We start from the raw sequence: 57388 nt of genomic DNA on the forward strand, positions 1-57388 counted from the left end.
GTGTACAAATCATCGATTATCCTCACTATTTTACACCAAATGGTGACGGAATTAACGACTATTGGAATATTGTTGGTTTGGAAGCTTATCCAAGTTTACAAATTAATATCTTCGATAGATTTGGTAAGCTTATTAAGCAAATTAGTCCAGCAAGCAAAGGATGGGATGGTACATACAACGGAAATCTAATGCCATCAACAGATTATTGGTTTACAGTGAAATATCCTGAAGCTGGTGTGATGAAAGAATTCAAAGCGCATTTCGCTCTGAAACGATAAATATGTATATATAAGCAAAAAAAATACTCCTCAATATTGAGGAGTATTTTTTTTATAATATTATGATAATTTATTTAGCGTTGTAAACTTTTAATGCATCTTTCAAAATTTGTACAGAACGAACTAAGTCTTCTTTCTTTAAAACATAAGCAATTCTCACTTCATTTAGACCTACATTTGGAGTTGAGTAAAATCCGGCAGCAGGAGCAATCATGACAGTTTCTCCATTGTTGTCGTAAGATTCTAATAACCATTGTGCAAAATCATCCGCATTTTTAACTGGTAATTGAGCAATACAATAGAAAGCACCTTTTGGAGTAGCCACTTTTACACCTTCAATTTTATTTAATTCAGAAACAAGTGTATCTCTTCTTTCTTTGTACTCTTCAATTACTTCTGTAAAATAACTTTGCGGAGTTTCTAAAGCAGCTTCACTAGCAATTTGAGCAAACGTTGGAGGACTCAAACGAGCTTGCGCAAACTTCATAGCAGTAGCCATCAATTCTTTATTTTTCGAAACAATGCAACCAATTCTTGCTCCACACATACTATAACGTTTTGAAACAGAATCAATCATAATAGCATTTTCTTCAATTCCAGGAACATTCATAACAGAATAGTGCTTATCATTTTCATCATAGATAAACTCACGATAAACTTCATCAGCAATTAAAAATAAATCATGTTTTTTTACAATTTCTGCTAATTGTTGGATTTCTTCTTTAGAATATAAATAACCTGTTGGATTACCTGGATTGCAAATAAGAATTGCTTTAGTTTTTGATGTAATCAATTTCTCAAAAGCAGCAATAGGAGGTAAGGCAAATCCATCGTCAATAGTTGAAATAACCGGAACCACTTTTACTCCAGATGCTGTTGAAAATCCGTTATAATTTGCGTAAAATGGTTCAGGAATAATAATTTCATCATCAACATCCATTGTGCTTCCCATGGCAAATAATAACGCTTCTGAACCACCTGTAGTAATGATGATGTCTTGAACGTCAATTGGTAATCCGTGAGATTTATAATATTGTGAAAGCTTCGTTCTGTAACTTTCAAAACCTGCAGAATGACTGTATTCTAAAACTCTTATATCTGCATTTTTAACAGCATTTAATGCAACTTCAGGTGTTTTAATATCAGGTTGACCAATATTTAAATGATATACTTTATTCCCTTTTTTCTTTGCAATATCTGCATAAGGCACCAATTTTCTAATTGGTGATTCGGGCATTTGTTTTCCTTTGTTCGAAACTTTTGGCATGATTGAAAATTTAGTTGTGCAAATTTGCAATTTTTTATTGTATTTATTGTTAAAAATGATTTTTCAACAACAATATTTTATTAAATTTATGAAAAATATTTTTGATGAAGTTTAAGATAATCTCCATTCTCATTTTTTTATTTTGTTTCAATAGTTGGTCTCAAAATGGTTTTCAGTTTGAGACTAACAAGAAAAAGATTTCAATTCCATTCCAGTTTATAAATAATTTAATAATTATTCCAATACAAGTTAATGGTGTTTCCTTAAACTTTATGGTTGATACTGGTGTTGAGGAAACAATTTTATTTAGTGTTGATGAGTCTGATGGTGTAAGTTTTTCAAAAATAGAAAAAGTGCGAATTAGAGGATTTGGAAGTAACGAGGCCTTTGACGCCTATAAATCGGATAATAATAAATTAGAGATCAAAAACTACACTGATACTAGTCATTGTATATATTTAGTTTTAGATCAAAATATTAACATTTCCTCTCAAGTTGGTGTTCCAGTTAATGGTATTATTGGGAATAAGCTCTTCAAAAATAAATGTGTCAAAATTGATTACATTTCTAAACGTATCATTATTTATAACAATGAAAAGCAAATAAAATCTGCAATTAAAAATCATTCAAGTTTTCCAATAGAATTAATTCACGGAAAACCATATTTAAATGTTAATGCCTTTTTTAATGCCGAAAAACAACCTCTTAATGCAAAACTTTTAATTGATACTGGAAATACAGATGCTTTTTGGTTTTTTAAACAAAAAGACGAAGGTATAGAAATGCCAAAAAAACAAATTGACGATTTTTTAGGTAGAGGATTCAGTGGTGATGTTTTTGGTAAAAGAGGAAGAATTCCTTCAATTTCTATCGGAAATTATAATTTTAAAAATCCAATTGCAGCTTTTCCAGATACAATTGCTACTTCAGATATTGACAAAATTGAAGGTAGATTGGGTTCTGTAGGTTCAGAAGTAATGAGAAGATTTTCTGCAATTTACGATTACAATAATAATTTAATTTACCTTAAGAAAAACAGTAATTACACAGAACCTTTTAGTTTCAACATGTCTGGAGTAGAAGTACAACATCAAGGTTTACAATGGATTACTGAAAGTTACGAGAGCAACCCAGTTGTAAGTAATAATCTTTTTGATGCCTACGGAAATAAAGTAGTTAATAACCTCAAGTACAAGTTTGAGTTAAAACCAGTTTACGTTATAGCAAACATCAGAAAAGATTCGCCTGCAGCAATCGCTGGACTGCAAAAAGAAGATCTTATCCTAAAAATAAACAATCAAAATGGGTATAATTTTACTTTAGAAAAAATAAACGACCTTCTTAAATCGGAAGAAGGTAAATCCATTGAATTTGAAATTGATAGAAAAGGTAAAATCATGAAATTCAAATTCCAATTAAAAAACATCTTATAAAAAAAACGTCCGCGGTTTGCGAACGTCTTAAATTTATGATTTTTCCATCAAACTTTGCTTTTTCTCTAGCGGATTGACTTCTTTCTTTACAATCACTTCACCTTTTATTTTTAAGGCAACCATTCCACTTTCAACATTTACAGCGTTAGTTTCAACTGTAATTGTTTTTCTTATTGGTCCTGGATTCATATTGTATTTCACCTCAATTACACCAGTTTTACCAGGTTGAATCGGAGTTTTTGGATAATCAGCAACCGTACAACCACAAGTAGATTTGGCATTAGTAATCACCAAAGGAGCATCTCCAGTGTTAGTGAATTCAAACTTTCTCAAACCATCGTCAGTATCTTTGGTAACAGTTCCGTAGTCAATAGTATTGTCTTTATCTTTAAAAACAATCTTTGGTCCAGTTTGAGCAAAAGCTACACTGTTTAGAACTACAAAAGCGATAAATAATATTTTTTTCATTACGTTAATTTTTGGTTTCATTGGATTAGTAAAATTACGACTTTAAATTTATAAGCAAAATTTTAATTCTTAATTTTTTATAAAAGTACTTATTACTTACTTTTGCAGTAATAATTGCAAAAAACATACCAAAGTTTTTAAGGAGCGAATCGCTCGGGATTTATCAGCAATGCATTTTCCTGCTTTACGAGTTACATGGTAACTTCTTCAATCAGGGCTAAAAAGTTAAGGTATTGATTTTTTGTTATCTAGTTCGAAACAACTTTAAACTAAATTAAACTATAAACATTTTAAACAATATAAATGATTCCTGCACAATTCAACGCCAAAGAAGTAGAACAAAAATGGTATGACTATTGGATGAAAAATGACTATTTCACATCCAAACCAGACCATAGAACACCTTACACCATTGTTATTCCACCACCAAACGTGACTGGAGTTTTACACATGGGACACATGTTGAACAATACTATTCAAGATGTATTGATTCGTCGTGCGCGTCTTAAAGGTTTCAATGCGTGTTGGGTTCCAGGAACTGACCATGCATCTATTGCAACTGAAGCAAAAGTTGTTGCCAAACTAAAAAGCGAAGGAATCAACAAAAACGATTTAACGCGTGAAGAATTCCTAAAGCACGCTTGGGATTGGACTAATAAATATGGAGGAACTATTTTAGAACAACTTAAGCAATTAGGATGTTCTTGCGATTGGAGTCGTACAAAATTCACTATGGACGACGATATGTCAGCGTCTGTAATTCATTCGTTTGTAGATTTATACAACAAAGGATTGATTTATCGCGGGTACCGAATGGTAAATTGGGATCCAGAAGCAAAAACGACTTTGTCAGACGAAGAAGTAATCTTTGAAGAACGTCAAGGAAAATTATATTTCTTAAAATACAAAATTGAAGGTTCAGAAGATTTCTTGACCGTAGCAACAACTCGTCCTGAAACTATTTTTGGAGATACTGCTATTTGTATCAATCCAAATGACGAACGTTTCACACATTTGAAAGGTAAAAAAGCAATTATCCCAATTTCTGGAAGAGTTATTCCTATTATTGAAGACGAATATGTAGATATCGAATTCGGAACTGGATGTTTAAAAGTGACTCCAGCGCACGATATGAATGATAAAACTTTAGGTGAAAAGCACAATTTAGAAATTATCGATATTTTTAATGACGATGCTTCTCTAAATTCATTTGGATTGCATTATCAAGGAAAAGATCGTTTTGTAGTACGCGAAGAAATTGCAAAAGAGCTTGAAACAATTGGTGCTTTAGCTAAAACCGAAGCATATTTAAATAAAGTAGGAACTTCAGAAAGAACCAAAGCTGTAATCGAACCAAGATTATCAGACCAATGGTTTTTAAGTATGGAAGAGTTAGTAAAACCTGCCATTAAAGCTGTTCTTGAAACCGAAGAAGTAAAATTGTATCCATCACGTTTCAATAATACCTACAAACATTGGTTAGAAAACATTCGCGATTGGAATATTTCTCGTCAACTTTGGTGGGGTCAACAAATTCCAGCTTATTTCTATGGAGACGGAAAAGAAGACTTCGTAGTTGCTAAAAATATAGAAGAAGCTTTAGTTTTGGCACAAGAAGCTACAAACAATAAACAATTAACCATAAACGACTTAAAACAAGATGCTGATGCACTAGATACGTGGTTTTCATCTTGGTTGTGGCCAATGGCAGTTTTTGGTGGAATTCTTGATCCAGAAAATGAAGATTACAAATACTATTATCCAACAAATGATTTAGTAACTGGTCCAGATATTTTGTTTTTCTGGGTTGCGAGAATGATTATTGCCGGTTACGAATATGCTGGTGAAAAACCATTCACCAATGTATATTTAACAGGTTTAGTTCGTGATAAACAACGTCGTAAGATGTCTAAATCATTAGGAAATTCTCCTGAACCATTAGAGTTAATCGAGAAATTTGGTGCCGATGGTGTTCGTGTTGGATTGCTTTTAAGTGCTTCTGCAGGAAACGACATTATGTTTGACGAAGAATTGTGCAACCAAGGAAAAGCATTTTCTAACAAAATATGGAATGCCTTCAAATTGATTAAAGGTTGGGAAGTTTCGGATGCAATTCCGCAACCAGAATCTTCTAAAGTAGCTATCGAATGGTATGAAACTAAGTTGCAAAGAACCTTAACCGAAATCGAAGAAAACTTTGATAAATACAGAATTTCTGATGCTTTGATGGGTATTTACAAATTGGTTTGGGACGATTTCTGTTCGTGGTTTTTAGAAATGATAAAACCTGCTTACCAACAGCCAATTGACAAAGCAACGTTTGACAAAGCAATAGAAATGTTGGAAAACAACTTGAAGTTATTACATCCATTCATGCCGTTTTTAACGGAAGAGATTTGGCAACATATTGCTGATAGAACTCCAGAACAAGCATTAATTGTTTCAGAATGGCCTAAAGCAAAAGCTTATGATGAAAAGCTAATAGCCGATTTCGATTTTGCTATGGAAGTAATCTCAGGAATTAGAACCATTAGAAAAGATAAGAACATTCCGTTTAAAGATGCTATCGATTTGAAAGTAGTGAATAACGAAAATGCTTCTACTTATTTTGATGCTGTAATCATGAAATTAGGAAATATCGTTGCTTTAGAATACGTTACCGATAAAGTTGATGGCGCCTTGTCTTACAGAGTAAAATCTAACGAATACTTTATTCCAATCACAGGAAATATTGATGTAGAAGCTGAAGTAGCTAAATTAACCGAAGAGTTAAACTACACCAAAGGATTCTTAAAATCGGTACAAGCTAAGTTATCTAACGAGAAGTTTGTAAACGGCGCACCAGAAAAAGTATTAGAAATGGAACGCAAAAAAGAAGCCGATGCGTTAGCTAAAATAGCCACCATAGAACAAAGTATTGCTGGTTTAAAATAATAGAAAAGTCCTGAGAAATCAGGACTTTTTTAATTTATTATCTTTCTATAACTAAAGCACCAGATTCATCATCAGTAAAGCAAAGTATATTTAATAAAAATAATTTATCAATGATTATAAGTTGTGTTTCTATTGGATAGGATTTTTTTAAAACTCGATTAGAGAAATATTTTTCTAAGAAATAAGTTTTACCTAATTTAAAATCTTGCTCAATTTCTTCGGATGAAGCTACTTTTGCAAATTTATATTCTTCAAAAAAAACATTATCTATTGGCATTGGAGTTTCAGTTTCAAGATACTTCTTAAGCTGTTTTATGTACTTTTTGTGTCTAATTCTTTTTGTATCTTTAAAAAAAAAATATAAATCAACATTTTCAATAACTATTTTTCCAGTGTATGAAGTAGATGTAACATTTATAGACAGATAGTAACCATTAGATTTCAAATTAGTAAGGACTTTTGTATAGTAGTCTTCGTTTTGAGAAAAACTAAAGTTACTATTTACTAGAAACAATAATATAGCCAAGCTACTTAAACAATTCTTTCTTGAACTACGCAGCGCAAATGGCTCCTGACTTTGCGCTATATTAAAATCATTTTTCATAGCTAATATAATTACAAATAAACAGTATAGTAATTGATATAACCATTGTTACGATAAGATAGTTAATGAACAAATTGACAATTTTATTGTTAATTTTAAATATTTTAAAAATTAAAATTAAGAGTATTGGAAAAATAATTGCTGTTATATAACTAGCATAATTTAAATAAACTAAGAGATTGCAAAACATTAAAGTTATTAAACAACAAAGAATGGCAATTATGTGATGTTTTTTGTCAATCATAAATATTTATTGTAGTAACATAAATGAAGATTTACTTCAAGTACTATTTTTAGTAAATTTCACTTTACCAAATATAAAAAAAATCCTCAATCGAATTAACAATTGAGGATGAAATAGTTTTTAGAGTAGGGTTTACTCAAATTTCACTTTGGTAACTTTAGTTTCGCCATCTCTGATATAAGTAACTTCTAGTTCGTCACCAGGGTTGATTTTGCCTAAAGCTTCCATATAGTTATAAACATCTTTGATTGTTGTTGTTCCAATTTTTGTAATAACATCACCTTCTTTGATTCCAGCAACTTGCGCAGGTCTATTTTCTGTTACGCCATCAACATGTAAACCATCAGGATGCTCTGAGTAATCAGGCATAATTCCCATCGTTACTTTGTATTTTGGTCTTGTTTTTCCGGCATTGGCTTTAGTTTTGGTAAATTCTACTTTATCTAAATCAGCCACATCATTAGCAATTCTAAAAACAAACTCTACAATGTTTTTTACACCATTGAAATTAATTTTATCAGTATCATCACTTGGTTTGTGGTAATCGCCATGCGTTCCTGTAAAGAAATTTAAAACCGAAATATCTTTCAAATAAAACGAAGTATGATCGGTTGGTCCGATGCCACTGTCTTCTGTGGTTACATTAAAACCAGCTGGTTTGTTTTTCTCTACCATTTTTTTGAATTCTGGAGACGTTCCAACACCACCAACAATCATTTCTTTTTTGTCGCTCAAACGTCCAATCATGTCCATATTAATCATAGCAACCACATTTGGATACAATGTTTTCAATGTTTCCGCCATGCGTTTAGAACCAATCAAACCATCTTCTTCGCCAGAAAATAAAGCAAAAATGTAGTTGGCTTTTTCAGTAGTCTTATTTTTTGACAACATACGAGCCAATTCTAAAACACCAGAAACTCCAGAAGCATTATCATCAGCGCCATTGTGAATTTCTCCTTTAGAATTTGGTTTGGTTGAATTGTTGTGCTCGTTCAATCCCAAATGGTCATAATGCGCACCAATTACGATAGTTTTAGCTGCTTTATTGTCTAAATAAGCAATGACGTTTCTACCATTATTAGTTTCGCTTTTATCGGTAATAGAATCGTTTGGACTCAATCGAACTTTGTAATCGAATTTTTGTAAATACGTTTTTCCGCTGTAAGGTTTTAATCCCAAAGACTTGAATTGTGCCGAAATATAATCAGCAGCTTTTTGTTCACCTACAGAACCCGTTAAACGACCTTTCAACTCATCAGAAGCTAAATAAGATATATGTTTGTTAAGAATTTCTGGTTTTACATTTTCTGTTTCGTCACTGTCAACCCAATCCGCAATAAAAACATTGGTTTCACGTGCTGCAGTTTGTTGACGATTACTAGACCAAACTAATTTCTTTCCGTCTGGTGAAAACATTGGAAACGCGTTAAATTCACTTTCCCATGTTATTTGTTTCAAATTAGTTCCATCTACATCAATCATGTACAACTGAAAATCGTATCCACGAGTTGAATGATGATTTGATGAAAAGATAATTTTTTTATCGTTCGGACTAAAAAATGGAGCCCAATTGGCTTTTCCTAAATGAGTTACTTGTTTAACATCAGTTCCATCAACATTACAAGTGTAGATTTCCATTTCTGTTGGAGCTACTACATTTTCTGCCAATAAATCTTTGTATTCTTTAATGTCTTTTTCAGTTTTTGGTCGAGACGAACGGAAAACTAATTTTTTACTATCGTGCGAAAAGAAACTTCCACCATCATAGCCTAAACCATTAGTAACTTGTTTCAAATTACTTCCGTCAATGTCCATGGTCCACAATTCCAAATCGCCAGAACGAGTAGAAGTGAAGGCAATTTTCTTTCCATCTGGAGAAACTACAGCTTCTGCGTCATATCCAGGAGTATTGGTTAATTGTTTTACAATGTTACCATTCAAATCGGCAATATAAATATCAAATTCTGGATAAACTGCCCAAAGGTATTTTCCGTCTTTTGGTTTTGGTGGCGCTGGACAAGCTTCATTTGAAGCATGTGTAGAAGCATAGATAATGTGCTTTCCATCTGGCATGAAATAAGAGCATGTAGTTCTTCCTTTTCCAGTTGAAATCAATTTTAAATTTTCTGAAGAATAACTTTTGCTTTGCAAATCATACATATAAATCTGATCGCAAAGAATATTAGCTTTCGGATTAGAAACTTGTAAAGTCAAAAGCGAACTGTTTGGACTAAAATACGCCTCAGCATTGTCACCGCCATTAGTTAGTTTTTGAATATTTTTAAGATTTTTCTCTTGTCCAACAGCGTTCAAAGAAAGCAGAAGAAAAAAGAACTTAGCAAATGAATTTAGTTTTGAAATATTTAGATACATATATAATTTGATAAAGTATTTTTTAAATGCGAGCAAAGATAATAAAATGGATTTTTTTACTATAGTGGTTTGCAATAAAATATAGGTTTATTTAACACTTGATTAAGTGAATACTAAACAAAAAAAATCCCAAGATGTTGACCTTGGGATTTTGATTTATTTTTTAATGGCTTCTTCATATTTTTCGCCAACTTTTTTCCAATTGATGACATTAAAAAAAGCTTCAATGTATTTCTTTCTTTTGTTTTGATAATTCAAATAGTAAGCATGTTCCCAAACATCGATAGCTAAGATTGGAGTTCCTGCAACAACGGCTCTTGGCATTAAAGGATTGTCTTGATTTGGAGTACTAGTAACTTGTAGTTTACCTGCTTTATCAACTATCAACCAAGCCCAACCTGAACCAAATTGCTTAGTAGCAGCATCTTCAAACTGAATTTTAAAATTATCAAAAGAACCAAAATCTTTATCAATAGCACTTGCCAAAGTATCAGAAGGTTTTCCGCCAGCTTTTGGTGCCATAATGTCAAAATACAAAGTATGGTTGTAGTAGCCACCTAAATTATTTCGTAAATCGGCATTATTTAAATCTAATTTTTTGAAAATCTCTTCGATTGGAAGACTTTCTAACTCGGTTCCAGCCAAAGCTTTATTTAAGTTGTTGGTGTATGTTAGATAATGTTTAGAGTAATGTACTTCCATAGTCATAGCATCAATATTTGGAGCTAAGGCATCATAGTTATAGGGAAGTTTAAGCAATTCAAAAGCACCAGCATCAGCTTTAACGTCTTCTGGTAAACCAATAGTCATTTTTTCTTCTTTAGAAGGAAGAGGCACTTCGACTACTTCAGTATATTTTTTCCTTTTGCAAGAACCAATAGAAAGGAAAAAAATCGAACTTAATACAATTAAAATTACTTTTTTCATTGGTTATCTTTTTTTAACTAAATCAGTGATGGCTTCAATGTACAATTCCTTGCATTCATCTTGAGTAAGATGGCTTATTTGCATCCAAGCATTCATTTTAAACGCATTTCTTAAGTCATATACAGGATAAACGCGATTGGTAATTGTTCCGTGGGTTGATTGTTTATATAAGGCATACAAACGCAACTGAACGTCTTGTGGTAGTTCGGCTTGTGTTATAGTATTTGCCAAGGCTACGGCATTTTCAAATCGTTTTTCTAAATCTTCTTGCATTTATTTGCTAGCAACTATAGTTTGATTTCCGACTGCTTTTTGTCCAATTTTTACGTTTACATTTGTTCCAATTGGTAAATAAATATCAACTCTTGAACCAAATTTGATAAATCCAGCATCATCACCTTGTCTTACTTGCATTCCTTCTTCAGCATAATTTACAATTCTTTTTGCCAAAGCACCAGCAATTTGTCGGTACATGATTTCACCAAAAATTCTATTTTCAATTACAACTGTTGTTCTTTCGTTTTCTGTACTGGCTTTTGGATGCCAAGCTACAAGATATTTTCCAGGATGATATTTACTGTATCTTACTTTTCCACTTGTAGCATAACGAGTTACGTGTACATTTATTGGCGACATAAAGATAGAAACTTGTAAACGTTGGTCTTTAAAATATTCAGGTTCAAAAACTTCTTCAATTACTACCACTTTTCCATCTACTGGTGCAAAGATATTGTAATCATTAACTTCTAGTGGTCTCTTTGGATTTCTAAAAAACTGCAATACAGTCACTAAAAGCAATAGCATTAGTATTTGTACTGATTTTAAAATCCAAGGATTTGATATAACCATTGGAGAAACTAATAGTAAAACTACAAATAGAGTAGTAGAGATAAGAATAATCTTGGCACCTTCTTTATGAAACATAATCTAAAATTTGATAAAATAAAAATACAAATGGAGCTACAAATATAATACTATCTAAGCGATCTAGAATACCTCCATGTCCTGGCATAATTTTTCCGCTGTCTTTAACACCAGCAATACGTTTAAATTTCGATTCAATTAAATCTCCCAAAGTACTGAAAACACTAATGATAATGGCACTAACTGTCCAAATTAAAACTGAAGTGTTAAAGTATTTTGGATTGGGGTCGAAATAGTATTTTGATATTAAAAATCCTGCTAAAACCGAGAAAACCATTCCTCCAAAAAAGCCTTCAATGGTTTTTTTAGGTGATATTTTCTCTAATAATTTATGTTTTCCAATAGATTTTCCAACAATGTAAGCAAAAGTATCGTTGGTCCAAATAAGGATAAAAATACTAATGATAATTTTTGGCCTGAAGTTATTTCCAACAAAAGGAATTTTGGCAATTAGAATAAAAGGTAAGATTACATAACCAATAAGGTAAATGTATTTCGAAAGAGTATCAATTTTTTCTTTCTTGGTATTGAAAAGTAAAAGCAAACATTTTATGGAAACAAAAAGCGTTGCAATTAATATTAAAATATCATTGGTTTTGTTGGTTCTAAATTGACTTCCCAAGTAAAATGCAACTCCTCCAACTATTATGGGAAGAATTTTATTTAAATTGATTAATTGGCAAAACTCATAAATCGCAATGAGCATAAAAACGCCAAATAGTAAAAAAAAACTATTAGCAGAGTAGGAAGTAGCTAATAGTAAAAGTGTTACATAAACTACACCCGAAAGTAATCTCGTTAGCGATTCATTCATGTTATAAATCTTCTAAAAGAAGTAGGTAAAGATTTTTGGCACAACTTCCATAGGTCAAGAAATCTTCTTCTTGTACTTTTTCAAAATATTTGATAGTTGTAATATTGGTAGGATAGTCTTTATCGTATTTTTTCTTGATAACTCTTAAACCATCACTTTTAGATTCTAATATCTGACTTGTAGTAGCAAGTATTACAATGTTGTCAGGTAATTCGTTAGGTTTTTTCTGTTTGATTTGATTTGAAGAAAACAGCACTGCACCTTCATCAGCAACCAAATTTTCGCAACTTGCAAAAAAGAATTTAGGTTCTGTTGGATTGGTATAACTTAATTTATTTTCGTCTAAAAGGTTGTAAAGTTTAGGCTCAAAACACAATACTTCACTTTCAAACCAATCATTCTCCTCAAGTATATTTTCGAACTGTTCCCTTACTTCGTTTAAGTTTTCACAATAGATAAACTTACCGCCATTTTTCTTAAAATTGAAAGTAAATAAATCGTCAATTGGAAGATTTGAAGGTTTGGGAGTATTATATTCACTTTGGTTTTCCTCATCGGAAGCATCATTGCTAGAACCAAATATTTTTCTGAAAAGACTCATATTGCTGTGTAAAATTCTTTAAATATCATTTGAAAACCTTCAAAGATAAAAAAATCTTAATTCAAAAGCATTTTTTGAATTAAGATTTTTAAATTTTTATATTTAACTGTTGTTTAAGCAGTAAATTCAGTGTTCTCTTCGCTGTCTATTTGATAAGGACGTTTGCCAAAAATAGTTTCCAAATCATCTTTGAAAATCACCTCTTTTTCAATCAAAATATCGGCAAGTTGTAACAATTTATCTTTGTTTTCTTTAAGAATTTCAATCGCTCTTTGATACTGACCTTCAATAAGAAGTGAAATTTCTTTATCAATAGTAATTGCAGTATCTTCTGAGTAAGGCTTGCTAAAACTATATTCGCTTTGTCCAGAAGAATCGTAATAAGTGATATTACCCAATTTTTCATTCAAACCATAAATAGTTACCATAGCACGAGCTTGTTTTGTAACTTTTTCTAAATCAGATAAAGCTCCTGTTGAAATAGTATCAAAAATTACTTTTTCTGCAGCACGACCACCCATAGTAGCACACATTTCGTCAAGCATTTGATCTGGACGCACAATAAGTCTTTCTTCAGGCAGATACCAAGCAGCACCTAGACTTTGACCTCTAGGAACAATAGTAACTTTAATAAGTGGCGCAGCATGTTCTAACATCCAACTTACTGTTGCGTGACCCGCTTCGTGAACTGCAATAGCTCTCTTTTCTGCAGGTGTAACTATTTTGTTTTTCTTTTCCAATCCGCCAACAATTCTGTCAACTGCGTCTAGGAAATCTTGTTTGTCTACAGCTGTTTTGTTATTACGAGCAGCAATTAAAGCCGCTTCATTACAAACATTTGCAATATCTGCACCAGAGAAACCTGGAGTTTGTTTTGCTAAAAAGTCAGTATCTAAACCTTCTACTTTTTTCAAAGGTGCCAAATGCACTTCGAAGATTTCTTTACGTTCTCTAATGTCTGGTAAATCCACATAAATTTGTCTGTCAAAACGTCCTGCACGCATTAAAGCTTTGTCTAAAACATCAGCTCTATTCGTTGCAGCAAGAACAATAACGTGAGTGTTTGTTCCAAAACCATCCATTTCGGTTAGTAATTGGTTCAAAGTATTTTCACGCTCGTCGTTTCCGCCTGACATGTTATTTTTTCCTCTTGCACGACCTACAGCATCAATCTCATCAATAAAAATGATGGCTGGTGATTTTTCTTTTGCTTGTTTGAATAAATCTCTAACACGAGAAGCACCAACTCCAACAAACATTTCAACAAAATCTGAACCTGAAAGTGAGAAGAAAGGTACTTTTGCTTCACCAGCAACAGCTTTTGCTAATAACGTCTTTCCTGTTCCAGGAGGTCCAACTAAAAGTGCACCTTTTGGAATTTTCCCACCTAAAACAGTATATTTTTCTGGGTTTTTAAGAAATTCTACAATTTCTTGCACTTCTTCTTTAGCACCTTCTAATCCGGCAACGTCTTTGAAAGTGGTTTTAACTTCAGATTTTTCATCAAAAAGCTTAGCTCTAGATTTTCCAATGTTGAAGATTTGACCTCCGCCACCTCCAGCACCACCGCCAGACATTCTTCTCATGAAATATAACCAAACTCCAATAAGAATAATCATTGGCAATAAACCAATTAAGAATTCTGACCAATCGCTTTTTTCTTGAAAATCGTAGCTTTTAATTTTCTTGTCTTTACTAGCTTGGATTAATTTTTTTTCAAAATTTTCAGCACTTGGAATTTTAGTAGAATAATGAGGACCTTTGTTTGGATTTCCAAAGAGATCATTAGCTATTTTTTTATTCTCCTTTAATTTTAAGGCTTCTTTTGTTAAAAATATTTCTGCAGATTTATTGTTGTAAGTAACAATTTTTTCTATTTGACCACTATCAATAAGTGCATCAAGTTTAGATGTTGAAATTACTGAAGGATCTTGAAGACTTGAGCCACCTAATATGTTTAATATAACAAATATTAGGATAACTCCTCCTGAAATCCACCATGGACTAAATTTTAAACCGCTTGGCTTTTTGTTCTCTGACATTATTTATAGTGCTTTTAGTATTTGTTTTCTAAAGTAGTAATTTTGGCATCGCCCCAAAGACCTTCAATATTATAATATTCACGAATTTCTTTTTGAAACACGTGTACTACAATACTAACATAATCCATTAAAACCCATTCTGCATTGTCTGTTCCTTCAACGTGCCATGGTTTGTCTTTTATTTCTTTGGAAACAACTTTTTGAACGGAGTTAACAATAGCGTTAACTTGTGTATTTGATGAACCGTTGCAAATAACAAAATAATCGCAAACAGCGGTATCTATTTCTCTTAAATCAAGGATTTCAATATCATTTCCTTTTACTTCTTCTATTCCTTTAATGATGTTTGTTAATAAAACATCGGTACTAATTGTCTTTTTTGCCATCTAAATTTTATATAATTTGCAAAGGTATCAAAATTTGTGATTATTTTTGATGCTTAACATAAGTTTAAACTCTGTTTTATCAAAATAATTCCTATGAACTTAATCAAACTCGATGCCATAGATTCTACAAACGATTTTTTGAAAGAAATGTCAAGAAGTCAAATCGTAGAAAACTTTACCGTTGTAACTGCCAAGAACCAAACAAAAGGTAAAGGCCAAATGGGTGCGACATGGGAAACAGAAAGTGGTAAAAACTTAATTATGAGTATCTTGGTTAAAGAAGTGTTGAAAGATATTGATGAAATATTTCATTTGAATGTTGCTGTTGCACTCTCAGTAATTAAAGCTTTAGAACCCTTAAACTTGCCAAAACTTTCTATTAAATGGCCAAACGACATTATGGCAGAAAACAAAAAAATAGGAGGCATTTTAATAGAAAACAGCTTCAAATCTGACAATAAAATAGAATCTATAATTGGAATCGGATTAAATGTCAATCAAATCAACTTTGATAATTTGCCAAAAGCGTCTTCATTATACTTACTAAAAGGGAAAGAATTTGATTTAAATGAGGTTTTAGAAAAATTATTTTTTCAAATAAAAAAACATTGCAGTTTATTACTTTCCAATCAACATGATTTTCTGTGGAATGAGTATCACAAAAATCTTTTCAAATTAAACACGCCCATTGCTTTTTCAGACAATGAAAATAATCAATTTATGGGAATCATTCAAGGCGTAAATTATGAAGGTAGGTTGGAAGTACTTCTTAACGACGACTCTATAAAAACTTTTGGTGTAAAAGAAATTCAAATGCTTTTTTAATTAAAAAAACGACTTTCCAAAAATGTCAATAACATGATTTATATCATTTAGTTATTCCTATACTATTCCGAAATTTGGTAGTATAATTAATTTATAACTAAACCGAGTAATTATGGCAAATTTTGATATTAAACACATAAAAAATGTTGTTTTAGTTGGACACACGGGTAGTGGTAAAACGACTTTGGTAGAATCAATGCTTTTTGAAGCTGGATTAATCAATCGTCGTGGAACCATTCTTGATAAAAATACCGTTTCAGATTATACTGAAATTGAACATGAAAAAGGAAAAACATTCTTTTCAAAATTAGTAAATACGAAATGGAAAGGATATAAAATCAATCTTTTAGATACACCTGGATATGACGATTTTGCAGGTGAAATAATAGGAGCAATGCGAGTTGCCGATTGCGGATTGATGTTATTAAATTCGGCAATGGGTGTAGAAGTTGGAACCGATATTATTTGGGATTATACTAATGATTACAAACTTCCTATGCTTTTGGCAGTTAATCATTTAGATAACGAAAAATCAGATTACGATAGAACGGTAAATGAAGCTAAAGCTCACTTTGGAAATAATGTAGTTGTGGTTCAATATCCAATGAATCAAGGTGAAAAATTTGATGCTATCATTGATGTTTTAAACATGGTTTTATACAAATATCCGCAAGATGGAGGAAAACCTGAAAAGCTTCCTATTCCTGATTCTGAAAAAGAAAAAGCCAACCAATTGCATCAAGAATTAATTGAAACGATTGCAGGAAATGACGAAACATTGATGGAACGTTATTTCGAAAAAGGCGAATTAGACGAAGATGAAATGAAGTTAGGTTTGCATCATTCATTGATAAAACATGAGATTTTTCCAATTTTTTGTGTTTCTGCCAAAAAGAATATGGGAAGCGGAAGAATTATGGGATTTATTGATAATGTTTGTCCATCGGCTTACGAGATGCCTAAACAAAAAACAGTCGACGGTAAAGAAATTACTTGCGACGAAAACGAATCTACCTCAATTTTCGTTTATAAAACCTTATCAGAACCTCATGTTGGCGATTTGAGTTTCTTTAAAGTGCTCTCTGGAAAAATTAAAGTTGGTGATGAATTAACCAATGAAAACACCGATCAAATTGAAAGAATCAATCAGCTTTATGAAGTAGAAGGAAGTAAAAGAACTCCTGTTCAAGAATTGGTTGCTGGTGATATTGGCGCTACTTTAAAATTAAAAAATACACATACCAATAATACGCTTCACGAAAAAGGAAAACACATTGAGATTGTTCCGATTCAGTTTCCAAATCCAACGTTAACTATTGCTGTTGAAGGAACTAAAAAAGGTGAAGAAGAAAAATTGTCGATGGCATTACATCAATTAGTAGAAGAAGATCCAACTATAAAAGTTGAAGTTTCTCCAGAATTAAAACAAACCTTATTACATTGTCATGGTGAGTTACATTTGGCAATCATCAAATGGAAATTGGAAAATGCCTACAAACTATCGGTTGATTTTAAGACACCAAAAATACCTTATAGAGAAACCATTCGTAAAAGTGCGGATACGGTTTACAGACATAAAAAACAATCTGGTGGAAACGGACAATTTGCTGAAGTTTCTATGAAAATTGAACCTTGGTATGAAGGAATTGAAGAGCCAACAGGTTACAATATTCGTGGAAAAGAAGAACACGATTTACCTTGGGGTGGAAAATTAGTATATTACAATTGTGTCGTTGGTGGTGCCATTGATACTCGTTTTCATCCATCCATTATGAAAGGAATTATGGAGAAAATGCACGAAGGTCCGCTTACAGGTTCTTACGTTCGTGATGTGAGAGTTATCGTTTATGATGGAAAAATGCACACTGTTGACAGTAATGATTTATCGTTTAAATTGGCTGGAATGATGGCATTTAAAGAAAATTTTCACAATGCTGATCCACAATTATTAGAACCATTTTATTATGTTGAGATTCATGCTCCTGAAGAAGTTACAGGTTCTATAATGAGTACTATTCAATCGCACAGAGCTGTTGTTGAAGGAATGGATGCCGAAGGACAATTCTCAATTATAAAAGCACAAATTCCTTATGCAGAAATGCACGAATTTAGTAACGATTTACGTTCGCTAACACAAGGAAGAGCAAGATTTAATATGAAATTTGATCATTATGAAGCTGTGCCTTTTGATTTACAAAGAACATTGATTTCAGAATTTAGTAATCAAGAAGAATTAGTTTAGTTTTAAAATAGATTCTTTAAAAATGAAAAACCTCGTACCGAATTAGATACGAGGTTTTTCTATTTTGTATTCCGTTGGAATCTATTCTTTACAACTTGTGCATATTCTCAGCCAAAGTCTCAATAAATTTTGAAATCGGACCTTTAATCATCATCGCCATCATTGGGTTGAAATCACCTTCAAAATCTAATTTAACTTCACTAGAATTTTCAGAAATGGCATCAATACTCGCCACTAATGTAAACGGAAGTTTGTCACTTGCCGCAGCAAGATTAACTTTAGAATGTGGAACGCCTTCTTTCAAACGTAATTTGATTTCTGGCATACCTTTTAAACCAAAGTTGAAAATATCATCACCAAGAACTTCAAATTTAGCGATGTTCTCAGGCATTAATTTTTCAAAATTTTTCACATCAGATAATTGAGTGTATAAATACTCAGCCGATTTTTCTACAGTAACTTTTGGACTTTCTAAGTTCATTATATATTTTTATTTAATAGTATCTTTTGATTTTATAGCGGTTCCTTCAACAATATATTCAGTGTAAAATAAATGCATTTTAATTTTAATGGTACCATTTATTAGAATGTCATATCCTTCACCAGCGGATTTTAGAGCATTTTCAATTGCTTCGTCTATAGCTTCTTTTTTACTTTTTAAAAACACTTTAGCACTTCCACTAACTCTTACACCAACTTGATTAGTAATTGTTGTTTCTCTATTACTAAGAGAGGTAAAATTAACTAAACTAGTTGAACAACTTGTAAGTAAAAGTGATAATAAGGCAATTAAAATAGTTTTTTTAAAAATCATTTTTATATTGTTAAACATTCCAAGTCGATGGACTTTTACGCCATTCTTGTAATGTTTTTTGTTCTTCTTCTGTAATGTATTGTTTTTCTACAGCTAGTTCTAAAAGATGTTCGTAATTGCTTAATGTATTCAAATTTACATTTGCATTTTTGAAGTTTTCTTCGGCAACATCAAATCCGTAAGAGAAAATAGCTAACATTCCTTTTACATTGGCACCGGCTTCTTTCAAAGCTTCAACGGCTAGCAAACTACTATTTCCTGTCGAAATTAAATCTTCCACTACAACAACATTCTGACCTTTTTGTAAAAAACCTTCCACTTGATTTTGTCTTCCATGCTTTTTTGGCTCTGGTCTAACGTACACAAATGGCAGTCCTAATTCTTCTGCAACAAGTATGCCAATGCCAATTGCGCCGGTTGCAACACCTGCAATGACATCTGGTTTACCATAAATTTCTTCAATTTGCTTAGAAAATTCATCGCGAATGTAATTTCTAATCGCTGGAAATGAAAGCGTTAGACGATTGTCGCAATAAATAGGTGAGTTCCAACCCGAAGCCCACTTAAAAGGATTTGACGGATTCAATTTAATTGCATTTATTTGTAAAAGCAATTCGGCTGTTTTTTCGGCTGTTTCTTTATTAAAAATCATACTGCAAATGTATAAAGTTTTTGTGAACGATAAACCACTTTTTTTGACAAATGAAGTCGCAAAGGAAACCGACTTTCAATTGTTCTTACTTGAAAGTGTTGACATTGAACAGCTTATTGTAAAGATGTTCAACAATAAGATTAATAAAGCTTATTTGTATTATCCTGACGAAAAGGAAATTCTGAAAAAAGTAAAGGAAAAAATCCCTGTAAAAAAAGCTGGTGGCGGTTTGGTTTACAACAAAAATGGTGAAGTTTTATTCATTTTTAGAAACGGAAAATGGGATTTGCCAAAAGGCGGTTGCGATAAAGGTGAAGAAATTGAGGATTGCTCGATAAGAGAAGTGGAAGAAGAAACTGGTGTTCAAGGTTTGAAAATCACTAAAAAACTTCAAAAAACGTATCATGTTTTTAAACGTAATGGTGTTTACCGACTAAAGATTACTAGTTGGTTTGAAATGAGAACCGACTTTGAAGACAAATTAACACCTCAAAAAGAAGAAGGAATTAAAAAAGCCGTTTGGTTAAAACCCGAAGATGTACAAGAGGCTTTGAAAAACTCTTACGAAAATATCAAATTGTTGTTTGAAGAAGAAAGTATGTTAAAATAGTTACTCCATTATCCTATAAACTGGATATTGCAAATGCACTTTTTCGTAATAAATAGAGTTTTTATGAACCCAATCTAATTGCGCTTCTGGGTTTTCTGCGAAGGCTTTATCTTCTAATTTCTTTTGTTCTAATTTCGCTCGCAATTCTGGATTTTTGTTCAAATAGTCATTTGCTAAATCTTCAAAAACATAATCGGAATAACCTTCTTTTTGTTGTAACAAAGTGTCAAAAAAGTTCCAATTGAAAAAACTATCCATTGCTTCTGGTTCTAAGGTTTCTACTAGAAATTTAACTCCCATTTGGTCGGTTTTGAACAAATAATCACCTTTTCTAAAATTCATCTTTATTTTAGAACTTACAATTTTTGTACTGTTGTGCGGATAATGACCTTCGTAAGCATTTTTCGCAGTTTTATAATCGGCAATTCTATAACTTTCTACTTCAATTATTGTATCGGTTTTTAATCTTCTGAATTCTAATTTGTTTTCTTTCAAACGATCGATTACAGGCCAAAAACCTTGCGGAATAATATAAGCATCCGGAATTTTTACAGTTTGAACCGATTTAAAATCAGCCATGAAAGGAATGTACTTTGTAAACGGAAGTTTTCGGTCGTAATACAATCGTTTGCCTGAAGTTACATCACTTTTTTTGTATTTTCCTTCGTAACCAAGAAACGGAATTTTGGTAATTTTGGTCGTATCAATTTCCCATTTAATAGTATATTCACTTTTAGCTTGAAATTGTTTTTGATTTTCTAATCGTTTGGATTTTATAATTTTATAATTTTTATCGGCAAAATTTATTGTGGAAACCATAAACTCATAAGTAGCTTTCACACGACTGGCGTAGTTTTTCAACATGTGCGTTTCTACCACAAAACCAATCGTATTAAACAAAGAAGTATAACCTGTAGCATACCTCGGACTTTCAAAAAACTGTTGAAAACCTTCGTCTGGTGTGCCATGCCAAACGTTTACATAAGGTGTTGTTTCTATCTTTTTTTGCTGTAAATCTTTTACAATCGATGGCGTCAATTCGTTTTTCATGTAATCGCCTAAAGCAGTTCCTAATTTTTTAGGTTCGGTCATGATGTAGGTCAACGTATATTGATAATCTGCGCCATTGCTCACATGATTGTCTATAAAAATATCGGGATTAAATTCTTGGAATATTTTATAAAAACTATGCGTGTTTTTGGTATCCGATTTGATGAAATCTCTGTTCAAATCAAAGTTTCGAGCATTGCCACGAAAACCATATTCCTCTGGACCATCTTGATTGACGCGTGTTGTCGAATTTCTATTCAAACAACCACCAATATTATACACCGGAATCGCAACCACAATCACATTCTTTGGCACTTTAATTTTTCCTAAAGCCAAATCGCGGTACAATTGCATGGTCGCATCAATTCCGTCAGGTTCGCCGGCGTGAATTCCGTTATTGATTAATAGGATGCTTTTTTCGGAAGATGCATAATTTAAATCAAATTCTTTATCAGGATTAAAAATTACTACTTGCAAGCGTTCGCCACTATCGGTTTCACCCATATTTAAAACTTGAATGTTTTCAAAATCCAAATCCAATTGCTCATAATAACGAAGTATTTCTTCATAATCAGCACTTTGATTGCCATTTCCTTTTTCAAAATAGGTAGTGTATTTCGAATTATCTTGAGCCAAAATAACCGTTGTAAATAGGAGGAAAGCAATTTTTATAAAACGCATGAGTGTAATTTTTTTAGATTTTCAAAAGTAATTAACTTTTTCCAACTAGTATTTCGTAATTCATAATTATTAATTCATAATTGGCTTTATCTTTGCCAAATGAATAAAAATCCACATTCCAATAATGTTCATCTCAATTTAGGTATTGAGGAATTAAACGAAATGCAAGTTGTTGCTCAGGAAACCATCTTGAACGACGCCAATGTTTTATTACTTTCACCTACAGGTTCTGGAAAAACGCTAGCTTTTTTATTGCCCATTTTTCAAATGTTGGACGATACTTGCAAAGACGTTCAATGTTTAATTTTAGTTCCATCGCGTGAATTGGGTTTGCAGATTGAGCAAGTTTGGAAAAAAATGGGCACCGATTACAAAGTAAATGTTTGTTATGGTGGACATTCTATAGAAACAGAAATTAAGAATTTATCAAATCCACCGGCGATTTTAATTGGAACGCCAGGTCGAATTGCCGATCATTTGGACAGAGGAACTTTTGCTGTGGATGCGATTCAGACCTTGGTTTTGGATGAATTTGATAAATCGCTGCAATTGGGTTTTCATGAGCAAATGAGTTTTATCATTTCAAGATTGAACAAGTTGAACAAACGCGTTTTGGTTTCGGCGACTTCCGATATTGAAATTCCGAAATACACACGAGTTTTGCAGCCAACGGTTTTGGATTTTATTCCAACGGAAGATTCGAGTAGCAATTTGAGTTTGAAGATGGTCGTTTCTAAAGAAAAAGACAAAATCAATGCGCTATTCAATTTGCTTTGTTCTTTAAAATCGGAAGCGGCGATTATCTTTTGCAACCATCGTGATGCTGCCGAACGCATTAGCGACACCTTGAACGAAAAAGGAATTTATTCGACGTATTATCATGGTGGCATGGATCAAGACGAACGCGAACGTGCTTTAATTCAGTTTAGAAACGGAAGTGTGAGTTATTTAATCACGACCGATTTAGCAGCGCGCGGATTAGACATTCCCGAAATGAAACACGTGATTCATTATCATTTACCGTTAAAAGAAGACGAATTTACCCATAGAAATGGTCGTACGGCAAGAATGTTAGCTTCTGGAACGGCGTACATTATTGCGCACGAAAGTGAGAAAAAAATGGAGTATTTAGATTATAAAATGCCTGTTTTAAATGTAGAAAACGCAACAACGTTACCAAAACCACCCGAATTTCAAACGATTTATGTAAGTGGCGGAAAGAAAAACAAATTGAATAAAATTGACATTGTAGGTTTCTTTTCTCAAAAAGGAAAACTAGAAAAAGGTGATTTAGGTTTGATTGAAGTAAAAGATTTCATTTCGTTTGCAGCCGTAAAAGCGAATAAAGTAAAACAATTTCTTTCTAACATTCGCGATGAAAAAATGAAAGGAAAGAAGTTTAAAATTGAAGTTGCTAGGAAGGTTGTAAAGAAAGAGGAGTAGGAGTTTTTATTCTTCAAACTTTTCTAATTCACTTAGTTTTTTTTCTAAATCTTCTGTCATTACAAGTTCTTCGAAACAGGATTTACATACCCAATCAGAACCATCGAAATAGCCAGAAGTTTCAACATATTTACTTTCTTCTTCACCAATTATCATAAAACAAATTTCGCAATGATCATTTATCCAACCGTTTTCGACAAGATCAAATTGATTTTTATCATAGGATTGGCCAATATATAATCTAGATACAAAGTCAGTATTTTTTTCTTTTAGCCCTGGACGAGCAAACCAATTTTTGTATATGATTTTTTCTTTTTCTAATTCTTCAATCATTTCACGAATGTGATTGATTTCTACAGTATCATTTTTTAATTTGACAAAAATGTTTTTCATAGATAGCTTTTTAATTGAGTTAATGTACAGTAGATTACAACATTTGAGACGATTTATTACTTTTAATTTCAAGTAAAAAACGGTATGAAACTAATGCATTTAAATTATTGAAAAACCACTTATAGCTGAAGGTTTAACTTCTAATATGTTTCAGAATTTGCTTTTATATATTTAACTAATTCATTTAACATTGATTTATATGTTTCATCTGAAACATGTGTGGTTCCCGCACTTATACCAATGTAATTTGTTTTTGATTTTCCTGTGACGGTGAATATTTCTTTAGTGTCTGGTTTGTACAAACTCATTTTAACAATATTATCTTTTTCTTCTGATATGAATAGACAAAGAAATTTTTTGTATTTTGTATAAGCATTGATTAGACCATCTTTTCCATAAAAATCTCCAACTTCTTTTTTGAATTCTGATTTTTTAATTTCTTTTTCGAATTCTTTAAATGTTTGGAACTTGTCAAAATATTTTATGGTTTCAAAATATTGTCTGAATTGAACTCCAGCAGGAATTAGAATTAAACCTTTAAATTCATCAAGATTTATAGAATCATTTTTGATTACAATTGCTATTTCATCTGTTTTAAATAGATTATCATTTTCATTCTGGGCAAAGCTTAATGTAGAAATTAAGATAAATATGTAGATAAATTTTAAATTAAGTTTCATTTTTATGATATTAAGGTGTTTATATAACTTTTAACAAGGTTTCACGACTTCAAGAAGTGGAGATGAATCCAATACCAAGCCTACACAAATATGACCAAAACTTTGAACTAAAAACTTTTTTTGCATTTCAAATAAGTCACATGTTTTACCATTTCTTTAAAAGGCTGTTGTAGGTAGTTTTTTATATTTCAATATAAAGTGCAATTGGGTCAATTACATATTCGTAATTCAGTTTTCCTGTAAAAGTTGTTTCTAAATTAGTTAAACTTGAAACCATATTCATCATAGCTTCTTTCATATTTAATTCTACACCTTCTATTTGTTTTGGTTTAAATTGTTCAAAGATTTGTTTTTTACTTTCCGCAGTAAGTTTTTGAGTTAAAATACCAAAAAGTTTGAATTCTTTTTCAGTTTCTCGAGAATATTTTTTTATTATTGAATATTCGTCTTCTTTTAAATTTTCTCTTTTTAATTGAGCACTAAAAAGTTGAAGCATTTCATTTTCTGATATTATAGGAATTTGAACTTCAAATTGTTGATTATATCCGTAATCTAAAACAAAAGCTAAATTTTTTAAAAATTCATCATCCATATTTAATCCTTGCTCTAATAGAAATTTTTTAAAATCTGTTTGAGATTTCACCATTGAATTTGCTTTAGCTTTTTGATTTCTATCTGTAATTGTTTTCAAAGTATCTTTAATTACTTTAACTTGCTCGTCAAATGCAGCTTTTTGAGTGATATAACCAAAAGCCTCACCGATTTGATTAAAGTTTTTAATAGTATCCTCCATTATTTTCAAATCATTGAATATCACATTACCTGAAATTTTTACAAAACTATAATCTGAAATTTTGCCGATACTTTCTTTTATATTTGATTTATTTAATTCTAAAACTCTATTTTCATTGATTAATGTTTCTTCAAACAAATTATATGAGAAATCGTGAAGGAATTTTTTCTCTGTTTGATTAATATCTTTTTCAATAATATCACCCAAAACTTTTCCACTTCCAATTGGTCCTTTTTGTGTTTCCGCTTCTTTAGTATTCGTTGTTTCAGATTTAACAATATATTCTGTTAAACCTTCAAATAGTTGTGAAGAAATTGAATACATCTTATAATTATCTAAATATATGAAAGAACGTAATTTTTTCATTTTTTATTTGTTTTTGAATTATCTTGGTTAATATTATTTTCTTTTTCAACTAGGTAACCTTTGGATTTGTTTTTGTCAGTTATAAACTTTCTCTTTCTTTCCAAATATTCATTATAATATTTATTTCTAGTTTCTACGATAGTTTGTATTGATAGGAAAAGTCCAACGATAGAAATAATAGTTGTTAATATTAATATTATATTTATCATTTTTCTAAAGTATTTAATCGGTTATAAATTGAGTAACTAAAAATAAAAGAAACAACAGCCAAAGAAATTGAACAGCCCTTTAAAATAATTCTGTCTAAGTCTGGATTCTTCTTGAAGTCAGTATATGTAACTATTGCTAAAATTGCTGAAAAGAACGCAATTGATATTATAGAAAAACCTATTTTCTTTGTTTTCCATAGCATATCTGTAAAAGTTCTATCTTCTAATTCGTTAATATTTGTCAAATTCAAAACTAATCCTAACACTATAAAATCAGTTTCATTTAACCAATAATCTAAAGTTGCAGTTTTGTCAATTAGTGCAATAAAAGACCTTATCAAAAAAGGAATTAAACCAATTAATACTGTGTAAATTAACCATTTAGTTTTCTTCATATTCGTTATTTTGCGTAAAATTGTTGCTAACTTGTATATATGCGCCACAAACAAACATTTACAATTATTTGTAAGCGTTTGTAATTAATCGTAAATATATAAAAATACTTACAACAATAATTACGGTTTCCCTCATTCCATAAAAAAAAGCTAAAAATTAGTTCTAACTTTTAGCTTTTTAAATAGTATTTTGTAATCTGCAATCTGTTTAAATCCTCACAGAATCGGGTACTAAAACCGTATAATCGCCACCATTTCGCAATACATCGCGTACAATACTTGAGGAAATGTAAGAGGTTTTGGATGCGGTTAATAAGAACACGGTTTCAATTTTAGACAATCTTCTGTTGGTGTGGGCAATGGCTTTTTCAAATTCAAAATCGGCAGGATTTCGCAAGCCACGTAAGATGAATTCGGCTTTTTCTTTTCGGCATAAATCAATCGTCAAACCTTCGTACGTGATTACTTTTACTTTGGGTTCGTCTTTAAAAGCTTCTTCGATAAAGCGTTTTCGGTCTTCAAGAGAAAACATGTATTTTTTTTCGGCATTGATTCCAATGGCTACAATGACTTCATCAAACAGCGAAATGCCTCTTTTAATAATGTCGTAATGACCATTTGTAATAGGATCAAATGAACCTGGAAATATGGCTTTTTTCATTTTATACTGAATTTATTTCAGTATCTCTTTTACTGAAATTTATTAAAATATATTTAAGTGAAATTAATCTCTATTTATTGCAAAAATGGTGTCTTTTTTATAAAGATCTTGAATCATTTGTCTTGTGTAGGAACCTCTGAAAATAGAGTAATTTTTTTCAACATCGATATCATTTATACCTGATGATTTGTCGGTTTCATAATCGTTGAAGGTTACATATACACTGTCTTTATCTACTTTATCAACTCTTGCAGTGCTGTAATGACCGTTGTCAATTTTCATTTCATAAACATCACCAGCTTTTGGAGCTTTTAGGTATTCTGCTTCTTTTTTCTCTGTTTCACCAGAACTGTAAATTCCAATGGCAACTAAAACAGCAACAATTCCCAATCCTGAAAACATCCAAATTGGAGTTTTTGCACCATCTTTTTCTTTCTCTCTGTCTAATTTTGTTTGGATAGGTTGCGGTAATTCACTGTATTCAAAGGTTCTTTTGCAATTATTACATTCAGCAACAGTTGTTTTCCCAATTGGAAAAAACGGAATCCAATATACGTGAGCATACTTACCGAAAACGGCGTAATTCATTGAAGTATTGGTTTCACAATGAGGACAATCTACATTGATTACTTGTCCGTTTTTGATGTTGCTTGCTTTTGTTCCGTAAAAAATCATAGTTTTTGGTTTTGGTTAGTTTTTTTATTGGTTGTCGGTTGTCGGTTGTCGGTTGTGAGTTAACAGTTAACAGAGAACTGATAACCGACAACTGACAACTGTTTTATTTCTTCCAAATTAGTTTTCTCTGTAAAGCTAAACTAATTTCGTTATCTAGCAAATCACTCATAGGCATATTCGAGTAAGCCGCTTGTTGTGGAAAAATACTTTGTGGTGATAAACCCGGATTGGTATTGATTTCGATAAAATGCGGAACGTCATTCATAATGATAAAATCAGTTCTTGAAAAACCTGACATTCCAAGTGCTTCATACACTTTTTTAGCCGTTTCTTCAACACTATTTTTAATTTCTTCTGAAAGATTTGCTGGCGTAACTTCTTCTGATTTGCCTAAATATTTGGCTTCATAATCGAAGAAATCATTTTCAGATAAAATTTCGGTGATTCCCATCACTTTGGTTTCACCTTTATATTTGATAACGCCAACCGAAACTTCTCTTCCTTTTAGATACGATTCAATCAAAATATCATTGTCTTCTGCGAAAGCAAAGGCTAACGCTTTATCAAAATCTTCTAGCGAATTTACTTTGGAAACGCCAAGTGAACTTCCAGATTGATTGGGTTTTACAAAGAACGGCAAACCTAATTCTTGAGCCACTTCGTTTCCATCAATAGCATCACCTTTTGATAAATAAATAGAATTGGCTTTTGGGATATTAAATTTTGATAACACCGAAAGCGTATCACGTTTGTTAAAAGTCAAACTCGATTGGTAAAATCCACAACCTGTGTACGGAATTTCTAGTAATTCCCAGTAGGCTTGCATGTGTCCATCTTCGCCTGGAGTTCCGTGAATGGTATTGGATATCACATCAAATTTGATGGTTTGGTTGTCTTTAGTGAATGAAAAATCAGCTTTGTTTATTGGGTATTTTGTTCCGTCAATTAGGCAATACCAATCGTTCAAAAGGATGTGAACTTCAAATACTTGGTATTTTGATTTGTCTAAATTGTTTAAGATTAATTGACCACTTCTTAAAGATATTACAGATTCATCCGAATATCCACCCATAACAACGGCTACGTTCATTTGATTTTATTTTAAATACAATACAAATTTAGCACAATTGTTGAAACTAAAAATTATATCTTTGCGATAAATAAATTTTATTTATGAGTTTACGTAAATATCTTACTAGTCGTGTGTTTTTTGCTCAAGGTCTGGCAGCATTAGCAATAATAGCAGTTTTGGCTTATTTGTTTTTTCATTGGATCACTTTTATTACTAATCATGGTGAGGAAATTACAGTTCCCAATTTGGCAAAATTAAATCCAGAACAAGTAGAAGAAAAATTAGACGAATTAGATTTGGATTACCAAATTATTGATACAGTTGATTATCAACCACAATTTCCTAAACTTACAGTGGTGCAACAAGAACCTACAGCTGGTTCTAAGGTAAAAGGAGGAAGAACCATTTACATAAAATTAAATGCCTCAACTTTCAAAATGGTTGCTGTTCCAGATTTAATAGAAAAGACTTATAGACAAGCAGTTCCAACATTAAAAGCACTTGGATTACAAGAAGGAACTATTAGATATGTACCTTATATTGGTAAAGATATGGTTCTTGAAATGTGGATTAATGGCGAGAAAATTAAACCAGGAAAGAAAGTATATAAAGCTACAAAAATAGATTTAGTTCTTGGTGATGGGAAAGTAGTTTTTGATGAAACAGAGTTAGATTCAATTACCGAAACTGAAACTCCAATAGATACCATTCCGAATGAACAATAATAGTGACTTACAAGAACCTGAAGAAGAACTTTTTGAGCATTACAGGTTTGACGTTCCTAAAGGTCAAGCATTTTTAAGAATTGACAAGTACTTGATGTTGATGGTTCCGAATGCCACCAGAAACAAGATTCAAAATGCGGCTTCCAATGGCGATATTTATGTAAATGACGTTCCAGTAAAGTCTAATTATAAAGTAAAACCACTTGATGTAATTAGAATTTTATTAGCGCATCCGCCATTTGAAAATAGGGTAGATCCAGAAGACATTCCTTTAGATATAGTTTATGAAGACGACGCTTTATTAGTGATTAATAAACCGCCAAATTTTGTTGTACATCCAGGTCACGGAAATTACACAGGAACTTTGGTAAATGCCTTGGCTTTTCATTTTGAAAATTTACCTTTAAACAGTTCAGAACGCCCAGGATTGGTGCATCGAATTGACAAAGATACTTCGGGACTTTTGGTTGTTGCCAAGACTGAAGCTGCTATGACGCATTTGGCAAAGCAATTTGAAGATAAAACTTCTGAAAGAGAATACATAGCGCTTGTTTGGGGAAATGTAAAAGAGGAGGAAGGAACCGTAACAGGAAATATAGCACGTCACGTTAGAGATAGAATGCAAATGGCTGTTTTTGCTGATCCAGAAATAGGAAAGCATGCGGTTACTCATTATAAAGTTTTAGAGCGATTTGGTTATGTTACTTTAGTTTCATGTAAATTAGAAACAGGTCGTACACATCAGATTCGTGTGCACATGAAACACATTGGTCATACTTTATTTAATGATGAACGTTATGGTGGAAATCTTATTTTGAAAGGAACCACTTTTACTAAATACAAACAGTTTATAGACAATTGTTTTAAAACATTACCAAGACAAGCACTTCATGCTAAAACACTTGGTTTCATTCATCCAAAGACTGGTAAAATGATGCGATTTGATACAGAAATACCGAAAGATATGGCTGATTGTATTGAAAAATGGAGAAACTATTCCAAATCAAATGCCTCTGAGGAAGAAGAATAAAAAAAAGACCTTTAGTTAATTCTAAAGGTCTTTTTTTTATGGGGTTGAAACTTATTAGTTTATAATAACTTTCTTAGTAACAGATTGATTTCCTGAAGTTAATTTTAGGAAATAAAATCCTTGAGGTAAATTTTCCATAGTGAAAGTATTGCTTTCAAAAATTGGATTTTTCACTTCATTTATAATTTGTCCGTTAATATTTATAAGTTCGATAGTTTCAATTGAAACAGCACTTGTAATATTAATTTTTTGTTCGTTAGAAGGATTTGGATAAACAGTTATGTTTGATAATAACTCAAATGAATCTCTTGAAAGCGCATTTACAGTTGCACATTGAGCACTCCAAATGGAGCACACATATTCAGGATGATCGATGTAAGGATTTCTATTCCCTTGATAATTGTAGATAGCATTATTTTGAGCTATTTCTTTAGGAGAAACTGGGTCTTGTAAATGCCATTTAATCAACAATAAAATAAAATTATCATTAAATACTTTATTAATTGAACCATCAAACATGTTTTTTGCTTGACATGTACTTGCATTGGCTGCACTATAGAAGTCATCCATAAAGTCTTCATAACGAGTAGCAAAATAAAAGTAAGCTCTTGCAATATCACCTTTGAATTCGTCAATTGGTTCAAAAACAGTTCCTGAGTAGTTTGAAAAACCATTTACTGTGTTGTTACCTCTTTTAGAACCATTAGAAGATAGATAAGTCCCAGATGCTACAACACCAAAAGGTAAGTTATTTCTATCGCCATTTACTTTTCCATCAGATGGAACTACGTGAAATGGGTCATTTTTCATTGGATCTACTTGAAAGCTATCAAAGTAAGATTGTGGCACAAGATGTTCTCTATTGTAACAATCTCCTTCTGCACCATAAGAACCACATTGTTGCGATGTATTAGTATATTCATAAGAATCTAATCCGCTTGGTTTTTCTGAATACATGTCCAAAAGACTTCCATTATTCTCATAGTAGTTATCTCTAAAAGCAGATTGCGTGTACAATCCCCAAATTGAACCATAACCTTGATCTACGTGACCAGTTGTTATTCTTGTTTTTAATTGTGTTTTTAGCGCGTAACCAGTTCCAGTTGCAGAATTGTAATATCCTGTTGGAATTTGTGCAAAAACGATTGCGTTTACAAATAAAAGTAGGTAAAAGTATTTTTTCATTTTCAATTTTATTGTTTTCTTTCTAATAATGCCATATAAAACCCGTCAAAACCTGATTGTGAGGCAAGTATCTTAGAATCTTTTACAAAGGTAAAGCTTTTTCCGATTTCAGTACTTAAGAATTTCTTAATTTGTTCTTGATTTTCAGAAGGTAAAACCGAACAGGTTGCATAAACCAATTTTCCACCTGGCTTTACAATTTTAGAATAGTTCTCTAAAACTTCGGCTTGTACTTTTCTGATGTTATCTATAAACTCAGGTTGTAGTTTCCATTTAGCATCTGGGTTTCTTTTCAAAACACCCAATCCACTACACGGAGCGTCAATTAAGACTCTATCCGCTTTTTCGTGAAGTTTTTTGATAACTTTTGTAGTATCAATAATTCTATATTCTATGTTGAAAGCTCCGTTTCTTTTAGCTCTTAATTTTAATTGCTTTAATTTACTTTCGTACAAATCCATTGCAATCAATTGACCTTTGTTTTCCATTAAGGAAGCCATGTGCAAGGTTTTTCCACCTGCGCCTGCACAAGTATCAACAACTCTCATTCCGGGTTGAACGTCAAGAAAACGAGCTACCAATTGTGATGAAGCGTCTTGAACTTCAAACATTCCTTCTTTGAAAGCATCGGTTAGAAAAACATTAGCTCTTTCTGAAAGAACTAAAGCATCTGGTTGATCTTTTAAAAATTCGGTTTCGATATTCAAATCCATTAAAATAGCACGAAGTTTTTCTTTTGTAGTTTTTAAAGTATTTACTCTCAGAATAACTTTTGCTTGTTGGTTTTGAGCTGCAATTTCTTTAGTCCAAAGTTCTTCTCCAAGTTCTTGTACACCAATTTCATCCATCCAATCTGGAATAGATTCACGCATTTTTCGGATTTTTGACAATTCATCAAATTTTCCTTTTATTTTTCTTTCAGGAGTTCCTTCCAATTGTCTCCAATCTGGAATTGGATAACCTCTTAAAACAGCCCAAACTGCGAACATTCTCCACAAATCTTCACGATTGTATGGTTCTTTAACGTCAGCAATTTCAGAATATAATCTCTTCCAACGAACTACTTCGTAGATGGTTTCGGCAACAAATTTTCTGTCGGAGCTTCCCCAACGTTTGTCTTTTTTTAAAGAACGTGCTACAACTTTATCGGCATATTCACCTTCATTGAAAATGGCATTTAATGCATCAATCGTTGTGTAAACTAAATTTCTATGTAATCTCATTATTTTTTAATCAGTCTGCAAAGGTATTGCTTTTTTATTGTTTGTCAATTTTATGGCTTTAAATTCTTGATTTTTTTCTACATTTGAAAAGAACAAATCACTCAAATCATGAAAAAGCATTACTATTGTTTTATTTTACTACTTTTTATTAGTTCTTCACTTTTTGGTCAAGTATATCAAATAGGACATACAACAATAACTTTTGTAGATGCTAGCAGAAATAATAGAAATATTCCAACGGAAATATATTATCCTGCGGATTCTAATGGCGATAATGTTGCTATGACTTCTCAAAATACTTTGCAGTTTCCGAGTTTGGTTTTTGGACATGGTTTTGTAATGACCTGGGATGCTTATCAAAATTTTTGGTCTGCACTTGTGCCAAATGGTTATATAATGGCATTCCCTAAAACGGAAGGCTCTCTTTCTCCATCGCATTTAGAATTTGGTAAGGATTTGGCTTTTGTAATCAATGCCTTGAATCAATTAGGAAGTCAATCGACCTCTTTGTTTTTCAATAGAGTAAGTTCGTTTAATGCCGTTATGGGACATAGTATGGGTGGAGGTGCTTCTTTTTTGGCGGTTCCATTAAATTCAAATATTAAAACTTTGGTGAATTTCGCGCCAGCCGAAACCAATCCATCAGCTATTGGTGCAGGAGCTTCTGTAACCATTCCAACTTTAGTTTTTGCTGGAGCTAATGATTGTGTTACACCACCAAGTACCAATCAGTTACCTATGTACAATGCAGTAACTAGTTTGTGTAAAACCTATATTAGTATTATTGGAGGAAATCATTGTCAAATGGCTCAGAGTAATGCTTTTTGTAATTTTGGTGAAGCAACTTGTTCTCCTAGTGCAACGATAACTCGTGCTGTACAACATGCTAAAATATTTAGTTATCTATTGCCATGGCTGGATTATCAATTGAAAGGAATTTGTACACAAGGTACTTTATTTGATACTCAAATTACATCAGATGCTAGTATAACTTATTTAAAAAATTGTATTCAATGTAGTCCCTTAGAACTTGATGAGAACTTTAAATTTGAAAGCAATGAAATCATTGTTTTTCCAAATCCTGCAAATGATTTTCTTGAGATTAAAGGATTTGAATTAAAAGAGTATGAAGTAAAGTTATTTGATGTAAATTCGAAAATAGTTTTTACTAGTAAGTTCACTGAAAAATTGAAAATAGATGTTTCTAAATTTTCATCAGGAGTTTACTTTTATGAAATAAATCATAGTTCTAATAAAAAAGAAAAGGGCAAATTCATTAAAAAATAAATTTGCCCTCAGTTCTTATACGTTTAGTTTTCTCGACATTCAATTCTTCTCATTTCTATTTTTTCAGGAGCGTGAAGCACTAATGGGAATTGTTCTACTTTTACAGAACTACTATCCAATCCGAAACCTTTTTCTTCGGATAAACTGAATTTTTTAAGGAAGAAATAAGCACTCATAACTGTATTTTCAAAGAAGGTTAAATCACTATCGTTAGATAAGAATTTTTCTGAAAGTACAAATTTGAAGTCACCAATAATATTGTTTTTATTCAATGATTCATAACGACTTGTGATATCAACTTCACCACGTTGTACCATATCTTTCAATACTTGTTTGAACATCAAATTGATTTTCGTTGCTTCTCTAAAGCCAAGGTAAAAATCAATTCTGTAAATATCATCTTTTACAAGTTCAATTACTTTATATTCTTTTTTATAAGGTTCGCTTAAGATATTTACGTGTACAAACCAATAAATATCAGCTCTTTTAGGTCTTTTTTGTAGAATAGAATACATTACTTTCTCTTCAATTTCATCACTTCTCATTGAGTTAGTCATGTAAACTAAATGGGTAGCATATTTAGGAATTGATAAGTCAACACTTAACTCAGCCAATACTTTTTTGTAAGTGTCAATTTTGACAATTTTGGTATAGGTTTTACTAATTTGTTTTGCTAAATACCAAGTTGACATTATCGAAATAAGTATCACAGCAATGATAAGCGTTACAAAACCACCATGCAAAAATTTAGTAACATTAGCATAAAGGAAAGAGAATTCAATGACTAAGTAAAGTGTAATTAAAGGAATGATGTAATACATTTTTACTCTTTTCATTATCAAATAAAAATTAAGTAAAATTGTAGTCATAATCATGGTTAGAACAATAGCTAAACCATAAGCATGTTCCATATTACTTGACTCTTTGAAATATAAAACAATTCCGATACAGCCAACTAATAGTAACCAGTTGATAGATGGAATATACAATTGTCCTTTTTCTTCTGTAGGGTATTTGATTTTAGCTTTTGGCCAAAAGTTCAAACGCATGGCTTCATTTATTAATGTAAACGAACCACTAATTAAGGCTTGTGAAGCAATAACTGCAGCTAATGTTGCTATTACAACACCAATTGGTTGGAACCAAGTTTCCATAATTAAATAAAATGGATTCCCATTTTTTCCACCAAGTTCTTGAAGTGTTTTTCCTTCGTGAGATATTAAATAAGCACCTTGACCAAAGTAGTTTAAAAGCAACATTATTTTTACAAAAATCCAACTTACTCGGATATTTTTTCTTCCACAATGTCCCATATCTGAGTATAATGCTTCAGCTCCAGTGGTACATAAAAATACAGCACCAAGTACAAAGAAACCTTCAGGATGAGCAGATAATAAATGATAAGCGTAGTAGGGGTTGATTGCTTTTAATACATGAAAATTTCCAAATATTTGAATCGTTCCTAAAATACCCAACATGGCAAACCAAACTAACATCATTGGAGCAAAAAACTTTCCAACTAGTTTAGTTCCATATTGTTGGATGATAAATAGGATTATCAAAATTACAATTACAATTGGAATAGTATTCAACTCAGGTTTGAAGATTTTTAAACCCTCAACAGCAGAAGATACTGAGATTGGTGGCGTAATGATTCCATCTGCCAAAAGCGTACTTCCTCCAATGATTGCAGGAACGATTAACCACTTTATCTTAGTTTTTTTGACTAAAGCATATAAGGCAAAAATCCCACCTTCACCATGATTATCAGCACTTAGTGTGATGATTACATATTTTAATGTTGTTTGTAAAGTAAGTGTCCAAAAGATACATGAAATTCCACCCAAAACTATGTCACTTGTGATGGCATACTGTCCTAGAATAGCTTTCATTACATAAAGAGGAGATGTTCCAATATCACCAAAAATAATTCCCAATGTTACTAATAAACCAGCTGTAGAAAGTTTGCTATGAATATTTGAATGACCGTGTGAGCTCATAATTTATTTTAAATAAAAGATTGCAAAGTTACTCATTTTAATAAATGGTAATAAAAAAAGCACCGAATATTTTCGATGCTTTATAGTTTATATTTAAATAAGTTATCTTCTTCCAGAATTTCCGCCTCTTCCTCCAGAATCTCCACCTCTTGAAGAACTACCTGAACTTCTTTCGTTTGAACCTGAACTTCTTGATGGCTCATAAGAATTACCTCTTGATGTTGATGCACTTCTTACTGGTTCGCTAGTATTTCTCACACCACCATAGTTAGAATTTTCTCTAACCGGAGCAGTAGTTCTAATAGTTTCAGAAGAATTATTTCTTACTGTATTATTGCTACTTCTCACACCACCATAGTTTGAGTTTTCTCTAACTGGAGCAGTTGTTCTAATAGTTTCAGCAGAATTATTTCTTACTGTGTTGTCATTACTTCTAACACCACCATAGTTTGAATTTTCTCTTACAGGAGCAGTTGTTCTAATAGTTTCAGAAGAATTATTTCTTACTGTATTATTGTTACCTCTTACACCGCCTAAGTTTGAATTCTCTCTAACAGGAGTTGTTCTAATAGTTTCAGAAGAATTGTTTCTTACTGTATTATTGTTATCTCTTACACCGCCTAAGTTTGAATTCTCTCTTGTATTTCCATTATTTCTTGTGTTGTTGAATGCAACATCTCTTACAGTTCTAGTTCGGTCTAACTCATATCTATTAGTATATCCAGAGTTTCTATGGCTAAAGGCACGATTTGGATATTGTCTTTCGCAGTAGTTAGCTCTTCTTCCATAGTAATTGTTGTAAGCAACATGACATCTTCTATAATTTACATAATTGTAGTGGTGACTAAAGTTTATCCATAAACCAATGTTGTGACGGTATCTAAATACTGGATATGGACTCCAATAAGTATAATAACTTGGATAATAACCCCAATACCAACTTGAACAATAAGGACGATAGCTTGATATCCAAAAGTGATTGTATATTACTGGTACATGAACATAAACAGGCTCATAAATGTAGTTACTTCCATACATGTAAACATCACCAACTACTTGAACTTGAACACGATTATCTGAATCCTTTTCAACTTCTACGGTACAAACATCTTGAAATTGATCACGACCTAAAACAGATTGCACTACAATTAAATGGGTTCTTCCTTCAACAGATTCAATTACACGCAAATAATCAACTTGATTATCATTGTTTAAATCCAAATTAGAGATTTGTGTTTTAGGATCGTTCAATCGGTTTTCAAAATCTTCTAAATCTCTTGAATCTCCAAATATAGAAGCAATAGCTCTAAGGTCTAGATTATCACTGATTTCAGAACTTGTTGCATTTACAGTAGTTCTGTCTTGAGCAAATGAAGTTGCAAAAAGCAAAGTCATAAATGACGAAAGTAATATTTTTGTTTTCATAATATAAAGTATTAATGGTTCATAATAGCATTTGTTAGCTTAAACCAATTTTTGTGCCAAGAATAATTATTCACAAATCATTAACAGAAAATTAAGTTGTATTTTAGCACTGTAATAAAACTATAAATATGAATAAAATCGCAATTTTACTACTAGTTCTGGTTTCTTTTATTTCGTGTAAACCAACTCAAGTTTCTGATGAAACATTTTTTAAAAGTGTGAAAATTGATACTATTTTGAAGGATAAAATCAGTATTCGACCTATTACAGTTTCTTCTAATAAAGTTTGGTATGCAGCCGACAAAAATAGAGTAGGATATGTTAGTTTGATAGACGCCAATAAAATGGAACGCAAAATCAATAAAGATTCGCTTAAATTAGAATTTAGAAGTATTGCTCAAACTTCGGATGCTATTTTTGTTTTAAATGTTGGAAATCCAGCTTTGTTGTATAAATTTTCTAAAGATTTGAATAAGAAAACTTTAGTCTATGAAGAAAAACACGAAAAAGTATTTTATGATAGTATGCAATTTTGGAATGATAAAGAGGGAATTGCTATCGGTGATCCAATTGAAAATTGTTTATGTGTAATTATTACTCGTGATGGAGGAACTACTTGGAATAAAATTACGTGTGAGAACTTACCTAAAATGGAGGATGGAGAAGCAGCTTTTGCAGCTAGCAATACCAATATCATAATAAAAGGGAACAATACTTGGTTGGTTTCTGGTGGAAAAAAGACAAGAGTTTTTTATTCTTCTGATAAAGGAATAACTTGGAAAGTCTACGAAACTCCAATAGTTCAAGGTGAAGCGATGACCGGAATTTTTACTGCCGATTTCTACAACGACAAAATCGGATTTGTAGCAGGTGGAAATTATGAAAAGCCTAATCAAAATTTTCAAAATAAAGCACTAACAACTGATGGTGGAAAAACATGGAAATTAGTCGGAGAAAACACAGGTTTTGGTTATGCTTCGTGTGTACAGTTTGTTCCCAATGGTAATGGTAAAGAATTGGTAGCTGTTGGTGCAAATGGTTTGTTTTATTCTCACGATAGTGGAAATTCTTGGACTCAATTTAGTAAAGATGCTACATTTTACACCATAAGATTCATAAATGAAAACACTGCAATCGCTGCTGGAAAAGATAAAATTGTAAAAATAGTTTTCAGTGTTCAGTAATAAGTTTGAAGTATAAAAAAAGGCGATTTTCATTTAAAAATCGCCTTTTTTTATTCAATATTTTAATTTTGAACACTGAACACTGAACACTGAACACTGAACACTATCTTCTAACTTTCTTATCACGATATTGTTGAAGTAATTTTTTGCTAAACTCTTCTTCTGCTTTTTTCAATTTTAAAATCTTTGTTGCAGGTAGTACACCTTTCAAATTAGTGATGAATTTCTTTTTTAATTGGTGCAATTCTTCTTCAGTGCTTTCCATTTGATTCAATAGAGTGGTAGCATCTTTTTCAGATAATTTATCATCTGAATTATCTGCTCTGTCCATGTAAACTTTTAGTTTTTGCTTTCTGATTTCATGTTGTTTGTCCTCAAAAGCATTGTAAAGAGGCCAAAACTTAGCCGATTCCTCTGGAGTTAAATCCAATTCATTAGTTATAAAAGCTACTTTTAAAGATTTTACTTGTTCCTTTTTTTCTTTTAGTCGACTACCTGGTTGAGCAAAAGTTGCTGTAGAAATTAGTAGAATTAACAAGGTAATTAATTTATATTTTTTCATTTTAGTTTTGTTTTAGTTTGTAATGTAATCTTCAATTTGTGAATTGTTAAGAAGAACTTCTTCCAAAGCTTCATTTTCAATTTTATTGTCTATTTTAATGTTTTCTATATCTTCTGTATCCAATAAATTAACAATATCATCATCAGATATAGTTGAATGTTGCGTTAAATAGGTTTCAATTTCATTGGAAGCCATTTCGTCGCTATTATTTTGTAATTGATTCGCTATTGGAATACTTAATGCTAAAACAATTATTGCTGCTGCAGCGTAAAATATTCTACTGTATTTTGCATAAAATGAGATTACTTTTGGTTCTTCAGAAGGTAACTGATTGAGCACTTTTTCTGAAAAAGTTTCAAAGTAATCCTCTGGAATCTTGAATCCGGAGGTTATTTTTTCGTTTGTATTTAATTTAAAATTATTCATATCTATAAGACAAATATTATTTAAAAAGGTTTAATTAGTGTTCATATATTCTTCAATTTTCTTTACTGCATGATGGTAAGAAGCTTTTAAAGCGCCAACCGAAGTACCTAAAATTTCCGACATGTTTTCATATTTAATTTCTTCAAAATACTTCATTTTGAAAACTAGTTGTTGTTTTTCGGGCAAGAGTAAAATTGCTTTCTGAAGTTTTATTTGAATATCGTTACCATCAAAATAAGAATCGGATTGCAAATTTTCTACAATTTTGGTTTGCATAGCTTCACTTGTAGTTCCGTTGCGTTTGGCTTTATTATTAATAAAAGTTATGGCTTCATTAGTTGCAATTCTATACATCCACGAAAAGAGTTTACTATCTCCTTTAAAGTTTTTAAGATGCTGAAATACTTTGATAAAGGTGTTTTGTAAAACATCATCGGTATCATCGTGATTGAGAACAATATTTCTAATATGATTATACAACGGTTTCTGATAATCGCGCAAGAGTTTTTGAAACGCGACATTCTGCGTTTTAGGATTTAATAATTCTTGTATGAAATCTTTCTCTTCTTGCAATTCAGAAAATTTATCTTTTGTTCAGCTAATATACCAATTAGAATAAAGATAATTGAAAAGGTTTAATCAGAAACTTTTAAAATTTTTTTTTAAAAATTTATGGAGTAGTAGTTTCGGTAGGAGCAACAACTGGAGCAACAACAGTTGAATCGGCTGGTTTTCTATAAACAGGTCGAGGAACAGCTTTTGGATATACAGGAACATAAACTTCTGTTACCCATTTGGATGGACTTTTAATATCATCCATATTTTTAGAATAAACCTCAATAATTTGTTGCGATGTATTTCTAACTAGGTTGTTTTTAGCGATATGTTGATAAGCTTTGTTCCAAGTTTGCTGTGTGTGGGAATAGTCACCAACAAGTGTTGTTTTCAATGCTGTGTAAGGTTTAAGTTCACCAGATTCCATATCGCTTCCTTCAGAAATATGAATTGAATCTCTTATGGGCATACAAACAGAAAAGCCAACTAAATCGTTTGTTCTATCATATTTGTGATAAATAATGAAAGGTTTGCCATTCATTACTAAACTATTTTTTTCAAAGAAACGTCTCATTCTCGGCAACATAATTTTTATGTTACGAGTAACATCTTTTTCTTTACAAACTTTAAACTGTTTTAAATAAAAGCCTCCTTGTCGATTGACAATTCCGTTAACTTTTATATTGAAGGTATTGATTTCGTAATCAAGAGTCTTGTTTAAATTTTCTAAACTTTTTTCGTTAGTATCTCCAACAACACTATTAATTCCGCCTTGAAAAAAGGCCAATACTTTTGATTTAAAATCTAAAGTACCTTTACTTCTCCAAGTTACTTTAGTACCACCAATCGTATCTTTAAATTTCCAAAAAATTTCTGAATTCTCTCCATTTGAAACCATTTTTTGATGAATGCTTTCGTTGTCTTTTACAAAAAAAGTTTTCAGGTTTCCATTGCCATCATCGCCTGTCCAAGAGCACGAAGCTCCTTTTCCAGAAGTAAGTTCAGGGTAAGTAAATTTTATAGATTCATCTTCTAGAATCCAAGAACCAAAGGTTTCCCAATTTCTATAATCGTTGATGTAATTAAAAACAGTTGCTTTAGGATTCTTGATTACTTTACTTCGAGTTACATCATAATTTGCTTGCTGAGTTGAAACAAAAACAGTTAGTCCTACGAGTATTAGGAATAATAATAAAAAGATGTATTTAAGTATTCTCATTAGAGGTTAAGAATTCGCGACGTAAATGTAAGAAATTAATTTTATTATTAAACAATTCTAAATGTAGAAGTTATTTTACAATTGAATTCGTAATTAATATTTCTTTTAGGCGCTAATTTTTAATGCTTTAAGAAAATTTTGATTAAAAAAAGAAGCAAGATAAAACCAAAGAAACCCAATAGTATTTTGTAATTTCCTTTATAAAATTTGTTGTGTAATGCTTTATCTTTTCCGTAAGCATAAATCATTGCTATGATAAAAGCAACTAAAAATAGACCAGCAAATACCCATTGACCAGTTGTAAACATATTCTCTAATTTTTCAACAAATTTAGGCAATTGAAATCATAATTTGTATTTTGGCTTCATAAATTAATTACAAATAAAATGCAAGACAAACTTAATGCAGTAAAAGAGTTTCACACTGCTTTCAAAATCGGATACAGTGAAAATATGAAAGCTAGTTTGGGTGAAAGTAAAAACCTACTTCGCTTTAATTTAATGAAAGAAGAAAATGAGGAGTACCTAGAAGCAGCTCAAAACGATGATATTGTAGAAATTGCTGATGCTCTTGGTGATATGCTTTACATTTTATGTGGAACCATTATAGAACACGGATTACAACACAAAATAGAAGAAGTATTTGAAGAAATCCAAAGAAGTAATATGAGTAAACTAGGTGAGGACGGAAAGCCAATTTACAGAGAAGACGGAAAAGTAATGAAAGGACCGAATTATTTCAAGCCGAATTTTGAGGAGATTTTGAAGTAGTTGGTTGTCTGTTGTCAGTTGTGAATTCTAAACTTACAGCATCTTCTGAACAAAAACACTGTGCAACCAGCGGTCAAATTTGAATCCGGAATCTTTTATGGTTCCTGCAATTTCAAATCCGAATTTCTTATGAAAATCAATGCTGCTTTGGTTTTCTGAATCAATTACACCAATCATTGTATGGAGTTTTTGAGCTTTTGCTAAATCAATTAAGTTTTCTAAAATCAATTTACCAATGCCTTTTCCAATGTGATTGGGATGTGCATAAACCGAATGTTCTACTGTAAATTTATAAGCTTCACGAAATCGGAATTCGCTGTAATATCCAAATCCAACTACAATATCATTTTCGGTAGCCACAATAATTGGAAATCCTTTTTTTAGTTTGTCATCAAAAATCGCAATCTGATTTTCTAAAGTTCTTGGCTCGTAATCATACAATGCTGTGGAATTTAGAATATTATAATTTATAATTTCTAAAATAGCTTGCGTATCTTCAATTTGGTAAGGTCTGATTTTGATTTCCATGATTCAAAAATAGTATTTTTTAAAATTATTACGAAATTAAAGCTATCAGAGTTTATTTAATTAAAAACTCTTGTTACTTTTTATATTACCGCAAATTCGCAAATTATTTTTATTTTAAAATTACAAATTTGCGAATTTGCGGTTATTTTATTTTATTTATAAATAGTTTAATTTAAACTCAAAAAATAACTTTGTACTTTTGTATAAATTAAAAGCCTTTGTGTCTTTGCGCCTTTGTGGCATAAAAATTTAAAAATGACGTACCCAAAAATACCTTTAGCACAATCTATCATCGAAATACTTCGTGCCAAAGGAATCACAACCATAATAATTTCTCCAGGTTCAAGAAACGCACCTTTAACCATCGGATTTGCTAGTCATCCAGATTTTACTTGTTATAGCATTGCAGACGAACGTTCGGCAGCTTTTTTTGCTGTTGGAATAGCACAACAACTCAAGAAACCAGTGGCTGTGGTTTGTACTTCTGGTTCGGCTTTATTGAATTATTATCCAGCTTTTGCAGAAGCATTTTACAGTCAAATACCATTTGTTGTAATTTCTGCAGATAGACCACAAAGCAAGATTGATATTGGCGACGGACAAACCATTCGTCAAGAAAATGTGTTTGCAAATCATTCGCTATTCAATGCCAATCTTACCGAAAACGCCTCCGATGAAAATGATTTTTTAATCAATGAAGCTATCAATACGGCTTTCGACAAAAAAGGTCCAGTGCATATCAACGCACCATTTGAAGAACCTTTATACGAAACGGTTTCTGAATTAACAGTGGAACCTAAAGTGATTTCGGCAACTACAAAAGACTTTATTTACGACGAACCCATTTCAGAATATGCCAACATTTGGAACACTTCCAAAAAGAAATTAGTTCTTGTTGGAGTAAACGAACCCAATGCAGTTGAACAAAAGTTTCTCGATAAATTAGCCAACGATCCTTCGGTTGTGGTGATGATTGAAACAACTTCCAATTTGCATCATCCAAAGTTTATTAATACAATCGATTCGATAATCACGCCATTCACACATGAAGATTTTCTAGATTTTCAACCTGATATTTTAGTGACTTTTGGCGGAATGATTGTTTCCAAACGTATCAAAGCTTTTCTAAGAAAATACAAACCAAATCACCATTGGCATATTGACGATTTAAGAGCTTACGATACTTTTGATTGTTTGACCAAACATTTTGAAGTGCAACCCAATTTGTTTTTTCAATCGTTTTTTATGTTGACAGCAACTGTTGACAGCAATTACAATCAATATGCTCAAAATATCAAAGCATTGCGTCAAAAACGAAGTTTAGAATATTTAGCTAAAATTCCATTTACCGATTTTAAAGTATTTGAAAAAGTGATTCCGGCTTTGCCTAAGAATTCGCAGTTGCAAATTAGTAACAGTTCGCCCATTCGATACGCACAATTATTTGATATTGAAAAAAGTATTGAAGTTTTCAGCAATAGAGGAACAAGCGGCATCGATGGAAGTACATCAACCGCAATTGGAGCAGCTGTTGCAAGTAAAAAGCCAAACGTATTTATTGCAGGCGATATCGGATTTTTATACGACAGCAACGCACTTTGGAACAATTACATTCCGAAAAATTTCAAAATTATTTTGATTAATAATGGAGGAGGAGGCATTTTTAGAATTCTTCCCGGGCACGATGAAACGCCAGTTTTCAATACATTTTTCGAAACTTCTCATTGCTTAACAGCGGAACATTTATGCAAAATGTACGGATTGAACTATCTTACAGCCAGTACCGAAACCACTTTAGAAGAAAGTTTAAAAACAATGTTTTCAAATGATGAAAAACCAACTTTATTAGAAGTTTTTACACCAACTTTAGAAAACGATAAGGTCTTGTTGCAGTATTTTAGAGAGTTGGTTTAGGAATGTTTCTTCCAATATCGTTTACCATAATCACAGAAAATTTCTTCGCCAGATTTTATTTTTCTAATTGCAATCAGACACACATTATTATTATCGTCTAAGGTAATTTTGGCATTGTTTTTAAAATTGTCCTGAAACTTCGGGATTGAAAAACCACTAGCATCATTAGCATATTTTGCAAAGCAATCAGTGTTTTTGCAATCTAAAATACTTCCGTTGTGTAGATTCATAAAGTATTGATTGGCGTTATTTTTTGCTCTCGAATCAGCTTCAATATCGGATAAGATTTCTCCTTTAAAAATCGAAATAATTTCGTCTTTATAAATATCAATAGCCGTAAACAAACCATTGCCAGAATTCGGAAGTTGTGAAGTTTGGAAATACAAATAATCCGATTCTTCGGCTTGAATTTTATTTTGGTCGTTTTTTGACATTTTGAATATATAGTACTCAAATATAATCAATTTCACTACAAACTATCAAATCATAATTTATAATTCATAATTCATAATTGCTATTTTGTACCTTTGCACAAATTATACGCATATTATGAAATCGCCATTAACAACAAGTTGCGCAAGCAAACACCAATAAATAAAAAAGCGATTCCATATATGACCGCTAAAAAATTATATTTTACATATATGAAAATTGGACAGTTCAATACACTAACGATAGATAGAGATACTCAAGTAGGTTTATTTCTTACCAATGGAAAAGAGGATGTTTTATTACCTAATAAATACGTTCCAAAAGTATTTGAGATTGGTGAAGAAATGACAGTTTTTGTCTATCTAGATCATGAAGAACGTCCAGTAGCTACTACTTTAGTACCTTATATTTTCTTAAATGAATTTGCACTTTTACGAGTAAATTACATCAATCAAATTGGTGCCTTTATGGATTGGGGAATGGAGAAAGACATTCTGGTTCCGTTTAAAGAGCAAGCACGTCCTATGGAAAAAGGGAAACGCTATTTAGTGTATCTTTACATGGACGAAAAAACCAATAGGTTAGTGGCTTCTAGCAAAACCAACCAGTTTTTAGATAACGAAAATATTACGGTTGAAAAAGGAGAAGAAGTAGATTTAATCATTTCACACATTACCGAAATCGGAATTAACGTAATCATCAACCAAAAGCACAAAGGTTTGGTGTATAAAGATGAAGTTTATGACGATGCCATTCGTACAGGTGACAAAATGAAAGGCTATATAAAATTGGTTCGTCCTGACGGAAAAATTGATGTTTCGTTACATAAACAAGGTTTTGAAAACATCGAACCCAATTCAGAAATTATCATGAACGAATTGAGAGCCAGTAGAGGTTTCTTGCGATTGAATGACAATTCTAATCCAGAAGATATTAAGACGGTTTTGAAAATGAGTAAGAAAACCTTCAAGAAAGCAATCGGACTTTTGTATAAAGAAAAGTTGATTGAAATTAAAGACGATGGGATTTATTTAGTTGGTTAATACCGTTTCATTCAAAATCCATTTTTCAACTAGTTTTTCATTTTCGGTAATAGCAACGATGTAGTATTTTTTACTTACAAAAGCTTTCGATTCTGTTATGCTTTCTTTTTTTACGCCTTCATGATTGATGTAATTGGAATGAATAAAAAACACTTCGTTGTTTTCTTTCAGTAAATACCCAACGTGAAAATCTAAACCCACAAAATATAGTCCGTCTTTTTTAGTAGCGATAAAATGTTTTTTAAGTTCACTCGGACTTTTTTCTAAAACTTCAATTGCTCCTTTTATTTGAAGTAATTCAGCTTCTTTTTTTGGATCTTTTTGAGCTAATTTATAGCGGTTTAATTTAAATCCAGCATGACTTAATGTGGTCGAAACAAAATAACCACAAGCAATTTCACCTTGCTTTGGAATTGCGGTGTAACCATCAAAAGACCATTTTGTTCCGTACCAAAACGGAATTATTGTGGACATTAAATTTTTAGTTATTACTTGTTTAGTAGATTGTAAAATTGCTTTCTTCTCTTGTGCAGAAGACTTCAAATAGTTAGCTTTTATTGCTTTTCGTTGTGTTTCAATTTTGTTTTTAGCTATAGAATAATCACTTTTTGCCTTTTGATTTACAGTAGAGAATATAAAAAAAGTAAGTAGTATTAGTATTTTAATTTTCATGAGTTTTATTTAAGATTTAAAACGTTGTTAATTATTATTTAGTATAGGAAATAATTCCATATATTTGTATATACAAATGTTAGAATATTGGAAAGAAAAACATTCATAAAAACACTAATAGGAGGAGCAGCTATGGCATCATTACAGCCTTTTTACAATTGGACTAAAGATTTAACTGAACAAGAAGAAAAACTTCCAGCATTGTTTATTGGTCACGGTTCACCAATGAATGGAATTGAAGACAACGAGTTTTCAAGAACTTGGGCAAAATTCGGAAAAGAAATTCTGAAACCTAAAGCTGTTTTAGTCATTTCTGCACATTGGTTAACGAATGGAACGCACATTACCGCTATGGAAAATCCTAAAACCATTCATGATTTTGGTGGTTTTCCGAAAGCTTTGTTTGATGTTGAATATCCTGCAAAAGGAAGTCCAGAATTGGCAAAAGCAACCTCCGAATTAATTACTTCAACCAATGTTGGTTTAGACCACGATTGGGGTTTAGACCACGGAACTTGGACAGTAGTGCGCCACATGTATCCCAATGCCGATATTCCCGTATTGCAATTGAGCATTGATTATAACAAACCTCCACAATATCACTATGATTTGGCCAAGCAATTGGCTTCTTTAAGAAAAAAAGGAGTTCTGATTATAGGAAGTGGAAATATGGTACACAACCTTCGAATGGTAGCTTGGGACAAACTACAAGAGCCAGAATACGGTTTTGATTGGGCAATTGAAATGAATTCAATTTTTAAAGATAAAATCGCTAATAATGATTTTAAATCGCTAATTGAATACGAGAAACTTAATGCAGCAGCCAAACTTGCTATTCCAACACCAGATCATTATTATCCGTTGTTGTACAGCATTGCATTGCAAGACAGTAAAGACGAGGTTAGTTTCTTTAATGATAAGCCTGTTGGTGGCTCGTTAACTATGACTTCTGTCAAAATAGGATAAATAAAAAAGGTAAGCATTACGCTTACCTTTTTTATATTAAATCACTTCAATTTTTGGATTTATCTTCTTAATTTCTTCAATAAAAATATCACTCATTTTAGGTGAAATAAACAAATCATCAAACTGATTGTAAGTCACAATAAAACCTTTAGTGTCTAATGCTGGTTTTAACATTACTGGAACATTTAATCCTGAAAAACGCTTTATAGATTTGATTTTGGTGATATCAACTCTACCACGAATTGGTCCAGAACGATATAAAAGAAAGTTGTTTTTAATAACATATCTCGTATCCAACAAAACCCAAAGAATAAAAGCAGTTACCAAGGATATAATGATAATGGGAGCAATAGGAATATTTCCTTTGGTTAAGTTTAAAACTAACATAGTAATTAAAAACAATACTAAACCCCATAGGATAGCAATGGTAAAAGTGTTTTTTGAGGATAGAAATCGTTTCATTTTTTTATAATCCTAATTTAGATTTGGTAGCTTTTGTCAAACCATCTTTGTGCAAAAGTACGGAGATACTTTTCAATTTCAAATAAGAAACACTCATATAAACAAAACCATCTTTACCTGATTTTGAACCCCAAGAGTTTTTTACTTTGTAATAAATTTTACCTGTTTGATCTTTTACTTTTCCAACGATATGCATTAAATGGTCGTCTTGTGTAGTAAGATTTTCAAATTGAGATTGACGGTATTCAGCTGTAATGTTTTTCTCAGGTTTGATTTCTGTTGTAATTACTTTAGAATCTTCGTCTTTTTCAGCTACTACAGCCACACCATTTTTACCAGAAAAAGTAGTTTCAGAAACATCACAATCTAAAGCAACAGTATAACCATTGTCAATAGCATTGTCAATATTTTGAACATACTCATCCAAAGTTAAATTGTAAAACAAACCGTTCGAAAAATTATCAGGAATATCTAATAAGAAAGGTTTGTTGTAGGGCTCATGAGTAAAGGATGAAATCGTTACATAGTCTTTCGGATTTACTTTAGTTAGTTCCATGAAACTCATTGGAGTGTATTTTTTACCTTCATAAGTGAATTCGGTTACGTTTTTACCCATGTAAACATCCAAAACTGCGTTGATAGCTTCTTTCCATTGTGGTGATAACTTTTGTCCCGGATTGGAAACATAGGTTTTCAACATAGCTTCTAGAACAGCCGTCATTTCTGCATGGTTGTATTTGTCGTCAGCATTCAACTTTCCAGTGTAAGTACTTTGTGGTACCAAACCAAAATCTTCTGCGCTGTTGATGACATCGTGAGCCAAACCACCTTCTCCAAATTGTGCTTTGCCTTGACGCATAACATAATTCCAAGCTTTTTTAGGATAGGTATTTCTCACATTATACATTTCAGATAAATCGATTTTCTTTCCTGTAAGGCGAATAATCTCAGCTTCTAAAAAAGAAGTGGTAGAAAAACTCCAACAAGTTCCAGTAACATCTTGAGAAATTACAGGATTGGCTTCAATGTCTTTAACGGTTTGAAATTCATAAGTCTGCGCATAACTTCCATAAGCAATAGAAAGTAATCCGATGGAGAAAAGTAGTTTTTTCATTATTATTTTTCAATTAATTTAAACGATTTTACAAATTGTGTAGCAGCTTCTGATTTGGTATTTCCCATTAATATCACAATAAAGAAATGATTTTCTTTAACAATACAAAAAGTTTCCATATCAACTTCTGCAGTAGTTCCTGCAAATCTTATGGCTTTGTATTTTTCGTTGTATAAATATTTTTCATCCAATGTAGGTGCGTATTTTCCTTCCATTTGAGCTTCAACATTTTTTATAGCTCCGTTTTTAACACCATCAAGAATTCCATCAATACCAGTATCTCCAAGTTTTGTAATTAATTCTGCAGGATAAACATTTTCTGATAACACTATAACAAAATCTTCACCTTCACAACTGTAAGAGGTACTTTGTATTTTTCCAACTTTAGTATCAATTTGGTTTTTCTCAACTTCTGGCTTTGTTGGAAAGGCAGCCATAAATCCTGCATCAGGAAAAGCGGTTGCTTTCACTTGTGATGTAGCTGTTAATGAAGTAGTTAAAACAAATAAAGCAACAAATAAATTTTTCATAAAGAACTTTCTTTTTAAATAAGTCATAAAAATAGTATTTTTACGCTTAAAAAAAAGAATATGTCAGAAATTAATTGGGTAGTCGCTAAAGAATTTGAAGATATAACCTATAAAAAATGCAATGGAGTAGCGAGAATTGCATTCAATCGACCGGATGTGCGCAATGCATTTCGTCCAAAAACTACAGCAGAGTTGCTACAAGCCTTTCACGATGCACAAGAAGATACTTCTATTGGAGTTGTTTTACTTTCTGCAGAAGGTCCAAGTTCTAAAGATGGAATCTGGTCATTTTGTAGTGGTGGCGACCAAAAAGCAAGAGGACATCAAGGATATGTTGGAGATGATGGATACCACAGATTAAATATTTTAGACGTGCAACGCTTAATTCGCTTTATGCCTAAAGCTGTAATTTGCGTTGTTCCTGGTTGGGCAGTTGGTGGCGGACACAGTCTTCACGTAGTTTGCGATTTGACACTTGCAAGTAAAGAACACGCTATTTTCAAACAAACCGATGCCGATGTGACGAGTTTTGATGGTGGATATGGTTCGGCTTACTTAGCTAAGATGGTCGGACAAAAGAAAGCTAGAGAAATTTTCTTTTTAGGAAGAAATTATTCCGCACAAGAAGCTTTTGAAATGGGAATGGTAAATGCCGTAATTCCGCACGATGAATTAGAAGCAACTGCCTACGAATGGGCACAAGAAATATTAGCCAAATCACCAACGTCTATCAAAATGCTAAAATTCGCAATGAATTTAACCGACGACGGAATGGTAGGACAACAAGTATTTGCAGGCGAAGCAACAAGATTAGCTTATATGACAGAAGAAGCCAAAGAAGGAAGAGATGCGTTCCTAGAAAAACGCAAACCGAACTTTGATAAAAAATGGCTGCCTTAATTTAGTTGTCAGTGTTCAGTGTTCAGTGCTCGGTGTTCAGTGCTCAGTTTGCACACACAGTTTGTCATTCCGTAGGAATCTCATAAAAAGTTCAGGATATTGTTTTTTCAAACAAAAATTAATTGTTTAAATTAATTTCATTAAAATAGCATTTTAATAATGAACTATTTAAAGTAATAAGTTTTTAATAATGGAGTTACCAATATTTAAATACAGTCCAAACGCATATAGAATTAATGTTTTTGAAAATGAAGAGGGAATTTGTGATTGTTGCAATGAAAATAGAAGTTTAAGATATACTGGTTCATTTTATAGTGAAGAAGAACCTGATTATATCTGTCCTTGGTGCATTGAAAATGGTAAAGCTGCAGAAATGTTTGAAGGAGAGTTTAATGATTATGAAGGAATTGAAAACGCCGAATTAATTGATAAAGAGCTATTGTTAGAGGTGAGTGAACGAACACCAAGTTATGTTAGTTGGCAACAAGAAGTTTGGTTAACTCATTGTAATGAGCCATGTAAACTTATTGGATATGCAGATGGAAAAGTAATAAAACCAATTCTTGAAGAAATTGAAGATGATATTGAGGGTAGTGGTTATGATAAAGAATTTATAATCGAAAATCTATCGGTTGAAGGAAGTTTAGTAGGATATTTATTTCAATGCCAAAAATGCAACAAACATAGATTACATATTGATTGTGATTGAGAAAGAATCTTTTGTAACATTTTTAAATAATAGTTTTAGCCTTAATTTTCATTAAAATCTATAGTTTTAATATTACCATGAAAAACATAATAATTTTAAGTTTACTATTGTTATTATCTATTAATTCTAACTCTCAAGAGAAGGTAAAGCAGAATGATAATAAGTTTTTGATTTCATTACATTACACAGGAAATATTAGAAATGACAATTTTGTTAGTGATAACTATAATGGAATTCTTGGCTTGAACGCTCATTATGTTTTGTTCAATAACGAATTGATTAGTGTTCAAGGTGGATTAGCATTAGATTATTTTCAAGGTCGATTTATTGATAATCAAATTGATTTAAAAAACAGAGTAATGGTTAATCCAAATTTTGGAGTAGAGTTTAATGCTAGTAAAACATTCAAACCTTTTTTTAACTTGGGATATTCTTTTTTTACCGCAAAATATGTGATAAAAATGACTCGATTTAATATTAGCTCTCCAGTCGATCCATTAATACAAGGCAGTAATACTGAAGTAACAAATAGTTTTAATGGTCTTTCAATCAATCCTGGATTTAGACTTTATTTTAATGATAAAGTTTACTTTCAAACAGATTATAAATACTTACCAATAGAATCTAACATTAATGCACATATCCTAGCTTTGGGAATGGGTCTAAAATTTTAATTTATGGAAGAATTTACCAACGAAGTTATAGATACCAAGCAACTTCCTCGATATGAAGAAGTGCAATTGACACCTTTGCATCCAAAATATTTAAAAGTTGTACTGATAAATTCTTCATTGTTTATAGCAGTTTTAGTTATTGGATACTTTTTGTTGCTAATCTTTGACAAAGAAAATATTTCACCTAAATTTTCTATACAACTTGCAATTGCTGTAGTAGTTGTTTCCATCTTAAAACTATTTTTCTCAATACTTGGATTCAAGAAAAAAGCCTATGCCTTCAGAAATCACGATGTAATTTACAGAAGTGGTATTATTTCAACCAATACTATGGTAATTCCTTATAATAGAGTACAACACGTTGCGCTACATGAAGGATTTGTTTCTAGAATCTTTGGTTTGGCCAAAGTAGAAATCTTCACAGCTGGAGGAAGCTCAAGCGATTTAGAAATTCCAGGTATTGAAAAGGAAGAAGCAGAAAACATCAAACAGTTATTGATGGGTAAAATTCAAAAGCAACTGTAATGGAAACCAATTTCAATCAGCCACAAAGACAATCTTCCATTGGAATCTTGGTCATGTTTGTTGATTCTTTGCAAAAATTTGCAAGGGCTTTTTGGCCTATTATTCTAGTTTCTCTTTTTAAAGTAGATAATCTTAGCAAATTGTATGTGTTTTTAGCAATCATTGGTGCAATAGTAGTTGTTGGTGTCATTGCGTATTTAAGATATTTAAATTTCACATTCTATATAGACGATGTTAACGATGAGTTTATAGTGAACGATGGTGTAATAAACAAAACTAGAACTACCATTCAGCTCAATAAAATCCAACAAGTAAATATTCATCAAAATCTTATTCAACGACTTATTGGCGTTTATGCATTAAGTGTAGATACTGCTGGTAGTGATAAAAAAGAAGGCAACATCAAAGCTATTTCGCATCCATTAGCATTGGCATTGAAATCAAAATTATTAGACAATGAAAATCTAAAAACAGTTGTTTCCGATGAAAATACTGTTGAGGTTCAAGAAACAATTCCGACATCAGAAACACATCCTTTTCTAAAAATCAATCTTGCAAATTTATTTAAGATTGGAATTACTTCTAATTATGTAAAAAGCATTGGATTGATTCTAACGTTCTTTTTTACCATTATAGAAAACCTACATCAAATAGGAAAAGAAGATGTAATTGACGAAGATAAAATCGAAACAGCAATAAGCAATTATCCAGTTATCTATGCCATTCTTGTATTTGTTGTAGTGATGTTTACTATTATATTTCTTATCAACATCGTTAGAACAATAGTCAAGTATTTCAATTTTTCTATTGCTAAGCAAAAAGGTTCTTTATTACTTTCTTACGGATTAATCAACACAGAAAGTACTATTCTAAAGCCAGAAAAAGTGCAAATCGTTAACATTTCAAGAAATTTCTTTCAGAAAAAACTTGATGTACTCGAAATCAAAATCAAGCAAGCCACAAGCGATGAACAGAAACAGAAAAAGAATTTAATTGAAATTCCGGGTTGTAATTCGCAAGAGCGTGATGAAATTCTAAAACTGCTTTTCAATCAATTACCAGAAAGAGGAGTGATGATGCGACCTAATTTTCGTAAATTAGTTTTCTCTATTTTTCTAACAATTATCTTACCTTTAACAGGATTTTTTATCTTTGGTACTAAAGTAGATGCCATTGTATTTCAATACAGCCATTTTGCTGTTTTTTACACGGTGTTTTTGTTATTAATTCACGTATTCGGATTCAGAAATTACCGTTTATTTGTAAGTGATAATCATATCATCAAACAAAGTGGTGCTTGGGATGTAGACAATGAAATAATCGAAATTAAAAAAATACAAGCCATTACAACCTCACAATTGTTTTGGCACAAAAACTTAAATATTGGTTCGTTAACTTTGCATACAGCAGGAGGTAACTTATCATTTTATTTAGGCGAATACAATACAATAAAAGAATACGTAAACCTTTGGCTGTACGAAATAGAAACCTCAGACAGCAACTGGATGTAATTTTAATATTAGATTTTTGATATTAGATATTAAATATAAAAAAATATCAAATATCTAATATCTAAAATTTAAAATCTAAAATCTAAAATCTAATATCTAAAATAAAATGAAACACTGGATTGAAGCCGCTCGAGTAAGAACCTTACCACTTTCTGTTTCCGGAATATTGGTAGGTAGTTTCTACGCTATGTCTCAAGGAATTTTCAATTGGAAAATTGTGATTTTAGCACTTTCTACTACCTTAGGATTGCAAATTCTATCCAACTTTGCCAATGATTATGGCGACGGAGTAAAAGGAACAGACAACGAGGATAGAATAGGACCAAAGCGTGCCATTCAAAGTGGATTAATCACGCCAGGTGAAATGCGTTATGCAATATTCATTACAGCATTTTTGACCTTAGTTTCAGCAATGTTATTGATTTATGTATCGTTCAAAGGAAAGTATTTTCTTTACTCTATTATTTTCTTTGTTTTAGGAATTCTAGCTATTGCATCTGCAATTCGTTATACAGTAGGTAAAAATCCTTATGGTTACAGAGGTTTAGGCGATGTTTTTGTATTTACGTTCTTCGGATTGGTAAGTACTTTTGGAGTATACTTCATGTTTGCCAAACAAATCGATTGGTTGTTGTTCCTTCCTGCAACAGCAATCGGATTACTAAGTGTAGGTGTATTAAACCTTAATAACATGCGTGACGAAGAATCCGATAGAAAGTCGGGTAAAAATACTATTGTTGTTAAAAATGGTGGAGCTTGGGCTAAAAAGTATCATTATTTCTTAATCATTACAGCAATGGTGCTTATGCTAGCTTTTGCCTTAATTTTTGATTTCAGCTATAGAGATCCAAACCCAGGACGATTCAATTTCGATTTGTATTTCTTCTTAATTGCTTATTTTCCTATAATCGCACATCTTAAAAGAGTAGCTAAAAATAAAGAACACAAATTATTAGATCCTGAATTAAAGAAATTGGCGCTTAGCACATTTCTATTATCGGTGTTATTGTCGTTATCACTTATCTATTTACTCTCTGACTTTTTAATTTTTTATACTAATTAAATAATTATTGTATATGAAAATCACATTCTACGGACACGCTTGCATCGGAATTGAAGTAAGCGGAAAAAATATCTTGGTAGATCCATTCATCACTGCCAATCCAAAAGCAAGTCATATTGATATAAATTCGCTCAAAGCAGATTATATTTTACTTACTCATGCACATCAAGACCACATTCTCGATGCAGAAGCTATTGCAAAGCGCACAGATGCAACAATTGTCTCTACTTATGAAGTAGCAGTGCATTACGGAAATAAAGGCCTAAAATACCATCCTATGAATCATGGCGGAAGTTGGCAATTTGATTTTGGTAAAGTAAAATTAGTTAATGCCATCCACTCAAGTTCTTTTCCTGACGGAAGCTATGGAGGTAATCCATGCGGTTTCGTAATCGAAGGCGAACACAAAAACATCTATATCTCTGGAGATACAGCACTTACAATGGATATGAAACTTATTCCCATGCGCACTAAACTCGATTTGGCAATTTTGTCCATCGGAAACAACTTCACTATGGATGTTGAAGACGCCATTCTTGCTGCCGATTTTGTAGATTGCGATAAAGTACTCGGAGTGCATTTCGACACCTTCGGATATATCGAAATCAACCACGACGAAGCCAAAAAGAAATTCTTCGATGCAGGCAAAGACCTAATGTTATTAGAAATCGGTCAAAGTATTAAGCTTTAATCTGAATTCATTTCAGATTCTTTATATATTTTTAAAGGAGCGAATGGTATGGTAATTGTTATCAACCCTATTCCTGCTGTACGCACTACATGGTAGTTGCTTCCATCAGGGCTAATTAGTAATTGTATTGAATCAAATTAAAATGCTAAAGAAATTATATCTTATCCTACCAATACTTGCGGTGGCAATAGCTTCTGCACAATCTAAAGACGGTTATTGGGACAATGTTCGAACCACCAACGAAACCATTATTCTTAAAGCCGGAGAGAAAAAAGTAATCAAGACAGCCGATTTTCCTGAAGGAACTACAGAGATGGTTTACCGAATAACACTTCTAGACGACAACCAAAAACTGTCTTCTAGTTTGGTTTCTGTTCTTAAAGCCATTCCCGATCCAACAGGAATCAGTCAAGGAACTGCTGGAGTAATATTTTTAGCATCCTCCATTTCTGGTGATGACAAAACCAAATACGCTATTTTCTCACAATCCAAAGACGCAGAGGAGTTTCTAACGTCTGAAAAACCTAACAAAGCTTGTTTGTATCAAGAAACACCTGTCAACAAAGAAGCACGATTGCTTAAAGCCAAAGATTCTGATTGTTTTAACGCTAAAACTCAAAATCTTTACTTCGTTTTCGAAAGCGATAATTGGGTAATGAAAGAAAAAGTAATCTTAGAAGTAGTGCCTTGGATTGACAACAAAGCCAGTCGTGGTTGGAACAACGATACTAAAAAAGAATTACTCAAAGTAGCTCAAAATCTAGAGTTAGCTAAATCATTAAACAAGAAAGAAGAATTCTACGCTTTGTTCCTTGAAAACATTTCTAAGAAATATAAAGCAAGCGAATACAACCAATTGCTTGCTGTTGAAAAAAATAGAGCTACAGAATTAGCTATTGAGGAAAGCTTACGTCAAACTGGTGAAATCAATAAATACTACGGAGCAATAAGAAATAAATCGGTTGCCTTATTCAACAAAGGAAAGATTCAAGAAGCTATTGAGGTTATTAATACAGACATCATCAATAAAAACAAAGCCACAAGTGCTGATTATGCCTTGTTAGGAGGTTATTATTTGGTAACCAAACAATTTGCCAAAGCCGAACAAGCTTACAACACAGGTTTAAAACTTAATCCATCTGATATTATTTTTCAACTCAAATTGGCTCATGTGTATATGTTTACCAATAGATTGTCAATGGCC

Annotated in this window: 60 protein-coding genes (1 of these 60 cut by a window edge); 23 read left to right on the top strand and 37 right to left on the bottom strand. The window is 31.9% G+C overall.

Features of this window, described 5'->3' with window-relative positions:
- On the top strand, positions 1-278 hold a 278-nt coding region (locus ACYU7A_RS11565), incomplete at its 5' end, for a T9SS type B sorting domain-containing protein (protein ID WP_460576712.1).
- A 70-nt stretch (positions 279-348) separates the two neighbouring features.
- On the opposite strand, the gene ACYU7A_RS11570 is transcribed toward ACYU7A_RS11565, so the two are convergent.
- Positions 349-1545 (bottom strand): pyridoxal phosphate-dependent aminotransferase, encoded by a 1197-nt coding sequence (locus tag ACYU7A_RS11570; RefSeq protein ID WP_460576714.1) that lies wholly within the window; start codon positions 1543-1545, stop codon positions 349-351.
- Between the two features lie 104 nt (positions 1546-1649).
- Here ACYU7A_RS11570 and ACYU7A_RS11575 point away from each other — a divergent pair, with 104 nt between their 5' ends.
- A complete protein-coding gene (locus ACYU7A_RS11575) occupies positions 1650-2978 on the top strand; it encodes a PDZ domain-containing protein (protein ID WP_460576716.1) in 1329 nt (442 codons plus the stop codon).
- 33 nt (positions 2979-3011) lie between these two features.
- On the opposite strand, the gene ACYU7A_RS11580 is transcribed toward ACYU7A_RS11575, so the two are convergent.
- A complete protein-coding gene (locus ACYU7A_RS11580; protein WP_396147846.1) occupies positions 3012-3446 on the bottom strand; it encodes a DUF1573 domain-containing protein in 435 nt (144 codons plus the stop codon).
- A gap of 303 nt (positions 3447-3749) precedes the next feature.
- Here ACYU7A_RS11580 and ACYU7A_RS11585 point away from each other — a divergent pair, with 303 nt between their 5' ends.
- Positions 3750-6380 (top strand): valine--tRNA ligase, encoded by a 2631-nt coding sequence (locus tag ACYU7A_RS11585; RefSeq protein WP_460576718.1) that lies wholly within the window; start codon positions 3750-3752, stop codon positions 6378-6380.
- A 37-nt stretch (positions 6381-6417) separates the two neighbouring features.
- Here ACYU7A_RS11585 and ACYU7A_RS11590 read toward each other — a convergent pair whose 3' ends face one another.
- The 9 genes from ACYU7A_RS11590 to rsfS form a co-directional block, all read right to left on the bottom strand.
- Positions 6418-6984 carry a hypothetical protein gene (locus tag ACYU7A_RS11590; protein ID WP_460576720.1) on the bottom strand — a complete coding sequence of 189 codons (567 nt, stop codon included), beginning with the start codon at positions 6982-6984 and terminating at the stop codon, positions 6418-6420.
- A gap of 376 nt (positions 6985-7360) precedes the next feature.
- A complete protein-coding gene (locus ACYU7A_RS11595; RefSeq protein ID WP_460576722.1) occupies positions 7361-9604 on the bottom strand; it encodes a M20/M25/M40 family metallo-hydrolase in 2244 nt (747 codons plus the stop codon).
- Between the two features lie 156 nt (positions 9605-9760).
- Complete coding sequence (locus tag ACYU7A_RS11600) at positions 9761-10531, bottom strand: superoxide dismutase (protein WP_344817210.1); 771 nt, start codon at positions 10529-10531, stop codon at positions 9761-9763.
- A 3-nt stretch (positions 10532-10534) separates the two neighbouring features.
- On the bottom strand, positions 10535-10804 hold the full coding sequence (locus ACYU7A_RS11605) for an acyl-CoA-binding protein (RefSeq protein WP_344817209.1): 270 nt from the start codon (positions 10802-10804) through the stop codon (positions 10535-10537).
- Positions 10805-11455, bottom strand: coding sequence for a phosphatidylserine decarboxylase family protein (locus ACYU7A_RS11610; protein WP_460576725.1), 651 nt, complete (start codon positions 11453-11455; stop codon positions 10805-10807).
- Positions 11445-12269: a phosphatidate cytidylyltransferase gene (locus tag ACYU7A_RS11615; RefSeq protein WP_460576727.1), complete on the bottom strand. Its 825-nt coding sequence runs from the start codon at positions 12267-12269 to the stop codon at positions 11445-11447. Before ACYU7A_RS11615 ends, ACYU7A_RS11610 begins: the two co-directional genes overlap by 11 nt.
- Position 12270: 1 nt before the next feature.
- Positions 12271-12870, bottom strand: coding sequence for a lactate utilization protein B/C (locus ACYU7A_RS11620; RefSeq protein ID WP_460576729.1), 600 nt, complete (start codon positions 12868-12870; stop codon positions 12271-12273).
- Between the two features lie 113 nt (positions 12871-12983).
- A complete protein-coding gene (gene ftsH, locus ACYU7A_RS11625) occupies positions 12984-14912 on the bottom strand; it encodes an ATP-dependent zinc metalloprotease FtsH (RefSeq protein ID WP_460576731.1) in 1929 nt (642 codons plus the stop codon).
- Between the two features lie 14 nt (positions 14913-14926).
- Positions 14927-15298, bottom strand: a complete 372-nt coding sequence (rsfS, locus tag ACYU7A_RS11630) for a ribosome silencing factor (RefSeq protein ID WP_298305835.1) — start codon at positions 15296-15298, stop codon at positions 14927-14929.
- A gap of 93 nt (positions 15299-15391) precedes the next feature.
- On the opposite strand from rsfS, the gene ACYU7A_RS11635 reads away from it, so the two are divergent.
- Together ACYU7A_RS11635 and ACYU7A_RS11640 are read left to right on the top strand one after the other, a co-directional pair.
- Positions 15392-16123 (top strand): biotin--[acetyl-CoA-carboxylase] ligase, encoded by a 732-nt coding sequence (locus ACYU7A_RS11635; RefSeq protein ID WP_460576733.1) that lies wholly within the window; start codon positions 15392-15394, stop codon positions 16121-16123.
- A 112-nt stretch (positions 16124-16235) separates the two neighbouring features.
- Positions 16236-18365: an elongation factor G gene (locus tag ACYU7A_RS11640; protein ID WP_460576735.1), complete on the top strand. Its 2130-nt coding sequence runs from the start codon at positions 16236-16238 to the stop codon at positions 18363-18365.
- An 88-nt stretch (positions 18366-18453) separates the two neighbouring features.
- Here ACYU7A_RS11640 and ACYU7A_RS11645 read toward each other — a convergent pair whose 3' ends face one another.
- Genes ACYU7A_RS11645 through pyrE form a run of 3 tightly spaced genes read right to left on the bottom strand, consistent with a single transcriptional unit; the run spans position 18454 to position 19831 of the window.
- Positions 18454-18846, bottom strand: a complete 393-nt coding sequence (locus ACYU7A_RS11645; protein ID WP_460576737.1) for an SRPBCC family protein — start codon at positions 18844-18846, stop codon at positions 18454-18456.
- Positions 18847-18855: 9 nt separating this feature from the next.
- The gene (locus ACYU7A_RS11650; RefSeq protein WP_460576739.1) at positions 18856-19179 is read right to left on the bottom strand and encodes a hypothetical protein; all 324 of its coding nucleotides are present in this window, start codon (positions 19177-19179) and stop codon (positions 18856-18858) included.
- Positions 19180-19189: 10 nt separating this feature from the next.
- Entirely contained in the window at positions 19190-19831 is a 642-nt protein-coding gene (gene pyrE / locus ACYU7A_RS11655) for an orotate phosphoribosyltransferase (RefSeq protein WP_460576741.1), read from the bottom strand.
- Between the two features lie 7 nt (positions 19832-19838).
- Between pyrE and ACYU7A_RS11660 the strand changes: the two genes are divergently transcribed.
- The gene (locus tag ACYU7A_RS11660) at positions 19839-20441 is read left to right on the top strand and encodes an NUDIX hydrolase (protein WP_460576743.1); all 603 of its coding nucleotides are present in this window, start codon (positions 19839-19841) and stop codon (positions 20439-20441) included.
- On the opposite strand, the gene ACYU7A_RS11665 is transcribed toward ACYU7A_RS11660, so the two are convergent.
- Positions 20442-22172, bottom strand: coding sequence for a M14 family metallopeptidase (locus ACYU7A_RS11665; protein WP_460576745.1), 1731 nt, complete (start codon positions 22170-22172; stop codon positions 20442-20444).
- 99 nt (positions 22173-22271) lie between these two features.
- Here ACYU7A_RS11665 and ACYU7A_RS11670 point away from each other — a divergent pair, with 99 nt between their 5' ends.
- A complete protein-coding gene (locus ACYU7A_RS11670) occupies positions 22272-23615 on the top strand; it encodes a DEAD/DEAH box helicase (RefSeq protein WP_460576747.1) in 1344 nt (447 codons plus the stop codon).
- Positions 23616-23621: 6 nt separating this feature from the next.
- On the opposite strand, the gene ACYU7A_RS11675 is transcribed toward ACYU7A_RS11670, so the two are convergent.
- The 7 genes from ACYU7A_RS11675 to ACYU7A_RS11705 all read right to left on the bottom strand — a co-directional run bounded on the left by ACYU7A_RS11675 (position 23622) and on the right by ACYU7A_RS11705 (position 28877).
- Complete coding sequence (locus ACYU7A_RS11675) at positions 23622-24008, bottom strand: hypothetical protein (protein WP_460576749.1); 387 nt, start codon at positions 24006-24008, stop codon at positions 23622-23624.
- A 140-nt stretch (positions 24009-24148) separates the two neighbouring features.
- Complete coding sequence (locus ACYU7A_RS11680; protein WP_460576751.1) at positions 24149-24688, bottom strand: hypothetical protein; 540 nt, start codon at positions 24686-24688, stop codon at positions 24149-24151.
- Positions 24689-24869: 181 nt separating this feature from the next.
- Entirely contained in the window at positions 24870-25847 is a 978-nt protein-coding gene (locus ACYU7A_RS11685) for a DUF6414 family protein (protein ID WP_460576753.1), read from the bottom strand.
- 205 nt (positions 25848-26052) lie between these two features.
- Positions 26053-26451: a hypothetical protein gene (locus ACYU7A_RS11690; protein ID WP_460576754.1), complete on the bottom strand. Its 399-nt coding sequence runs from the start codon at positions 26449-26451 to the stop codon at positions 26053-26055.
- A gap of 208 nt (positions 26452-26659) precedes the next feature.
- A complete protein-coding gene (gene coaD / locus ACYU7A_RS11695; protein WP_298141470.1) occupies positions 26660-27112 on the bottom strand; it encodes a pantetheine-phosphate adenylyltransferase in 453 nt (150 codons plus the stop codon).
- A 63-nt stretch (positions 27113-27175) separates the two neighbouring features.
- Entirely contained in the window at positions 27176-27787 is a 612-nt protein-coding gene (locus tag ACYU7A_RS11700) for a zinc-ribbon domain-containing protein (protein ID WP_460576756.1), read from the bottom strand.
- Between the two features lie 103 nt (positions 27788-27890).
- The gene (locus ACYU7A_RS11705; protein ID WP_460576758.1) at positions 27891-28877 is read right to left on the bottom strand and encodes a D-alanine--D-alanine ligase; all 987 of its coding nucleotides are present in this window, start codon (positions 28875-28877) and stop codon (positions 27891-27893) included.
- Positions 28878-28960: 83 nt separating this feature from the next.
- Between ACYU7A_RS11705 and ACYU7A_RS11710 the strand changes: the two genes are divergently transcribed.
- Positions 28961-29584 carry a PASTA domain-containing protein gene (locus ACYU7A_RS11710; RefSeq protein ID WP_345091244.1) on the top strand — a complete coding sequence of 208 codons (624 nt, stop codon included), beginning with the start codon at positions 28961-28963 and terminating at the stop codon, positions 29582-29584.
- Entirely contained in the window at positions 29574-30614 is a 1041-nt protein-coding gene (locus ACYU7A_RS11715) for an RluA family pseudouridine synthase (protein ID WP_460576760.1), read from the top strand. The genes ACYU7A_RS11710 and ACYU7A_RS11715 overlap by 11 nt, the downstream gene beginning before the upstream one ends.
- A 54-nt stretch (positions 30615-30668) precedes the next feature.
- On the opposite strand, the gene ACYU7A_RS11720 is transcribed toward ACYU7A_RS11715, so the two are convergent.
- Together ACYU7A_RS11720 and ACYU7A_RS11725 are read right to left on the bottom strand one after the other, a co-directional pair.
- Positions 30669-31799 carry an endonuclease gene (locus ACYU7A_RS11720; RefSeq protein WP_460576762.1) on the bottom strand — a complete coding sequence of 377 codons (1131 nt, stop codon included), beginning with the start codon at positions 31797-31799 and terminating at the stop codon, positions 30669-30671.
- A gap of 8 nt (positions 31800-31807) precedes the next feature.
- Entirely contained in the window at positions 31808-33022 is a 1215-nt protein-coding gene (locus ACYU7A_RS11725) for an RsmB/NOP family class I SAM-dependent RNA methyltransferase (RefSeq protein ID WP_460576764.1), read from the bottom strand.
- Positions 33023-33130: 108 nt separating this feature from the next.
- Here ACYU7A_RS11725 and ACYU7A_RS11730 point away from each other — a divergent pair, with 108 nt between their 5' ends.
- Positions 33131-34309 carry a poly(ethylene terephthalate) hydrolase family protein gene (locus ACYU7A_RS11730; protein ID WP_460576766.1) on the top strand — a complete coding sequence of 393 codons (1179 nt, stop codon included), beginning with the start codon at positions 33131-33133 and terminating at the stop codon, positions 34307-34309.
- Positions 34310-34332: 23 nt separating this feature from the next.
- On the opposite strand, the gene ACYU7A_RS11735 is transcribed toward ACYU7A_RS11730, so the two are convergent.
- The gene (locus ACYU7A_RS11735) at positions 34333-36309 is read right to left on the bottom strand and encodes a KUP/HAK/KT family potassium transporter (protein ID WP_396146408.1); all 1977 of its coding nucleotides are present in this window, start codon (positions 36307-36309) and stop codon (positions 34333-34335) included.
- 102 nt (positions 36310-36411) lie between these two features.
- Positions 36412-37734, bottom strand: a complete 1323-nt coding sequence (locus ACYU7A_RS11740; RefSeq protein ID WP_460576768.1) for a hypothetical protein — start codon at positions 37732-37734, stop codon at positions 36412-36414.
- 128 nt (positions 37735-37862) lie between these two features.
- Between ACYU7A_RS11740 and ACYU7A_RS11745 the strand changes: the two genes are divergently transcribed.
- Complete coding sequence (locus ACYU7A_RS11745) at positions 37863-38918, top strand: WD40/YVTN/BNR-like repeat-containing protein (protein WP_460576769.1); 1056 nt, start codon at positions 37863-37865, stop codon at positions 38916-38918.
- A gap of 103 nt (positions 38919-39021) precedes the next feature.
- On the opposite strand, the gene ACYU7A_RS11750 is transcribed toward ACYU7A_RS11745, so the two are convergent.
- From ACYU7A_RS11750 to ACYU7A_RS11770, 5 genes are all read right to left on the bottom strand, one after another.
- Positions 39022-39480 (bottom strand): sensor of ECF-type sigma factor, encoded by a 459-nt coding sequence (locus ACYU7A_RS11750; protein ID WP_460576770.1) that lies wholly within the window; start codon positions 39478-39480, stop codon positions 39022-39024.
- A 12-nt stretch (positions 39481-39492) separates the two neighbouring features.
- Complete coding sequence (locus tag ACYU7A_RS11755; RefSeq protein WP_460576772.1) at positions 39493-39906, bottom strand: hypothetical protein; 414 nt, start codon at positions 39904-39906, stop codon at positions 39493-39495.
- Between the two features lie 30 nt (positions 39907-39936).
- Positions 39937-40479, bottom strand: a complete 543-nt coding sequence (locus ACYU7A_RS11760; protein WP_460576774.1) for an RNA polymerase sigma factor — start codon at positions 40477-40479, stop codon at positions 39937-39939.
- Positions 40480-40576: 97 nt separating this feature from the next.
- Entirely contained in the window at positions 40577-41680 is a 1104-nt protein-coding gene (locus ACYU7A_RS11765) for an SRPBCC family protein (RefSeq protein ID WP_460576776.1), read from the bottom strand.
- A 119-nt stretch (positions 41681-41799) separates the two neighbouring features.
- Positions 41800-42018 carry a hypothetical protein gene (locus ACYU7A_RS11770; RefSeq protein WP_396146419.1) on the bottom strand — a complete coding sequence of 73 codons (219 nt, stop codon included), beginning with the start codon at positions 42016-42018 and terminating at the stop codon, positions 41800-41802.
- Between the two features lie 48 nt (positions 42019-42066).
- Here ACYU7A_RS11770 and ACYU7A_RS11775 point away from each other — a divergent pair, with 48 nt between their 5' ends.
- Positions 42067-42450 carry a nucleoside triphosphate pyrophosphohydrolase family protein gene (locus ACYU7A_RS11775; protein ID WP_344817182.1) on the top strand — a complete coding sequence of 128 codons (384 nt, stop codon included), beginning with the start codon at positions 42067-42069 and terminating at the stop codon, positions 42448-42450.
- 33 nt (positions 42451-42483) lie between these two features.
- Here ACYU7A_RS11775 and ACYU7A_RS11780 read toward each other — a convergent pair whose 3' ends face one another.
- Positions 42484-42978 (bottom strand): GNAT family N-acetyltransferase, encoded by a 495-nt coding sequence (locus ACYU7A_RS11780; RefSeq protein WP_460576779.1) that lies wholly within the window; start codon positions 42976-42978, stop codon positions 42484-42486.
- A gap of 255 nt (positions 42979-43233) precedes the next feature.
- Here ACYU7A_RS11780 and menD point away from each other — a divergent pair, with 255 nt between their 5' ends.
- A complete protein-coding gene (gene menD, locus ACYU7A_RS11785; protein WP_460576781.1) occupies positions 43234-44892 on the top strand; it encodes a 2-succinyl-5-enolpyruvyl-6-hydroxy-3-cyclohexene-1-carboxylic-acid synthase in 1659 nt (552 codons plus the stop codon).
- On the opposite strand, the gene ACYU7A_RS11790 is transcribed toward menD, so the two are convergent.
- A complete protein-coding gene (locus tag ACYU7A_RS11790) occupies positions 44889-45326 on the bottom strand; it encodes an SET domain-containing protein-lysine N-methyltransferase (RefSeq protein WP_460576783.1) in 438 nt (145 codons plus the stop codon). The two genes, menD and ACYU7A_RS11790, sit on opposite strands and share 4 nt — an antisense overlap.
- Before the next feature lie 210 nt (positions 45327-45536).
- Between ACYU7A_RS11790 and ACYU7A_RS11795 the strand changes: the two genes are divergently transcribed.
- Positions 45537-46367, top strand: coding sequence for a CvfB family protein (locus tag ACYU7A_RS11795; RefSeq protein WP_460576966.1), 831 nt, complete (start codon positions 45537-45539; stop codon positions 46365-46367).
- Here the strand turns inward: ACYU7A_RS11795 and ACYU7A_RS11800 are convergent.
- Positions 46356-47039 carry a hypothetical protein gene (locus tag ACYU7A_RS11800; RefSeq protein ID WP_460576785.1) on the bottom strand — a complete coding sequence of 228 codons (684 nt, stop codon included), beginning with the start codon at positions 47037-47039 and terminating at the stop codon, positions 46356-46358. The two genes, ACYU7A_RS11795 and ACYU7A_RS11800, sit on opposite strands and share 12 nt — an antisense overlap.
- A gap of 132 nt (positions 47040-47171) precedes the next feature.
- On the opposite strand from ACYU7A_RS11800, the gene ygiD reads away from it, so the two are divergent.
- The gene (gene ygiD / locus ACYU7A_RS11805; RefSeq protein WP_460576968.1) at positions 47172-48005 is read left to right on the top strand and encodes a 4,5-DOPA-extradiol-dioxygenase; all 834 of its coding nucleotides are present in this window, start codon (positions 47172-47174) and stop codon (positions 48003-48005) included.
- Between the two features lie 36 nt (positions 48006-48041).
- On the opposite strand, the gene ACYU7A_RS11810 is transcribed toward ygiD, so the two are convergent.
- From ACYU7A_RS11810 to ACYU7A_RS11820, 3 genes are read right to left on the bottom strand one after another with little or no spacing between them, the layout of a single operon-like run.
- Positions 48042-48467: a PH domain-containing protein gene (locus ACYU7A_RS11810; RefSeq protein WP_460576787.1), complete on the bottom strand. Its 426-nt coding sequence runs from the start codon at positions 48465-48467 to the stop codon at positions 48042-48044.
- 4 nt (positions 48468-48471) lie between these two features.
- Positions 48472-49581 (bottom strand): C1 family peptidase, encoded by a 1110-nt coding sequence (locus ACYU7A_RS11815; protein ID WP_460576789.1) that lies wholly within the window; start codon positions 49579-49581, stop codon positions 48472-48474.
- 2 nt (positions 49582-49583) lie between these two features.
- Positions 49584-50111: a hypothetical protein gene (locus ACYU7A_RS11820; protein ID WP_460576791.1), complete on the bottom strand. Its 528-nt coding sequence runs from the start codon at positions 50109-50111 to the stop codon at positions 49584-49586.
- A 60-nt stretch (positions 50112-50171) separates the two neighbouring features.
- Here ACYU7A_RS11820 and ACYU7A_RS11825 point away from each other — a divergent pair, with 60 nt between their 5' ends.
- From ACYU7A_RS11825 to ACYU7A_RS11860, 8 genes are all read left to right on the top strand, one after another.
- Complete coding sequence (locus ACYU7A_RS11825) at positions 50172-51011, top strand: 1,4-dihydroxy-2-naphthoyl-CoA synthase (protein WP_460576793.1); 840 nt, start codon at positions 50172-50174, stop codon at positions 51009-51011.
- A gap of 190 nt (positions 51012-51201) precedes the next feature.
- A complete protein-coding gene (locus tag ACYU7A_RS11830; RefSeq protein ID WP_460576795.1) occupies positions 51202-51720 on the top strand; it encodes a CbrC family protein in 519 nt (172 codons plus the stop codon).
- 77 nt (positions 51721-51797) lie between these two features.
- Positions 51798-52394 carry an outer membrane beta-barrel protein gene (locus ACYU7A_RS11835; RefSeq protein ID WP_460576797.1) on the top strand — a complete coding sequence of 199 codons (597 nt, stop codon included), beginning with the start codon at positions 51798-51800 and terminating at the stop codon, positions 52392-52394.
- A 3-nt stretch (positions 52395-52397) separates the two neighbouring features.
- Complete coding sequence (locus ACYU7A_RS11840) at positions 52398-52919, top strand: PH domain-containing protein (RefSeq protein WP_460576799.1); 522 nt, start codon at positions 52398-52400, stop codon at positions 52917-52919.
- The gene (locus ACYU7A_RS11845) at positions 52919-54430 is read left to right on the top strand and encodes a PH domain-containing protein (RefSeq protein WP_460576801.1); all 1512 of its coding nucleotides are present in this window, start codon (positions 52919-52921) and stop codon (positions 54428-54430) included. Before ACYU7A_RS11840 ends, ACYU7A_RS11845 begins: the two co-directional genes overlap by 1 nt.
- 106 nt (positions 54431-54536) lie before the next feature.
- A complete protein-coding gene (gene menA / locus ACYU7A_RS11850) occupies positions 54537-55493 on the top strand; it encodes a 1,4-dihydroxy-2-naphthoate octaprenyltransferase (RefSeq protein ID WP_298308553.1) in 957 nt (318 codons plus the stop codon).
- 13 nt (positions 55494-55506) lie between these two features.
- Positions 55507-56184, top strand: a complete 678-nt coding sequence (locus ACYU7A_RS11855; protein WP_460576803.1) for a metal-dependent hydrolase — start codon at positions 55507-55509, stop codon at positions 56182-56184.
- A 142-nt stretch (positions 56185-56326) separates the two neighbouring features.
- Positions 56327-57388, top strand: partial view of a tetratricopeptide repeat protein gene (locus ACYU7A_RS11860; protein WP_460576804.1) — the 5' portion only. 144 nt of this gene lie beyond the right edge of the window; only the first 1062 of its 1206 coding nucleotides appear in the window; its start codon is at positions 56327-56329; the stop codon falls past the right edge of the window.

It is taken from the genome of Flavobacterium koreense (assembly GCF_054776075.1).

Bases quoted from the DNA above. Each gene is read 5' to 3' on its own strand.
- ACYU7A_RS11595 (WP_460576722.1), bottom strand. From the start codon at position 9,604: ATGTATCTAAATATTTCAAAACTAAATTCATTTGCTAAGTTCTTTTTT.
- ACYU7A_RS11800 (WP_460576785.1), bottom strand. From the start codon at position 47,039: ATGAAAATTAAAATACTAATACTACTTACTTTTTTTATATTCTCTACT.
- ACYU7A_RS11685 (WP_460576753.1), bottom strand. From the start codon at position 25,847: ATGAAAAAATTACGTTCTTTCATATATTTAGATAATTATAAGATGTAT.
- ACYU7A_RS11650 (WP_460576739.1), bottom strand. From the start codon at position 19,179: ATGATTTTTAAAAAAACTATTTTAATTGCCTTATTATCACTTTTACTT.
- ACYU7A_RS11615 (WP_460576727.1), bottom strand. From the start codon at position 12,269: ATGAATGAATCGCTAACGAGATTACTTTCGGGTGTAGTTTATGTAACA.
- ACYU7A_RS11670 (WP_460576747.1), top strand. From the start codon at position 22,272: ATGAATAAAAATCCACATTCCAATAATGTTCATCTCAATTTAGGTATT.
- ACYU7A_RS11600 (WP_344817210.1), bottom strand. From the start codon at position 10,531: ATGAAAAAAGTAATTTTAATTGTATTAAGTTCGATTTTTTTCCTTTCT.
- ACYU7A_RS11830 (WP_460576795.1), top strand. From the start codon at position 51,202: ATGGAGTTACCAATATTTAAATACAGTCCAAACGCATATAGAATTAAT.
- ACYU7A_RS11585 (WP_460576718.1), top strand. From the start codon at position 3,750: ATGATTCCTGCACAATTCAACGCCAAAGAAGTAGAACAAAAATGGTAT.
- ACYU7A_RS11680 (WP_460576751.1), bottom strand. From the start codon at position 24,688: ATGAAACTTAATTTAAAATTTATCTACATATTTATCTTAATTTCTACA.
- ACYU7A_RS11855 (WP_460576803.1), top strand. From the start codon at position 55,507: ATGAAAATCACATTCTACGGACACGCTTGCATCGGAATTGAAGTAAGC.
- ACYU7A_RS11755 (WP_460576772.1), bottom strand. From the start codon at position 39,906: ATGAATAATTTTAAATTAAATACAAACGAAAAAATAACCTCCGGATTC.
- ACYU7A_RS11645 (WP_460576737.1), bottom strand. From the start codon at position 18,846: ATGAACTTAGAAAGTCCAAAAGTTACTGTAGAAAAATCGGCTGAGTAT.
- ACYU7A_RS11590 (WP_460576720.1), bottom strand. From the start codon at position 6,984: ATGAAAAATGATTTTAATATAGCGCAAAGTCAGGAGCCATTTGCGCTG.
- ACYU7A_RS11845 (WP_460576801.1), top strand. From the start codon at position 52,919: ATGGAAACCAATTTCAATCAGCCACAAAGACAATCTTCCATTGGAATC.
- ACYU7A_RS11730 (WP_460576766.1), top strand. From the start codon at position 33,131: ATGAAAAAGCATTACTATTGTTTTATTTTACTACTTTTTATTAGTTCT.
- ACYU7A_RS11835 (WP_460576797.1), top strand. From the start codon at position 51,798: ATGAAAAACATAATAATTTTAAGTTTACTATTGTTATTATCTATTAAT.
- ACYU7A_RS11690 (WP_460576754.1), bottom strand. From the start codon at position 26,451: ATGAAGAAAACTAAATGGTTAATTTACACAGTATTAATTGGTTTAATT.
- ftsH (WP_460576731.1), bottom strand. From the start codon at position 14,912: ATGTCAGAGAACAAAAAGCCAAGCGGTTTAAAATTTAGTCCATGGTGG.
- ACYU7A_RS11665 (WP_460576745.1), bottom strand. From the start codon at position 22,172: ATGCGTTTTATAAAAATTGCTTTCCTCCTATTTACAACGGTTATTTTG.
- ACYU7A_RS11765 (WP_460576776.1), bottom strand. From the start codon at position 41,680: ATGAGAATACTTAAATACATCTTTTTATTATTATTCCTAATACTCGTA.
- ACYU7A_RS11775 (WP_344817182.1), top strand. From the start codon at position 42,067: ATGCAAGACAAACTTAATGCAGTAAAAGAGTTTCACACTGCTTTCAAA.
- ACYU7A_RS11745 (WP_460576769.1), top strand. From the start codon at position 37,863: ATGAATAAAATCGCAATTTTACTACTAGTTCTGGTTTCTTTTATTTCG.
- menD (WP_460576781.1), top strand. From the start codon at position 43,234: ATGACGTACCCAAAAATACCTTTAGCACAATCTATCATCGAAATACTT.
- pyrE (WP_460576741.1), bottom strand. From the start codon at position 19,831: ATGATTTTTAATAAAGAAACAGCCGAAAAAACAGCCGAATTGCTTTTA.
- ACYU7A_RS11725 (WP_460576764.1), bottom strand. From the start codon at position 33,022: ATGAGATTACATAGAAATTTAGTTTACACAACGATTGATGCATTAAAT.
- ACYU7A_RS11575 (WP_460576716.1), top strand. From the start codon at position 1,650: ATGAAGTTTAAGATAATCTCCATTCTCATTTTTTTATTTTGTTTCAAT.
- ACYU7A_RS11640 (WP_460576735.1), top strand. From the start codon at position 16,236: ATGGCAAATTTTGATATTAAACACATAAAAAATGTTGTTTTAGTTGGA.
- ACYU7A_RS11750 (WP_460576770.1), bottom strand. From the start codon at position 39,480: ATGAAAAAATATAAATTAATTACCTTGTTAATTCTACTAATTTCTACA.
- ACYU7A_RS11780 (WP_460576779.1), bottom strand. From the start codon at position 42,978: ATGGAAATCAAAATCAGACCTTACCAAATTGAAGATACGCAAGCTATT.
- menA (WP_298308553.1), top strand. From the start codon at position 54,537: ATGAAACACTGGATTGAAGCCGCTCGAGTAAGAACCTTACCACTTTCT.
- ACYU7A_RS11610 (WP_460576725.1), bottom strand. From the start codon at position 11,455: ATGTTTCATAAAGAAGGTGCCAAGATTATTCTTATCTCTACTACTCTA.
- ACYU7A_RS11715 (WP_460576760.1), top strand. From the start codon at position 29,574: ATGAACAATAATAGTGACTTACAAGAACCTGAAGAAGAACTTTTTGAG.
- ACYU7A_RS11810 (WP_460576787.1), bottom strand. From the start codon at position 48,467: ATGAAACGATTTCTATCCTCAAAAAACACTTTTACCATTGCTATCCTA.
- ACYU7A_RS11735 (WP_396146408.1), bottom strand. From the start codon at position 36,309: ATGAGCTCACACGGTCATTCAAATATTCATAGCAAACTTTCTACAGCT.
- ACYU7A_RS11675 (WP_460576749.1), bottom strand. From the start codon at position 24,008: ATGAAAAACATTTTTGTCAAATTAAAAAATGATACTGTAGAAATCAAT.
- ACYU7A_RS11825 (WP_460576793.1), top strand. From the start codon at position 50,172: ATGTCAGAAATTAATTGGGTAGTCGCTAAAGAATTTGAAGATATAACC.
- ACYU7A_RS11705 (WP_460576758.1), bottom strand. From the start codon at position 28,877: ATGAACGTAGCCGTTGTTATGGGTGGATATTCGGATGAATCTGTAATA.
- ACYU7A_RS11700 (WP_460576756.1), bottom strand. From the start codon at position 27,787: ATGATTTTTTACGGAACAAAAGCAAGCAACATCAAAAACGGACAAGTA.
- ACYU7A_RS11620 (WP_460576729.1), bottom strand. From the start codon at position 12,870: ATGAGTCTTTTCAGAAAAATATTTGGTTCTAGCAATGATGCTTCCGAT.
- ACYU7A_RS11820 (WP_460576791.1), bottom strand. From the start codon at position 50,111: ATGAAAAATTTATTTGTTGCTTTATTTGTTTTAACTACTTCATTAACA.
- ygiD (WP_460576968.1), top strand. From the start codon at position 47,172: ATGGCATCATTACAGCCTTTTTACAATTGGACTAAAGATTTAACTGAA.
- ACYU7A_RS11795 (WP_460576966.1), top strand. From the start codon at position 45,537: ATGAAAATTGGACAGTTCAATACACTAACGATAGATAGAGATACTCAA.
- ACYU7A_RS11840 (WP_460576799.1), top strand. From the start codon at position 52,398: ATGGAAGAATTTACCAACGAAGTTATAGATACCAAGCAACTTCCTCGA.
- rsfS (WP_298305835.1), bottom strand. From the start codon at position 15,298: ATGGCAAAAAAGACAATTAGTACCGATGTTTTATTAACAAACATCATT.
- ACYU7A_RS11605 (WP_344817209.1), bottom strand. From the start codon at position 10,804: ATGCAAGAAGATTTAGAAAAACGATTTGAAAATGCCGTAGCCTTGGCA.
- ACYU7A_RS11710 (WP_345091244.1), top strand. From the start codon at position 28,961: ATGAGTTTACGTAAATATCTTACTAGTCGTGTGTTTTTTGCTCAAGGT.
- ACYU7A_RS11580 (WP_396147846.1), bottom strand. From the start codon at position 3,446: ATGAAAAAAATATTATTTATCGCTTTTGTAGTTCTAAACAGTGTAGCT.
- ACYU7A_RS11815 (WP_460576789.1), bottom strand. From the start codon at position 49,581: ATGAAAAAACTACTTTTCTCCATCGGATTACTTTCTATTGCTTATGGA.
- ACYU7A_RS11570 (WP_460576714.1), bottom strand. From the start codon at position 1,545: ATGCCAAAAGTTTCGAACAAAGGAAAACAAATGCCCGAATCACCAATT.
- ACYU7A_RS11635 (WP_460576733.1), top strand. From the start codon at position 15,392: ATGAACTTAATCAAACTCGATGCCATAGATTCTACAAACGATTTTTTG.
- ACYU7A_RS11790 (WP_460576783.1), bottom strand. From the start codon at position 45,326: ATGTCAAAAAACGACCAAAATAAAATTCAAGCCGAAGAATCGGATTAT.
- ACYU7A_RS11660 (WP_460576743.1), top strand. From the start codon at position 19,839: ATGTATAAAGTTTTTGTGAACGATAAACCACTTTTTTTGACAAATGAA.
- ACYU7A_RS11720 (WP_460576762.1), bottom strand. From the start codon at position 31,799: ATGAAAAAATACTTTTACCTACTTTTATTTGTAAACGCAATCGTTTTT.
- coaD (WP_298141470.1), bottom strand. From the start codon at position 27,112: ATGAAAAAAGCCATATTTCCAGGTTCATTTGATCCTATTACAAATGGT.
- ACYU7A_RS11740 (WP_460576768.1), bottom strand. From the start codon at position 37,734: ATGAAAACAAAAATATTACTTTCGTCATTTATGACTTTGCTTTTTGCA.